54 protein-coding genes and 1 pseudogene (1 of these 55 running past the window's edge) are annotated in these 57,671 nt (G+C 42.3%); 37 read left to right on the forward strand and 18 right to left on the reverse strand.

Translation table 11 applies throughout. The annotated features are described in order from the left end of the window. Positions 1-168 precede the first annotated feature (168 nt). The 3 genes from AC5590_RS16850 to AC5590_RS16860 form a co-directional block, all read right to left on the reverse strand. The gene (locus AC5590_RS16850) at positions 169-921 is read right to left on the reverse strand and encodes an FkbM family methyltransferase (protein ID WP_169264693.1); all 753 of its coding nucleotides are present in this window, start codon (positions 919-921) and stop codon (positions 169-171) included. A 138-nt stretch (positions 922-1,059) separates the two neighbouring features. Beyond that, positions 1,060-1,350, reverse strand: coding sequence for a hypothetical protein (locus AC5590_RS16855; protein ID WP_169264694.1), 291 nt, complete (start codon positions 1,348-1,350; stop codon positions 1,060-1,062). 173 nt (positions 1,351-1,523) lie between these two features. Beyond that, complete coding sequence (locus tag AC5590_RS16860) at positions 1,524-1,985, reverse strand: VOC family protein (RefSeq protein ID WP_169264695.1); 462 nt, start codon at positions 1,983-1,985, stop codon at positions 1,524-1,526. Between the two features lie 41 nt (positions 1,986-2,026). Here AC5590_RS16860 and AC5590_RS16865 point away from each other — a divergent pair, with 41 nt between their 5' ends. The 5 genes from AC5590_RS16865 to AC5590_RS16885 all read left to right on the forward strand — a co-directional run bounded on the left by AC5590_RS16865 (position 2,027) and on the right by AC5590_RS16885 (position 6,861). After that, positions 2,027-2,224 carry a hypothetical protein gene (locus AC5590_RS16865; RefSeq protein WP_169264696.1) on the forward strand — a complete coding sequence of 66 codons (198 nt, stop codon included), beginning with the start codon at positions 2,027-2,029 and terminating at the stop codon, positions 2,222-2,224. Between the two features lie 320 nt (positions 2,225-2,544). Continuing rightward, a complete protein-coding gene (locus tag AC5590_RS16870) occupies positions 2,545-3,681 on the forward strand; it encodes a serine-rich family protein (RefSeq protein ID WP_169264697.1) in 1,137 nt (378 codons plus the stop codon). 232 nt (positions 3,682-3,913) lie between these two features. After that, entirely contained in the window at positions 3,914-4,519 is a 606-nt protein-coding gene (locus AC5590_RS16875; RefSeq protein ID WP_169264698.1) for a hypothetical protein, read from the forward strand. 129 nt (positions 4,520-4,648) lie between these two features. Next, positions 4,649-6,298, forward strand: coding sequence for a ribonuclease E domain-containing protein (locus tag AC5590_RS16880; RefSeq protein WP_169264699.1), 1,650 nt, complete (start codon positions 4,649-4,651; stop codon positions 6,296-6,298). Positions 6,299-6,372: 74 nt separating this feature from the next. Further along, positions 6,373-6,861 carry a DUF4385 domain-containing protein gene (locus AC5590_RS16885; protein WP_169264700.1) on the forward strand — a complete coding sequence of 163 codons (489 nt, stop codon included), beginning with the start codon at positions 6,373-6,375 and terminating at the stop codon, positions 6,859-6,861. A gap of 305 nt (positions 6,862-7,166) precedes the next feature. Here the strand turns inward: AC5590_RS16885 and AC5590_RS16890 are convergent, their stop codons facing one another. After that, a complete protein-coding gene (locus AC5590_RS16890; protein ID WP_246162678.1) occupies positions 7,167-7,526 on the reverse strand; it encodes a DUF4278 domain-containing protein in 360 nt (119 codons plus the stop codon). A gap of 240 nt (positions 7,527-7,766) precedes the next feature. On the opposite strand from AC5590_RS16890, the gene AC5590_RS16895 reads away from it, so the two are divergent. Both AC5590_RS16895 and AC5590_RS16900 read left to right on the forward strand, forming a co-directional pair. Then, the gene (locus AC5590_RS16895) at positions 7,767-9,926 is read left to right on the forward strand and encodes a Tex family protein (RefSeq protein WP_169264701.1); all 2,160 of its coding nucleotides are present in this window, start codon (positions 7,767-7,769) and stop codon (positions 9,924-9,926) included. A 115-nt stretch (positions 9,927-10,041) separates the two neighbouring features. After that, positions 10,042-10,245, forward strand: coding sequence for a heavy-metal-associated domain-containing protein (locus AC5590_RS16900; RefSeq protein ID WP_169264702.1), 204 nt, complete (start codon positions 10,042-10,044; stop codon positions 10,243-10,245). Positions 10,246-10,388: 143 nt separating this feature from the next. On the opposite strand, the gene rbp is transcribed toward AC5590_RS16900, so the two are convergent. After that, positions 10,389-10,694, reverse strand: coding sequence for an RNA-binding regulator (gene rbp, locus AC5590_RS16905; protein ID WP_169264703.1), 306 nt, complete (start codon positions 10,692-10,694; stop codon positions 10,389-10,391). A 451-nt stretch (positions 10,695-11,145) separates the two neighbouring features. On the opposite strand from rbp, the gene infC reads away from it, so the two are divergent. Beyond that, positions 11,146-11,613 carry a translation initiation factor IF-3 gene (infC, locus tag AC5590_RS16910; protein WP_256379405.1) on the forward strand — a complete coding sequence of 156 codons (468 nt, stop codon included), beginning with the start codon at positions 11,146-11,148 and terminating at the stop codon, positions 11,611-11,613. 397 nt (positions 11,614-12,010) lie between these two features. Here the strand turns inward: infC and AC5590_RS16915 are convergent. After that, positions 12,011-13,136: pseudogene (locus AC5590_RS16915) on the reverse strand (IS630 family transposase). A 737-nt stretch (positions 13,137-13,873) separates the two neighbouring features. Here AC5590_RS16915 and AC5590_RS16920 point away from each other — a divergent pair. Beyond that, the gene (locus tag AC5590_RS16920; protein ID WP_169264736.1) at positions 13,874-14,137 is read left to right on the forward strand and encodes a hypothetical protein; all 264 of its coding nucleotides are present in this window, start codon (positions 13,874-13,876) and stop codon (positions 14,135-14,137) included. Between the two features lie 52 nt (positions 14,138-14,189). On the opposite strand, the gene AC5590_RS16925 is transcribed toward AC5590_RS16920, so the two are convergent. Then, a complete protein-coding gene (locus AC5590_RS16925) occupies positions 14,190-14,390 on the reverse strand; it encodes a glycosyltransferase family protein (protein WP_169264692.1) in 201 nt (66 codons plus the stop codon). A 45-nt stretch (positions 14,391-14,435) separates the two neighbouring features. Here AC5590_RS16925 and AC5590_RS16930 point away from each other — a divergent pair, with 45 nt between their 5' ends. From AC5590_RS16930 to AC5590_RS16945, 4 genes are all read left to right on the forward strand, one after another. Further along, positions 14,436-14,744 carry a hypothetical protein gene (locus AC5590_RS16930; protein WP_048867455.1) on the forward strand — a complete coding sequence of 103 codons (309 nt, stop codon included), beginning with the start codon at positions 14,436-14,438 and terminating at the stop codon, positions 14,742-14,744. 301 nt (positions 14,745-15,045) lie between these two features. Beyond that, complete coding sequence (locus AC5590_RS16935; protein WP_169264704.1) at positions 15,046-16,629, forward strand: B12-binding domain-containing radical SAM protein; 1,584 nt, start codon at positions 15,046-15,048, stop codon at positions 16,627-16,629. Positions 16,630-16,711: 82 nt separating this feature from the next. After that, positions 16,712-18,160, forward strand: a complete 1,449-nt coding sequence (locus AC5590_RS16940; RefSeq protein WP_169264705.1) for a RecQ family ATP-dependent DNA helicase — start codon at positions 16,712-16,714, stop codon at positions 18,158-18,160. A gap of 176 nt (positions 18,161-18,336) precedes the next feature. Beyond that, entirely contained in the window at positions 18,337-18,900 is a 564-nt protein-coding gene (locus AC5590_RS16945; RefSeq protein WP_169264706.1) for a GNAT family N-acetyltransferase, read from the forward strand. Positions 18,901-19,036: 136 nt separating this feature from the next. On the opposite strand, the gene pheS is transcribed toward AC5590_RS16945, so the two are convergent. Both pheS and iscB read right to left on the reverse strand, forming a co-directional pair. After that, positions 19,037-20,029, reverse strand: coding sequence for a phenylalanine--tRNA ligase subunit alpha (pheS, locus tag AC5590_RS16950; protein ID WP_169264707.1), 993 nt, complete (start codon positions 20,027-20,029; stop codon positions 19,037-19,039). A gap of 49 nt (positions 20,030-20,078) precedes the next feature. Further along, positions 20,079-21,359, reverse strand: a complete 1,281-nt coding sequence (gene iscB, locus AC5590_RS16955; protein WP_169264708.1) for an RNA-guided endonuclease IscB — start codon at positions 21,357-21,359, stop codon at positions 20,079-20,081. A gap of 560 nt (positions 21,360-21,919) precedes the next feature. On the opposite strand from iscB, the gene AC5590_RS16960 reads away from it, so the two are divergent. The 6 genes from AC5590_RS16960 (at position 21,920) to AC5590_RS16985 (ending at position 28,578) form a co-directional block, all read left to right on the forward strand. Further along, positions 21,920-22,213 carry a nucleotidyltransferase family protein gene (locus AC5590_RS16960; RefSeq protein WP_169264709.1) on the forward strand — a complete coding sequence of 98 codons (294 nt, stop codon included), beginning with the start codon at positions 21,920-21,922 and terminating at the stop codon, positions 22,211-22,213. A gap of 39 nt (positions 22,214-22,252) precedes the next feature. After that, positions 22,253-22,783 (forward strand): hypothetical protein, encoded by a 531-nt coding sequence (locus AC5590_RS16965; protein ID WP_248277206.1) that lies wholly within the window; start codon positions 22,253-22,255, stop codon positions 22,781-22,783. Positions 22,784-22,887: 104 nt separating this feature from the next. Continuing rightward, complete coding sequence (locus tag AC5590_RS16970; protein ID WP_169264710.1) at positions 22,888-24,900, forward strand: GspE/PulE family protein; 2,013 nt, start codon at positions 22,888-22,890, stop codon at positions 24,898-24,900. 149 nt (positions 24,901-25,049) lie between these two features. Continuing rightward, a complete protein-coding gene (locus tag AC5590_RS16975; RefSeq protein WP_169264711.1) occupies positions 25,050-26,171 on the forward strand; it encodes a type IV pilus twitching motility protein PilT in 1,122 nt (373 codons plus the stop codon). A 183-nt stretch (positions 26,172-26,354) separates the two neighbouring features. Further along, a complete protein-coding gene (locus AC5590_RS16980) occupies positions 26,355-27,566 on the forward strand; it encodes a type II secretion system F family protein (RefSeq protein ID WP_169264738.1) in 1,212 nt (403 codons plus the stop codon). 109 nt (positions 27,567-27,675) lie between these two features. Next, entirely contained in the window at positions 27,676-28,578 is a 903-nt protein-coding gene (locus AC5590_RS16985; protein WP_248277207.1) for an RsmE family RNA methyltransferase, read from the forward strand. A 134-nt stretch (positions 28,579-28,712) separates the two neighbouring features. Here the strand turns inward: AC5590_RS16985 and AC5590_RS16990 are convergent, their stop codons facing one another. After that, positions 28,713-29,375, reverse strand: coding sequence for a hypothetical protein (locus tag AC5590_RS16990; RefSeq protein ID WP_169264712.1), 663 nt, complete (start codon positions 29,373-29,375; stop codon positions 28,713-28,715). 580 nt (positions 29,376-29,955) lie between these two features. Between AC5590_RS16990 and AC5590_RS16995 the strand changes: the two genes are divergently transcribed. Then, positions 29,956-30,633 (forward strand): esterase/lipase family protein, encoded by a 678-nt coding sequence (locus AC5590_RS16995; RefSeq protein ID WP_169264713.1) that lies wholly within the window; start codon positions 29,956-29,958, stop codon positions 30,631-30,633. Between the two features lie 36 nt (positions 30,634-30,669). Here AC5590_RS16995 and AC5590_RS17000 read toward each other — a convergent pair whose 3' ends face one another. After that, complete coding sequence (locus tag AC5590_RS17000; protein WP_169264714.1) at positions 30,670-31,146, reverse strand: VOC family protein; 477 nt, start codon at positions 31,144-31,146, stop codon at positions 30,670-30,672. A 36-nt stretch (positions 31,147-31,182) separates the two neighbouring features. Between AC5590_RS17000 and AC5590_RS17005 the strand changes: the two genes are divergently transcribed. Then, positions 31,183-32,145 carry an alpha/beta fold hydrolase gene (locus tag AC5590_RS17005; protein WP_248277208.1) on the forward strand — a complete coding sequence of 321 codons (963 nt, stop codon included), beginning with the start codon at positions 31,183-31,185 and terminating at the stop codon, positions 32,143-32,145. Between the two features lie 68 nt (positions 32,146-32,213). Here AC5590_RS17005 and AC5590_RS17010 read toward each other — a convergent pair whose 3' ends face one another. Beyond that, a complete protein-coding gene (locus AC5590_RS17010; protein ID WP_169264715.1) occupies positions 32,214-32,762 on the reverse strand; it encodes a TetR/AcrR family transcriptional regulator in 549 nt (182 codons plus the stop codon). 200 nt (positions 32,763-32,962) lie between these two features. Between AC5590_RS17010 and AC5590_RS17015 the strand changes: the two genes are divergently transcribed. From AC5590_RS17015 to AC5590_RS17040, 6 genes are all read left to right on the forward strand, one after another. Continuing rightward, positions 32,963-33,850 (forward strand): alpha/beta fold hydrolase, encoded by an 888-nt coding sequence (locus AC5590_RS17015; protein ID WP_169264716.1) that lies wholly within the window; start codon positions 32,963-32,965, stop codon positions 33,848-33,850. 161 nt (positions 33,851-34,011) lie between these two features. Next, positions 34,012-34,917, forward strand: a complete 906-nt coding sequence (locus AC5590_RS17020; protein ID WP_211178401.1) for a helix-turn-helix domain-containing protein — start codon at positions 34,012-34,014, stop codon at positions 34,915-34,917. 169 nt (positions 34,918-35,086) lie between these two features. Continuing rightward, positions 35,087-36,052 (forward strand): MBL fold metallo-hydrolase, encoded by a 966-nt coding sequence (locus AC5590_RS17025; protein WP_169264717.1) that lies wholly within the window; start codon positions 35,087-35,089, stop codon positions 36,050-36,052. 165 nt (positions 36,053-36,217) lie between these two features. Continuing rightward, positions 36,218-36,616 (forward strand): RidA family protein, encoded by a 399-nt coding sequence (locus AC5590_RS17030; RefSeq protein WP_169264718.1) that lies wholly within the window; start codon positions 36,218-36,220, stop codon positions 36,614-36,616. Positions 36,617-36,829: 213 nt separating this feature from the next. Continuing rightward, complete coding sequence (locus tag AC5590_RS17035) at positions 36,830-37,288, forward strand: nuclear transport factor 2 family protein (protein ID WP_169264719.1); 459 nt, start codon at positions 36,830-36,832, stop codon at positions 37,286-37,288. Positions 37,289-37,307: 19 nt separating this feature from the next. After that, positions 37,308-38,201 carry an NmrA family NAD(P)-binding protein gene (locus AC5590_RS17040; RefSeq protein WP_169264720.1) on the forward strand — a complete coding sequence of 298 codons (894 nt, stop codon included), beginning with the start codon at positions 37,308-37,310 and terminating at the stop codon, positions 38,199-38,201. Here AC5590_RS17040 and AC5590_RS17045 read toward each other — a convergent pair. The 4 genes from AC5590_RS17045 to AC5590_RS17060 all read right to left on the reverse strand — a co-directional run bounded on the left by AC5590_RS17045 (position 38,191) and on the right by AC5590_RS17060 (position 42,895). After that, entirely contained in the window at positions 38,191-38,316 is a 126-nt protein-coding gene (locus AC5590_RS17045; protein WP_282453050.1) for a hypothetical protein, read from the reverse strand. The two genes, AC5590_RS17040 and AC5590_RS17045, sit on opposite strands and share 11 nt — an antisense overlap. Positions 38,317-38,427: 111 nt before the next feature. Beyond that, the gene (locus AC5590_RS17050; RefSeq protein WP_169264721.1) at positions 38,428-41,217 is read right to left on the reverse strand and encodes a type I secretion system permease/ATPase; all 2,790 of its coding nucleotides are present in this window, start codon (positions 41,215-41,217) and stop codon (positions 38,428-38,430) included. Further along, the gene (locus AC5590_RS17055) at positions 41,166-41,915 is read right to left on the reverse strand and encodes a foldase protein PrsA (protein WP_169264722.1); all 750 of its coding nucleotides are present in this window, start codon (positions 41,913-41,915) and stop codon (positions 41,166-41,168) included. The genes AC5590_RS17050 and AC5590_RS17055 overlap by 52 nt, the downstream gene beginning before the upstream one ends. A gap of 185 nt (positions 41,916-42,100) precedes the next feature. Continuing rightward, positions 42,101-42,895, reverse strand: a complete 795-nt coding sequence (locus AC5590_RS17060; RefSeq protein WP_169264723.1) for a TIGR00297 family protein — start codon at positions 42,893-42,895, stop codon at positions 42,101-42,103. A gap of 330 nt (positions 42,896-43,225) precedes the next feature. Here AC5590_RS17060 and AC5590_RS17065 point away from each other — a divergent pair, with 330 nt between their 5' ends. After that, entirely contained in the window at positions 43,226-45,313 is a 2,088-nt protein-coding gene (locus AC5590_RS17065) for a S8 family serine peptidase (RefSeq protein WP_169264724.1), read from the forward strand. Positions 45,314-45,628: 315 nt separating this feature from the next. Here AC5590_RS17065 and menD read toward each other — a convergent pair whose 3' ends face one another. Further along, positions 45,629-47,404 carry a 2-succinyl-5-enolpyruvyl-6-hydroxy-3-cyclohexene-1-carboxylic-acid synthase gene (gene menD, locus AC5590_RS17070; RefSeq protein ID WP_169264725.1) on the reverse strand — a complete coding sequence of 592 codons (1,776 nt, stop codon included), beginning with the start codon at positions 47,402-47,404 and terminating at the stop codon, positions 45,629-45,631. Between the two features lie 201 nt (positions 47,405-47,605). Here menD and folB point away from each other — a divergent pair, with 201 nt between their 5' ends. The 5 genes from folB to rbsK all read left to right on the forward strand — a co-directional run bounded on the left by folB (position 47,606) and on the right by rbsK (position 53,437). Further along, complete coding sequence (gene folB / locus AC5590_RS17075; RefSeq protein ID WP_169264726.1) at positions 47,606-47,965, forward strand: dihydroneopterin aldolase; 360 nt, start codon at positions 47,606-47,608, stop codon at positions 47,963-47,965. Between the two features lie 1,052 nt (positions 47,966-49,017). Beyond that, on the forward strand, positions 49,018-50,337 hold the full coding sequence (locus AC5590_RS17080) for a diguanylate cyclase domain-containing protein (protein WP_169264727.1): 1,320 nt from the start codon (positions 49,018-49,020) through the stop codon (positions 50,335-50,337). Positions 50,338-50,497: 160 nt separating this feature from the next. Next, positions 50,498-51,079 carry a sugar O-acetyltransferase gene (locus AC5590_RS17085; RefSeq protein WP_169264728.1) on the forward strand — a complete coding sequence of 194 codons (582 nt, stop codon included), beginning with the start codon at positions 50,498-50,500 and terminating at the stop codon, positions 51,077-51,079. An 88-nt stretch (positions 51,080-51,167) separates the two neighbouring features. Further along, complete coding sequence (locus AC5590_RS17090) at positions 51,168-52,226, forward strand: alpha/beta hydrolase family protein (RefSeq protein WP_169264729.1); 1,059 nt, start codon at positions 51,168-51,170, stop codon at positions 52,224-52,226. 284 nt (positions 52,227-52,510) lie between these two features. Continuing rightward, positions 52,511-53,437, forward strand: a complete 927-nt coding sequence (gene rbsK / locus AC5590_RS17095) for a ribokinase (RefSeq protein ID WP_169264730.1) — start codon at positions 52,511-52,513, stop codon at positions 53,435-53,437. A 20-nt stretch (positions 53,438-53,457) separates the two neighbouring features. On the opposite strand, the gene AC5590_RS17100 is transcribed toward rbsK, so the two are convergent. Continuing rightward, positions 53,458-53,889 carry a nucleoside deaminase gene (locus AC5590_RS17100; RefSeq protein WP_169264741.1) on the reverse strand — a complete coding sequence of 144 codons (432 nt, stop codon included), beginning with the start codon at positions 53,887-53,889 and terminating at the stop codon, positions 53,458-53,460. Between the two features lie 25 nt (positions 53,890-53,914). On the opposite strand from AC5590_RS17100, the gene AC5590_RS17105 reads away from it, so the two are divergent. From AC5590_RS17105 to AC5590_RS17120, 4 genes are all read left to right on the forward strand, one after another. After that, positions 53,915-54,838: a nucleoside hydrolase gene (locus tag AC5590_RS17105; RefSeq protein ID WP_169264731.1), complete on the forward strand. Its 924-nt coding sequence runs from the start codon at positions 53,915-53,917 to the stop codon at positions 54,836-54,838. A gap of 49 nt (positions 54,839-54,887) precedes the next feature. After that, complete coding sequence (locus AC5590_RS17110; RefSeq protein WP_169264732.1) at positions 54,888-56,942, forward strand: AAA-like domain-containing protein; 2,055 nt, start codon at positions 54,888-54,890, stop codon at positions 56,940-56,942. A gap of 327 nt (positions 56,943-57,269) precedes the next feature. Beyond that, positions 57,270-57,422 (forward strand): hypothetical protein, encoded by a 153-nt coding sequence (locus AC5590_RS17115; RefSeq protein WP_169264733.1) that lies wholly within the window; start codon positions 57,270-57,272, stop codon positions 57,420-57,422. Between the two features lie 135 nt (positions 57,423-57,557). Continuing rightward, on the forward strand, positions 57,558-57,671 hold part of the coding region annotated (locus AC5590_RS17120; RefSeq protein WP_169264734.1) for an AAA-like domain-containing protein (this coding region is incomplete at its 3' end). The annotated region continues 2,470 nt past the right edge of the window; 114 of 2,584 annotated nt are visible.

Here is a 57,671-nt window from a genome sequence, read left to right on the forward strand (position 1 = left end):
GGGGCGGCAGCTTTTCGGGGGAAGCTTCCCCCGAAAACGTGCCTTGGGAACCCCCGCAAGGCGCTGCTCTGGGCACAGAAGTGGCACATGAGGGAAACCCTACCAAGAGCGCTGGACTCACCAGATGCCTAGGTCGGGAAACCCTCATCAAGCACTGGTCTCACCAAATCAAACCGGATTCGTATAACTCTTGAAGAAAAAGCCATCCATATCAAGAAGCTGTCCGGTATTTACATCGCTAAAGACTGGGAGTATATGATAAAGTTCAAATTTGTTTTCTTTCATAAACGCAATGGAATCATTATATAGTCTTTGATTTTTATACAAAGCTTTCAATGACAGTTCCATTTGAACCCCAACAACTTTTTGGAGAGATTCATTGGCTCCTTGTAGAATCTGCTCTTCAAAACCTTGACAGTCTAATTTTAAAAAAACTTTGGAATTATCTAACTTATTTTCGTTCCAAAAGGTATCTAAGGTCTTTAATTGAATTTGGATTTTCTCTTTAACTTCAAAAGCAGGTGCGACACTTTTGGCATATTCTGTGGGTTCTAAAATAGAACTTAAATCGGAGAAATTGGTTAAGTTTATTTGAGTGGTTCCATTTTCCGCTCCCAAAGCAAAATTAAAACCTGACCACTTTGAGTCTTTGGTTTTAGTTTTTTGAAGAGAATTAAAAACTTCTGGTACTGGTTCTATGGATAAAATACGCCCATCAAAACCCTCGCTTCTAATTTCTGTGGCATATTGACCGAGATTAGCCCCTACATCTATAACCGTGTCTACATTATGGTTATTTAATAACTTGATTAAAAAATTATATTTGCGAGGGGGAGATCTCACGACATCAAACCCTGTCTTGTGAATCAAAGGGCGGAGATTCTTCATCGAAAATTGCCGGATTTGATCAACAAAAATCATTTTTTTAAATTAAGTGATGATAAAGTACGATGGCGATACGCCTCTGGCGTCTGCCCTTTGGGCAATCGCTCTACCTTTATCTTATCAATTTTCTCGCAAGGTAATAAAAAGGCAGACGAACAACACAACACGCAACAGCTAAGATTCGGGTGGAATGAAGCTGGCATTTTTTGTGGAACTATCCCAAACTATCCAGGCAAATTCATTCTCTAAGTCACTTCCATTCTTGGCGACTTTGAAATAAATCTTTTCACCATTTCTGGCTTCAACGGCGAAGTCAGCTTTGTCAGCATATATTACCTTAAAACCATTGTCTCGTAGACAATACATTGCCCAAGCTTTCAACGACTGCTTGTGTGGCTCATGCGGAATTGGAGGTTTTGTAATCACCTCTTCAATAACTTGATATGTCTGTTGTAAATTAGCCATTAGTCATTGAGTCATTTTGTCAAGATTTTTTTATCGTCGATTAAAGAGTTCGGTGACTTTTACGTCTATACGCAGTTTAGGTGAACTATTGGGGTTCAAATCCCCATCTCCAACTGAAAATGTCTTGATTTTGAATGAGCGAATTTTGAATTGTTATTTTCTTGTGTTGTCAGCTATTGTGGATCACAGCGAATCTCTATCATAAAGCCATCGGGGTCATAAAAGTACACACCTCTACCAGTAGGACGTGTAACTGGTCCGTGGGCAATTTGTATTTGATTTTGTCTTAAAACTTCTACTGCTTGCTCAAACAATTCAGGAGCAATGTCAAACGCCAAGTGGTATGCTCTGGTAAAAGCACGTTCTGGATTTGGATCTGGCGGTGGTAAGTCTGGTTCCCAAAATAAATCGAGAATAGTACCATCTGGAGTGACAAAATTAGCGACTTTTCCTTGTGCGACTAAGTCTACCAGAGTTGCAGGAACTTCATCACCAGTCAGTTCGTGCAAACCAAGAATATGATTGTAGAAGTGTCGAGAGCCTTGCATATCATGGACGTTAAGGGCTATGTGATGTACTCGTCGCAAGTCACCGGAAGTCAGGACACTTTTGAGGGATTGAGGACTTTGTAGCATGGCGGTACTCAATTGACTGATTAAGGCAGAAGGTACACTTAATGACTTTTCCCTCTACCAAACGCTTCACTATTGATGAGTATCATCATCTCATAAAACTGCGATTCTTTCATGCAGATGACGACATTGAATTAATTCACGCAGAAATCATCGAAATGGCAAACAAAACAGTTACATTGCCCTTTTTCCCTGATTTATCGCTCTATTCTCTAGTGTTTTTCCTAATTTTTATCAAGTAGAGCAAGGATTATCAGTAATACTTGATTGTCAGGTATTTTAGTAAAAAATAAAACATACATAACACAAAATAAATATTTACAAAAGCTGAGATGAAAGCTCAGAAATAAGTAATAAATTATATCATACAAAATCGAGTGTATACGGTAATTTTGTATAGTCCTCCACAAAAGCAAACTATAGCTTTAGAGAGACTATACCATTTAGTATGTCTGTCTTTGGAGCAATTCAATTATTATTTGTAATCGTTAAATTTTCTAGTGAAGACAACATACAACTGAGCGCTAACCTTTTTAATTTCTTAATTAAGGAAACGATTGACATGGTTGAGAGCAGGCAGGCTTCGGAACGGACGAATGTAAATACTGCAAACAGCATAACTACAAGTCAACCTTATGCTGGTACAGTAGGCACAAACGTAGGGGTTGGGGTATCCAGAACAGATGATGCGAACCGCGTGAGCATCGGTCAACCCAGTGTGGGTTCATCAGGGACAAACATAGGTGCAGGGTTATCTACAGACGCCTATACGAATTCAGGGACAAACATAGGTGCAGGGTTATCTACAGACGCCTATACGAATTCAATTAGCAGTAATGGTCAATCCGGTGCTCAAGCAGCAAACGGAGGCAAAAATCCTATGCTAACTAGAGCACTGATAGGCGGACTCATTGGTGGTACATTGGGCTCAGTAGCAGCGGCTTTTGCGGGTAAAAGAATAGCTCAGGGCGTTAGCGTTGCTGCAAAAGGTTTAGGAGAAGCTGCAAAGACTATCGGTGGGGGTCTTAGCCAAACAGGAAAAGGTGTCGGGGAAGCGGTAAAGAGTCTCGCTGATGGTGCGACACAAGCTGTTGTCGGTGGCGCAGTGGATACGGCTAAGGGTGTTGCTGAGGGAACTAAGCAAGTTGTAGAGGGTACATTGGACGCAGTACAGAATACAGCACAGGGAGTTAACCAAGCTGTACAAGCTGGAGCGGAGATAGTCCAGGATACAGCAAATAGTGTTGCCGAGGGTACTAGGCAAACCGTAACAGGTGCATTGGACGTAGTACAAAATACGGCACAGGATGTTAACCAAGCTGTACAAGGTGCTGCAGACACTGCAAAGGATACTGCAAATCGTGCTGCACAAGGAACTAGGCAAGCCGCACAAGGTGCTGCAGACACTGTTAAGGATACGGCACAGGGTGTGAACCAAGCTGTACAAAGTGGCGCACAAAATATTAAGCCTTCTGAAAATCAGAGCAATCAATATCAAGAGCGGACGGTTGCAGGCAACCAGCCAATCAATAAAGGTGAAGTTGAAATGGATCGTACACCAGTGGTCTATATTTCAAGGCCAGAGAACAAAGAGCTACTTGTTGATCCAATTGTGCCTGTAGATGCTGAAACCTCATTGGGTTCTGGTAAAGGGGACTCGCTTGAGGAAGAAATAGCTCGGATTGACGATTACAAATAGCCATTTAACATTGCGAGGGTCATCAATCAAACCTAGACGTAACAATGATGCCCCTTTTTAAATAAAGGTAGTCCAATAGGACTACCTGTCAACATAGGAACCTCGCAAGTTATAAGAGATAGTTTTTTCGGCTTAGACCTTGTCAAATCAAAGACAAAGGTCTAAGCGTAGATTTTTTGTCGTCTAAGCAGAAGAGAAATTAACCAGTTTTGGTACAAAGGAAACGATTTTTATGAATGGGAACCAGGAGCTTTTGGATCAGCTGAACGGCAATACTGATGTAGCTACAGAGCAACCTGAGGCTTATGAAGTAGCTCAAGATACGAGTAATGGGTTATCTAAAATAGCGATTGGAGCACTTATTGGTGCTGCCTTGGGCGCAATAGCCGGAGCTTTAACTATTAAAGGTACAGCCGAAAAGGTTAACCAAACTGTAAAAAATGTAGGCGATAAGGTCAAGGATGCAGCCCAAAATTTGAACCAAACAGTACAAAGTGTAGGGGGCGCAGTAAATACAATAGCTGACGGTGTTAACGACACTGTAAAAGATGTAGGAGAGAGCGTTAAGGGTTCAGCTTTGGGCGTTAACGACACTGTAAACACAACAGTGGGTACTGTTAAGACGACAGCGATAGGTGTTAACGACACCGTAAACAATACAATGGACATCATTAAGGGTGCCGCTGAAGGAGTTACCCACTCTGTGACAAATACAATGGACGTAGCCAAGAGTTCGGTTGAAGATGCCAAGCCTTCAGGTACTGAAAGCGTCAACGTAGCCAACGTACCTAATAACCAGACAACCTATATTTTAGTCCCCGTGGAAAACCAGAAGTAGACAGTAGGGTGGGCAATACCCACCCTACTGATTTTAAGTTTTACCAAAAATTGTTTGGTTGGTCATAGATAACGAGCTGCTTCAGCTCGTGGTTATGCCTGTTTGGTGTCATTTAAGGAGACGGTTAGTATGAGTTATAATAAGCATCAGTATGGCAAAAATGCTGACCGGATCAAGGAGCAACGCACGGCTCCTCAAGCAGGTATAGGTCTAGGCGGTGGATTAGTTGGAGCAGCCATTGGTGGTTTACTCGGTCGCCGAGTTGGAGGAGTTTCTGGTGCTGTAGTTGGCGCAGTTGCTGGAGCTTTGGTTGGGAAAGGTACAGCTGAGCGTGTTAACCGTACGGTAGATAGTTTAGTAGACGCAGCCAAGAGTGTAGCTGAGACTATTAACCATAGTGTCAACGGTGTAGGAAATGCCGTAAAAGATACAGTTGAGGAAGCCAAGACATCTGTAGTAGGCGTAGTACAGGTGGTCAAGGATACAGTTGAGGAGGCTAAGCCATCGTTAGTAAGTACACTAGACTCAATCAAGGATACAATTGAGGAAGCTAAGCCATCTGTAGTAGGTGCGGTACAGGCAGTCAAGGATACTGTTGAGGAAGCTAAGCCATCCGTTGTAGGTGTAGTACAGGCGGTCAAGGATACTGTTGAGGAAGCTAAACCATCTGTAGTAAGTGCAGCTAAGAATGTTGCTGAGGCTGTTAATGAGAGTATAAATGATGTTGGAACTACATCAAAAAATACAGTTAACGAAGTCAAGCAATCTGTTGAGGAAGTCAAGCCATCTGGTAATAACAACAATGAGATACACCAAGAGCCATTGGTGACGGAGCAACTGTCGAAGTCAAGCAAGCAGTGTCCTCAAGTTGTTGAGGATGTTATGTCAAGTTCATCTAATTGTCCTCAATACGAAGAGTTCATCCCGCCTACAGTAATTTTTCCCGCATCACATCCTTCCACTCTCCCGTTAGCGCCAGAGAGAAGAGGAGATTTTTTTATGCAGGAGTTGAGGGTGGAGTCTCAAGAGAATAGTAACTTGTCAGATGAGATTAATATTACAGAAGAGGTTGCTCAAGGATTAAATGATTCACAACAGCCGAAGAGTTTTGAAGAAATAGATATAAAAGATATCAAAGAGATTAAATATAACAATATTCAACAGGAAGAAAAAGAATTTCAGCACAGTAAACAAGAAACTACTCAACAGCTTAAGCAACCAACTATTCAACCACAAACTGAAAAAAACCAAAATTTTCCTGGAATTATTGTAGGAGTAACTATCATAAGTTTGATAGGTGTAACTTTGGGCTTTCTCCCAAAACAAAATCAGTTAGTCATCAAATCATCAGCATCTTCTCAAAGTCTATCTCCAATATCAGAAACAACATCGAAAAGAACACCTCCAACAATGACAGATGGTTGGATTTTTGTAGGTAATATCAACAAAGCCTCAGATTCAGTATTGGTTGGAAAGACTCTCATCAAAAGTTCACTGTCTACTGATTCACCGATTGTTCCATCTGTAGGATCGATAGTAGCTGTCGCAGTTGAACCAGGTATTACGTTGAGGGACAATAGAGCACAACCGCCAAACTTTAGTCATCAACAACAAAAAGCTTTAGCTATTCTTAAGCCTCAAGAGAAGTTAAAAATTCTGAAAGTAGAGTTTGTAAAATCTTCGAGTACCACTGAATCACCAATAAAAGTTTGGGCAAAAGTCCGTAAATGTGGTAGTGCTTGCTTACAGCAGAATTCAGAAATCAGAAGTCAGAAGTAAAAAGGCTTTCTGCCTGACTTTTAGACAAGAGCATTGTACCTCAATTACTTGCAATGCGCTGTATAATATAATGTATGTTTGATTATTCTTTAGATTTTAAAAATATTAACTTTCGAGAACATCCTGAACTGTATCGCGTGGGTAAGGGTGAACAGGGAGTGCTTTTGGTAGAACCATACAAATCTGAAATTCTTCCTTACTGGCGGTTTAAAACTCCAGATATTGCAAAAGAGTCTAGCGAAAAAATCTACCAGATGTTTTTTGAATATTTAGAGCAAGATGATTTTGTCGGTGCTGATATGGCGCGGAAGTTTTTACAGATGGGGTATACACGCTCGCGCCGCTACGCTAACCATAAAAGTGGTAGAAAGTACAAAACTAACCCCCAAAAAGAAACTTCTAAAGAAGCTCACACTCAAGCCAGACTAGATATTCTACCAAATGAAGTAGATCCTATTAAAGCTGAATCAGCAGCAATCTTTAAAGAAAAGTGGATGCAAGCCAAGATGAATGAAAAGTATCTCCAGCTTTTAGCAAGGCATAAGCAGAAATACGCAGATTAATCCTTTGAGTAAATACAGGGTACGCTTAACAGCCAACGCCAAGGTGAGCGTCAGCGGCTCGACTGACTTGTGCTGAGCCGGTCGTTGTAGCGGAAGCTGAGGGGCGTCGTTCGCGTAGCGTCTCCGTTCGGCCTCAAGCCGTGCCCGTTCGCGCAGCGTGTCCCTTTGGGACTCAGGGCTCAGGAGATAGCTTAGCCGAACGTCCGAACGGGCAAAAGGTGTTTGCTTCATTCATAGCGGGTGATACGCCGCTTGTGGGGCTGGTTTGAACAAACAGTTTTGAGCAAACAACTGAGGGAGTCAGCTTAGTAGATCATATGCTGATAATTACGTATTAGTTCAACCTCATAATCATCAGGTTTAACAACCTCGTAATTCTCAGGTTTAGAAACAACCTGTTCCTGCTTATCAGTGGGTAATGGTTCTTGTTTTACTTCCTCACTAGAAATGACTTGATACTCATTTTTTCCTAAGAGTTTTTTCGGAACTGTAAGGGTCAAAATCAGTACCAAAAGCAATATCTGCCAAGGTGCAAAAATTAAACCTAGGACTATACAGATAGCTGCAAATACCCCCACCAAGTACCCGATTTCATCGGTACTTTTCTTGAAGATATAGCCACCAACTAAACCAGTAAAAAGCGGAAGTAGAAAAAACAGAGCCATAGTTTCTCACATCTGAACAAAAGCAGAGGCGTTAATGTGTGCATATGAGAGATGCTGTTGGGAAGAAATATGTTTCGTTTGACAATCTACGTTGTTGAGCCACAACACGCTATCTATAACAACAGCGCATAAAAACAAAATTCCGGAATCATTTGTTAAACTAGCTTAACACTTTCTGATTGGACTATTTCATCTATCTAACGTATTACTTTAAAAGTAGCGTTTTCAACTGAGGCACCAATGCTGAATATTCCTCAATTACTAGCAACAGAACTCAACCTTAAACCCTATCAGGTGCAAAACGCCCTAGAACTTTTGACAGAGGGTGCAACAATTCCCTTTATTGCACGATATCGCAAAGAGCGGACGAGCGAGATGAATGAAGTTCAGTTGCGCGAACTGAGCGACAAGTACAATTACTTAACAGAATTAGAAGAAAGGAAATCGGTGATTTTGAATTCCATAGCCGAACAAGGGAAACTCACCGACGAACTCAAACAAAAAATCGAATCCTGTTTACTCAAAACTGAACTTGAGGATTTATATCTCCCCTATCGTCCCAAACGCCGTACTCGCGCCACTATCGCCAGAGAGAAAGGACTCGAAGCGCTGGCGGAGTTCATCAAATCGCTGAACAACAAAAATGCTGTTTCGGCGTCGCTGGATACGGAAGCTGCAAAGTATATTTCTGAGGGAAAAGGAGTTAAGACAGCAGAAGATGCACTGAAGGGTGCTTCTGACATCTTAGCGGAAGAAGTCGCGGAAAAAGCAGAGTTGCGAGCATACCTCCGGGGCTACTTGCTGGAAGAAGGAGTGTTTGTCTCCCGTATCAAAAAAGATCATCCGGAAGGTACAACCAAGTTTGAGATGTACCGTAATTATCAAATGAGGGTGAGAAATATTGCGCCTCACAATATGCTGGCGTTGTGTCGCGGTGAAGCAGAGGAGGTGTTGTCTTTTGAAATTTCCTTTGATGAAGATGTGGTGCTTTCTTATTTGGAGTCAAAGGAAATTAAGACGAAAGTCCGCGCCATCCGCGACTTTTATCAAGGGATGCTTAAAGACGCATTCAACCGCTTGATGAAAACTTCCTTGATAAGTGAAGTCGTTGCGGAAAAGAAAACCTACGCTGATGTTGAGTCTATCAAAACTTTTGAAACGAATTTGCGGGAGTTGCTGCTGTCTGCGCCAGCAGGGATGAAACCAACGCTGGCGATTGATCCTGGTTTTCGGACTGGATGCAAAGTTGCTATACTCGACCAAACAGGGAAATTTTTGGAATATCAAGCGATATTTCCACATCAAGCAGCTGAACAACGTTTGAAAGCTGCACAAACTCTCAAAAATTTGATTTCAAAATATAAAGTTGAGTTAATTGCCATTGGTAATGGTACAGCTTCCCGGGAGACAGACGAATTTGTTTTGGAAGTGCTGCAAACGATGGAACAAAAACCAGTCAAGGTGATGGTGAATGAGTCGGGTGCTTCCATATATTCTGCCAGTAAAGTGGCTTTGGAAGAGTTTCCCGATTTAGATATTACCGTTCGCGGTGCTATTAGTATTGGTCGTCGGTTACAAGATCCACTCGCGGAACTGGTGAAAATTGATCCTAAGTCCATCGGCGTGGGACAATACCAGCATGATGTGGACCAAAAGTTGTTGAAAAAGAAGTTGGATGAAACTGTTGAAAGCTGTGTTAACTACGTTGGTGTGGACTTAAATACTGCTTCCAAAGAACTTTTGACTTCTGTCTCTGGGATTACGTCCAGCGTTGCCAATAATATTGTTGCTTATCGTAACCAGCATGGTGTGTTTAAAAATCGCCGACAGTTGCTCAAAGTCGCCAAGTTAGGACCAAAAGCTTTTGAACAGGCGGCGGGATTCTTACGGATTCGCCAAAGTGAAAACCCATTGGATAATACTGCTGTTCACCCAGAAAGTTACTCACTTGTAGAGGCGATCGCCTCCGATTTGAACCTACCACTAACTCAAATCACCCAAATTGCCGAAAAGCTAAAAAAAGCCAATCTTAAGAAATACGTCACCGACACCGTTGGCGAACCAACACTGCGCGACATCCTCAGCGAATTGGAAAAGCCAGGAAGAGATCCACGCGCTGAGTTTAAGTATGCAACATTCAAGGAAGGAATCAAGGAAATTTCTGATCTCAAAGAAGGGATGGAACTAGAAGGTATCGTTACCAATGTTGCGAACTTCGGTGCTTTCGTTGATATCGGTGTACATCAAGATGGTTTGGTGCACATCTCCCAATTGGCTGATAGATTCGTTGATGATCCAAAGAAAATTGTCAAGGTGGGACAAGTTGTGAAAGTGCGAGTGCTGGAAATTAATCAGAAATTGAAGCGGATTAGTTTATCCATGAAGTCAATCAAGCAATAAACCATAATCGGGAGACGAAAGTGGTTGACCTAACTTTGGTAGGATGAGCGATCGCGCCGACGAGGATTACAATCAAAGCTGAGAATAAATAAAAATTCCCTAAAAGAGGCAGATTATGGCGTTAAAATTAACTGTACCGAATATTGCCTGTGAAGACTGTGCAACAAAAATTACCGAAGCCATCCATGTAATGGAACCCGATACCAAAGTGGATGTAGATGTGGAAGCGAAAACTGTGACTGTAGAATCTAAGGCTTCTGAAGAGTCAATCAAACAGGCAATTGTTGCAGCTGGTTACCATATCGAAGGTTATCAATAACTGCTTTGACAAAGTAATGCCACAGATGCATAGTAGCGTAATCTGACATCAAAAAGGCTCAAGCATTCTTGCCTGAGCCACTGCCAAATAAAATTAATTAGGTAGATTAAGGGGTTGGTTCTTCATCCCCCAATTTACAAAGCTTAGTAGCGGTTACGGAAACTGTTGTTTCCTCCGCGACCACCACCACCAAACGAGCCTCTTTCCTCTCTAGGCTTAGCCTTATTAACTTTAAGGTCACGCCCCATCCACTCAGCACCATCAAGAGCATCAATTGCTGCTGTTTCTTCAGCATCTGTACCCATTTCCACAAAACCAAAGCCGCGCAAACGACCTGTTTCACGGTCAGTTGGTAGCTGAACCCGCTTTACAGTACCATATTCTGCAAAAACAGCTTTCAGAGTTTCCTCTGTAACGTCGTAAGAAAGATTACCTACATAAACTGACATAAAATGTCTCCGAAATCATAAGTGTGTAGAGATTTAGGTTTCGGAGAAAAGTTTGTAGATACCAAAAACAAAAAACCTGTCAATACTAAAAACAAACGCTATTAACCGAATTAACTCTCGCCTTCCATAATGACATACCAGACAACTTTTAGCGAGCAAATTGGAAAAATTGTTATATAAAGTTATAGAAGCAATTTATACCTAAGTATAATATGATTTCTACACCTTGGCTTTGATATGGACACATCATAAGACGGGAAGCCCCAAAAACGAATAAGACCGTTCCTATTGTTTGTTTTGGTTGGAAGCTTGACTCTCAAACGAAGTAAGTCCAAAGGTAGTTCATCACGTCATAATTTATAGTTAGTCTTGTGTTAGATTAGCATTACTTGCACTCACCAAGTATTGAACAATTAAGAGGAGATCTATTATCGTAATTCAAAAGCAGCTCATTAACTCGCAAATCAAGTCACCTCAAGTCTTCTTGATTGATCATGAGAATAATAACCGTGGTCTGATCGATACAAATGAAGCTCTACAACTAGCACAGAGCGTACAGCTTGACCTAGTTGTAGTCTCGGAGGGCAAAGACGCTCCAGTTGCGAAGATTCTTAACTATGGTAAACTTCAGTATCAAAAGAAAAAGCGTCAGGGACACAGTGCTAGACCTACAGTAAAGGAAGTCCGGCTTCGTCCCAACGTGGGTATGGCTGATTACAACTTACGTATTGAGCAAGCAATTGAGTGGTTGAATAAAGGCGATTCAGTAAAGTTTGTTATTCGTTTACGAGGCAGAGAAAATCAATATCGTGAACAGGCTGGAGAAATGTTAGACCGGATTGTAGCTGCTTTGAGCCAAGTGGGTAAAGTCCAGTCGCTTGATAAACGCTCACTGATTGCTCAAGTCGTTCCTGCGTAAATTAGTTTTTTGGGAATATTTAGTGATCCCAAGTAGCCAGAGTAATTGCGTATATGCTCTGGCTACTGTAATGTAGGGGCTGTAAGTGGATGCACCAAACGCAATGGGCGTGGGAGAAGCGATGTCACACGGGTTTTGCTAATGCAGGTCAGGGATGGGCTTTAGAGACTTAGCAATATATTAACGCTTCACATAAAACCATAGTTGCAAGCTTGAAAGCATGACCCTGAGGAATGGAACAATTGAAGATGGCAGGGATACTTCTTTGAGAATGCAAGCTTTGAGTACTTGCAGAACTACTGGGAGATGGTTCCTGCAAGTGCAGATAGTTATCAACAAGTTGTTCACTAAGTTTCCGCACTGAGGCATTATATCATGTTCGGTAAATAACTTACGATTAAGCTCCGATTTTAATCCACCAATGAAAACCGGTTAAACCTTGAATCAAATCTTGCTGTTGAAGTAAAGATTGACACCGATGAAATAAAATTTCCTCTAAATCATCAAGTGTCTCAAATGAACGAGAAGGCGATTGGTTCGTCAACCAAAGTCCACAATCTTTCCGCAGGTTGTAATTCAGGTGAATGGGAAGGCAAAAATGTCAAATGCAGCCCGGATGGAAGCTCTAGGTCTTTACTGGTATGCCAACCGGCTTGGTCTACAGCCAAAAGAATGTGTTTATCAGCACCTAAACTGAATTCACGAGCAAAATCTGCTAAAACGAAGTTAAACAAGTTCGTATTTACGTAAGGAAGAATCCACCAATAACTTTCTCCAGTTTTGGGATGTACGAACGCATACAACCATAACCACTTGTATCTCCAGTTGACATTGGCTATTGGTGTTTCGCCTTCTGGAACATAAACTCGTCTAATAATCGGCTTGAGTCCTAAACGATGCGAAACTGCACGCCTCGTTGAATTTCTGCATCTGGGTAATTAGCTTTGAGTTCTTCAACTTCTATAGCTAGTTTTTTTTCCAGGCTTGTTGCTCGAAAGGGTCGCTTTCGCTGTGAGATGGGCGAGGTACTCGTAGTCTAAAAGTCATCTGCCGTAATATCTCCCATCCCCTGTATCTACTAATCTTTGTCCCTGTAACTTCACTCAGCCAATCCGCAACTTTTCGCCCATTCCAAAATCCCCCATCCGGCGCGTTTGACTGCAAAGCTTGCCATAGCTGTGCTTGGTGAAGATCGTCTATTAACGTCTTTGCTCCCTGATTTTCACTGCGGCGTTAAGCGTAGCTCTACCGTAGGCAATCGCCTATTCCAGAAATGCCCGACTCGTTATACCTTTTAACCAATGCGTAGATCCATGTCCTGCTGTAGCCTGTTACTTGCTCAACATATAGCCGTTTTTTTCCCTTGTGCTAGTAACCATATAATCTGACACTGGCGTAAAGTCTGCCGGGGGAAGCTTCCCCCGGCGAGCTTTACGACTTTCTACTCCGTCTTTTGCCTGACGGTAAACTTGTTCTAACTCGGAAATATTTAAATGTGTGGCTATAGTGATCCGTTTCGGCATAGTTCATAATTGTACTCTGGACTTTTATCATAAGCGATTATGCGAACATGATATGACTTGTGTGAGTGGAGAGCTAGTTGATTGGAATAGGTAGCGTTTAAGGTGCCACAGATTTTGCAAAAATCTTGCTTGTCTATAATGTTGTCCACTTATCTTGATTCACAGATTGCACCAAGAAAAATTGATGTTATATCATCACTCAGAATTCAACAAAAAGTCCTTTATTTTAGCGACAAAAGCCAATAAAAATAATGTAGCTTACTCTTGTATATTTTTAGTTTGTACAGTTTTATACGGAGAGGTGCCAGATATGAGTTGAACCATTAAACAAACATGTATGGTGAAATCAAACTATTCCCATTGACTTTCTAGGTGAGCGACTTTAAGTTAAGCAACTAGCTGCAAAAGTGGATAAATTCAGCAATAAAGGTAATATATGCGCTCTTAATGAAACAGTACAGCCTTTTGTGGTTATATAGTTTATTTTTTCTAGTATTATTACGAGTATCACTCAATCTTCTTCTAAGAGAATTTAAAACTTGTGTACATCGGAGTACTATCGATCTCTTAACTAGAAATTACTACTCCATAACTCCTGGAGAAACATTTACCAAAAGGTTGATATTTATTTTCATATAAAATTCATTGCCTTACTTATTCTCTGTTAATTAATTTTTATTTATTGTTTTTTTTCTTGAAATTGTTAAAATAACGGTAAGTTCATGCAAGTAAAAAATATGCTTAAAAGCAAATTTGATGATACATTAGCTGCCATAGAATTAAATACAGCTAGAAAATTAAACTGGGATTATAACCAATTAAAAGACTGTTTAATTTTTACAGTAAATAAGGAAGCGATTGAGATAGCACTCCAGAAAAATCAACTCAAAGAATCTGAGTTGCAAACTTTAAAGCAAGCTTTGTTAGATTATGGTTTTCAGTACAAAAAAACCCTAAATGATTGTATCTTTGTTTTTGAGCAAGATGTTGAATTAAGATAGAGCCAAAACAAAGTAGCAGACTTTTGGGAATCATCTTTAGTGCTAATGATGCTTATTTTGCTGGCGGTGGTGTAGGTCTGATTGAAGTTATTACAGATGCTGGGTGCTTTAGTAACTCATCTGCAAAGTTATCTAAATGCGACCAGAGAACTTCTTTGCGGAGATAGCGACACGAACCGCAGTTAAGACGAATAATTTGAGCGTTGTTGCCAAAAAATATAAGAGGTAGCAGTGTTATACTTAGTAAGATCACCCAGATCTTCTTTGCCTAAATAACACGTTGAAACGTGTATAAACCATGAAAACCGCTTCAAACCTAATTCCCGAATTTGAAACATTATTTAGACAAAAGTTACGACTCAATAATTGTAGGCTTAAGAAGAAAAAACAAGAGAATCATTATGAAATTACTACTCCCGCCAAAGACATTTTTTTGATGTCTTGGTGCGAGTTTCCAAAAATTAACTTGATATATCAGCCTATAGGCATACGAACAAAGCAGACTATAGTTTATGAGCGGGCTATCCGTGACCATATTAATTTTTGTGTGAGTAGTGTCCAGGATAACCCTGACTCTAGTCTTATTACTTTAGATAGAGAAAACTAAAGTTTTTTATTTTTAGTATTTAAAATATCTTCGTTAGATGCGGTTGGCGAAGGTATGACAAAGCCTCCTACAGGTGTGTTGCCACTTGAAACGGTTAACGACAAATTAATGGTTTGAGTGTCTGTATCATCTCTATATACCTAATTTGTAGTCATTTGACTAAAAGTATCAAATACTACTTGCAGGCGTTAATTTGCTTGGGGCAACATTCCAGTTCGACGAGCCGATTGCGAATCTTACGGAGATGCTTTCGGCTATTGATGGGTGTTCGTGGTACTCACAGTTGTGCAAAAAGGATTTTATGAAAGCACTATTGATTTACCCTCAGTTTCCCCAGTCCTTTTGGTCTTATGATCGCTTCATGGAAATCGCCGGACTCAAAGCCGTCTTGCCTCCACTGGGGATGATTACAGTAGCAGCCCTTCTACCCAAGGACTGGGAAATTAGATTTTATGATCGCAACGTCAATCTTGAAACAGAGGCTGATTGGGAGTGGTGTGACCTAGTAATCCTTTCTGCAATGCTGGTGCAGAAACCAGATTTCCATGCCCTAATTCAAAAAGCGGTGCGGTTAGGCAAAAAAGTGGCAGTCGGTGGCCCGTACCCCACCTCAATCCCGCAAGATGCTCTTGACTCTGGAGCGCATTATCTGGTTTTGGATGAAGGGGAGTTGACAGTTCCACAGTTTCTAGAAGCCCTCAAAGGCGGCAAAGAGCAAGGAATCTTTCGCTCCCTGGAAAAACCTGATGTCACCCAAAGCCCGATGCCGCGTTTTGACCTGCTGCAACGGGATGCCTACTTGATGATGGCTATCCAATTTTCTCGCGGTTGCCCCTTCAACTGCGAGTTTTGCGACATCATTGTCCTCTACGGTCGTAAACCACGCACCAAGGAGCCTCACCAGATCATAGGCGAGTTACAAGCTCTTTATGATTTAGGCTGGCGAGGGTCACTCTTCATCGTTGATGACAACTTTATTGGCAATCAGCGTAACGTTAAACGCTTCTTACGAGAATTGATTCCTTGGGTAAAGGAGCACGACTACCCGTTCACTTTCATAACTGAAGCTTCTGTTAATTTGGCAGAAGATGATGAACTGTTGCAATTAATGAATGAAGCAGGCTTCTATGCAGTTTTTCTCGGCATAGAAACCCCTGACCAAGACAGCTTGCAAGTCACACAAAAAGTGCAAAATACTCGCAATCCCCTCATCGAAGCCTGTCGCAAGATCAATGAAGCAGGGATGCTAATCTATGCAGGGTTTATCCTTGGTTTTGATGGAGAACGCCCACGAGCAGGAGAACGAATTCAAGCTTTTGTTGAACAAACCAGTATTCCTCAACCGATGCTGGGCATCCTTCAAGCTTTGCCCAACACTGCTCTTTGGAACCGTCTTCAAAAAGAGCAGCGTTTAGTAGAGGGTATTGGCGGGATTGAGCTGGGAGACCAGAATACCTTAATGAATTTCATCCCCACCCGCTCCATCGATGAAATCGCTAGAGAGTATGTAGAAGGCTTCTGGACGTTGTATGAACCCAGAAACTATCTCAGACGCTGTTTTCAGCAATGTCTCAGTATTGGCTCGCTAGCAAAACGAAAGCAAACCATGCAATTTTCTCCAGGTAAGGGGTTGCAGCTCGTTGCTCAGTTAATCTGGCATCAGGGCTTACGCCGACCTGAAATTCGTAGGCAGTTCTGGCAACAACTATGGACGATTCTGCTGAAAAAGCCTCAAGTTCTCAATATGTATTTGGGGCTATGCGCTGCTGGAGAACATTTTTGGGAGTACCGCGCTTTAGCTAGGGAACGGATTACTCAACAACTAGGCTACGATCCACTGAGAGTCTCTGTGCTACCTAAGCAAGAACCAATGCTGATCAAATAAAGATGTAATACTGATAATATTACTGAGCCAGTAGCTTAAAAGAAGAGGATAGATTCGGTATCGTCCTTGTATACTATGGCTCATGAATTCATCTGCAACAGCATCTTGGAACGAAGTCCGCGCAGCATTTCAAAAAATTTGGGGTTACGAAGATTTCCGTCCACCGCAGGGAGAAATTATCCAGAGTTTGTTGGCAAAAAAAGATGCGCTGATTATCATGCCCACAGGTGGGGGAAAGTCAATTTGTTTTCAACTTCCCGCACTGCTACAAACTGGATTAACGCTCGTTGTTTCGCCTTTGGTGGCGCTGATGGAAAACCAAGTGCAGGAACTTCGGGAACGTCGAATACCCGCTGCCCTTTTGCATAGTGAATTACCATCTGATAAGCGGCGTATCACTTTACAAGCTTTGGAACGACAACAACTCAGATTACTTTACTTATCGCCAGAAACTTTACTCAGCAAGCCAGTGTGGGAAAGGTTGTGTCAGCCGGAACTTGTGATTAATGGATTGATACTAGATGAAGCGCACTGTTTGACACAGTGGGGAGACACTTTTAGACCAGCTTACCGAAGATTGGGGGCAGTACGACCAGCGCTACTCAAATCAAAACCATTGGGAACAAATATAGCGCTAGCCGCTTTCACCGCCACCGCTGACCCTTTAGCCCAAACTCAAATTCGAGAAATTCTTCAGTTACAGGGATCTGCAGTTTTTCGTATTAATCCTTATCGTTCTAATATTAATCCTTCTATTCGTATAGTTTGGACTCCAAGGGGAAGAAAGCAACAATTCTTAAAATTTCTTTCAGATAAAGCACAACAAACTGGGCTTGTTTACGTTCGGACAAGGCGAGATAGCGAAGAGTTGGCTGCATGGCTGCTAGAGTTGGGTTACGTTACAGCAGGTTATCATGCAGGATTAGGCGCAGAGGAACGCCGCGATATTGAAGCACAATGGCTGAGTGGAAAAATGCCGTTTGTCATCTGCACGTGTGCTTTTGGTATGGGGATAAATAAGAGTGATGTCCGTTGGGTGGTTCATTTTCACCCGCCATTATTGATTTCAGAGTACGTGCAGGAAATTGGACGCGGTGGACGAGATGGAAAACCAACTCAAGCACTGATGTTGATCAGTGAACCTACGGGGTGGTTAGATCCACAAGATAAGCAAAGACAAAAGTTTTTTGAGGAGAATTTGCAGCAGCAACAGCTAGACGCGCAGCAAGTCTTGAAAAAATTGCCGAGAACGGGAGAGGTGAATGCTGTGGCGCGAGAATTTCGTGATGGTGCGATCGCCCTCTCTCTACTACACAGCACCGGACAACTCAAGTGGCTTGACCCCTTTCACTACAGTATCGTTCCAGGGGCGAAAACCAAATCAGTCACACAATTGCACGCCACCAAGCAAATGAATCAATATCTTACTACTAGAGATTGTCGCTGGCGTTTTTTATTGAGTGCTTTTGGTTTTGAGGAAGAAATTAAGAACTGGCGTTGTGGTCATTGTGATAATTGCTGCCGAAAATAACTTTCTTGACAGAAGCTGAAAAAAATGCTTTTCGTGCTGAGTGGCAAGAGTTTGTACAGAATCTTTGAAATTTGGCTAAAGTACAACATCACCAGAAAAGTTAGGAGAATCGATTACAATGCAACAGTCACCTGACTCCGGTTAGCTTCACCGTTAGGCGTTTCTACCAGTCTGCTATGAATGAAAATCTAACAAACGAGCCTCAACACAGCATTGTTTCCATCAGCGTACGAGTGCTTTCTCCCGCTGATGCTGAATCATATCGTTTTGTGCGTTTGCTTGCGCTTCATGAACATCCCCCAGCTTTCGGCTCGTTGCCAGAGGATGAACCAAATCTTTCTGAGATAGCTGCAAGACTCGCACAAAGCGACGAGCGTTGCTTTTTCGGAGCGTTTCAAGACAATCAACTCATTGGCACCGTCCGGATTTCTCGCTATTGCGCACCCAACGAGAAGCACCGCGCTCATCTTGGGGGGCTATATGTTTTGCCCGCATTCCGTCGCAACGGTTGTGGTAGATCGCTTGTCAGGCAAGCTTTGAGTTGGGCAGCGAACGCGCGAAGCATCAGGAGAGTCAACCTAACTGTCGTGACCCAACAAAAAGCGGCAATCTGTCTTTACCAATCGCTTGGCTTCCGTATCTATGGTACTGAGCAAGAGACATTCTCGAAAGCTGGACGTTTCTACGACGAACACCTGATGACGTTGGAACTCACTTCGGATAATGACCGCAACGTCTAACAACAGTATTATCATTATGAACCGGAAGCTTAAGTGATGTTATTGAGCGTATCGCAAGAGAAAAGCTACCCAAAAATGGGTAGTAATGGGTAGCTTTGTCTATAGATTAAGTTACAGTTCCTAACTCCTAACTTTTTTAAAACTGACGCAAAAAGCGTAAATCACTGGCATAAAGACGGCGGATATCATCAATTTGGTGTAAAACCATCGCAAAGCGTTCTACACCAAAACCGGCGGCGAACCCTGTATACACTTCCGGGTCGTACCCCACTGCTTTGAGCACATTTGGATCGACCATACCGCAACCCATCACTTCCAACCAGCTACCATTCCACTGCAAATCAACTTCAGCAGAAGGTTCTGTAAACGGGAAATAACTGGCGCGGAAGCGAATAGGTAACTCACCAAACATCGCTTCCAAAAATATCTTAATGGTGCCTTTAAGATCAGTAAACGTCAGTCCTTCGTCAATGGCTAAAAGTTCTATTTGGTGGAAAACTGCTGAGTGAGTCGCATCTACGTTATCTCTCCGGTAAACTCGCCCTGGCGCAACCACCCGGATGGGGGGTTCCTCTGTTTCCATGTAACGAATTTGTACTGACGAGGTATGAGTCCGCAGCAGATTCCCGTCTGGCAGGTAAAAAGTATCCTGCATATCACGGGCGGGGTGGTCGGGTGGGGTGTTCAGAGCTTCAAAATTGTAGTAATCTGTTTCCATCTCTGGTCCAGTAGCTACGGTGTAGCCCAACCCGACAAAGATATCCAAAGCTTTGTCGATGATGTTATTGAGGGGATGAACACGACCTTGAGGACGATAAATTCCTGGCATTGTTACATCCAATGTTTCAGCATCTAGCTGTGCCTGAATTTTCGCCCCTTCCAAGGCTGCGCGTTGCTGATCTAAGCTGTTTTGCAAAGCTTCTTTGACTGTGTTGGCGATCGCCCCAATTTTTGGTCGTTCCTCCGCACTCAGTTGTCCCATACTCCGCAACAGCGCCCCAAGTTGACCTTTTTTCCCAAGGTAGCTGACTCTAAGTTCCTCCAGACGTTCTAGCGTATCAGCGGCGGCGATCGCTTTTTCTCCTTCCTCTCGCAGTTCTAAAAGTTGAGCCTCTAAACTGTTAGTCATTAGTTTTTAGTCGAAAATCCTAATCTCGTTAATTCGTAGCTTTTCGTGGTCAAGCGTAGTTATACCCGTCGCTGCAATGGATTCTGGACACACCCTTCATTGTTGAAAACCCAACTCTAAACCCATTGATAACGACTTCACACCCTTTGTTTGTCGGTGTTTTGACGCGTCCAGTGTATGTTCCAGACTGTAGATTTTTGCGTTCTTTGACTATCTGAACTCTTACAAAATCGCCTGTCGATACATGAGTAAAAGTTTGCTTGGGGGCTGTACAGGGAAAACCATATTTATTGATTCGGCACATCCTTCTTATGCCGTGTCCTGTCGATTTTGCGGTGAAAATCTTAGTTATTAAGATTTTTAACGTGCCAGTAATCCCAACGCAAGCTGCGTCAATCCAGTGTGCTTTTGGGAGCAATAAACGAGTCCGGTTAAACTTCGTTAAACCACCCGAACCCGTCTTAACAGGCAGCCCTAAACTTTTCCAGACATTAAATAACGACCAGCGCGTAGAATTTACTGCCGCTGCATCTTTTAAAGGTCGTTTAGCCTCAGACAAGATTTTCTTCAAAAGGTCGGGTTTTTGAGCAAGGAAGGTTTCAATGTCTTGCGTACCTTTGTTCTGATTGCACTTTTGGCAAGCTAAACACAAATTAGAGATTCGATTAGTTCCTCCATTGGCTTTAGGGCAAATATGTTCAACTTGCAGAGGGATATTTTCCGCCCCACAGTAAGTGCATTTCCTGTCCCATTTGTTGAGAAGATACTCTTTAATTTCATATCCTTGCAAGGCACCTTGCTGATATTCCATTCCAGAGATTTCCGGATTTTCCATCTGCTGCAAGTCAAACCTGACAAGCTCTTGGACAATTGCACTTATCGGCGCAAACTTACATAAACGCTTCACCCACGTCTCGGTAGTTAATACGCGGTGCCGCAACGACGGTGCTAACCACCCTTTTTCTCTAGTGCGATTCACAAACCTGGGTTGACGGTATCTGGTATGTCGAGAACGCCTACCACGTCTTACAGCAGATCGGGTTTGTAGCCCATCACTAATAGCTAATCCTCGGTGCTGTAATTCCATTCCCCAAATAACTTCATCGCGGTTATTAACTAAAGCGAACCCAGTCAATTTAGAACCAGGGTCTAACTTCAATGTCAACGGGTAAGCAACAATATTTTCTACTACTCGTTTCATGATTAATGTGAACGGGTAACGACGGAATATTGCTGCTTTGTTTGTTTCTAGAAGTTTCTTGGCGTGACTTGGATGAATTGGATTCATCGGTGTTTTGTTGGCATCAATCAAAAATACGTAGTTTGACATGATTTGTTCGGTCGGTTTGACCAGTCCTTATTTCTAAGTAATGTTTGCTTCAACCTTGTTACTAGAGCTTGTTAGGCTAAAAGCACTTCTGTTGCCAGATGTTTAACTCTTAGCGACAGGGAGCAGCGCCTTGCGGGGGTTCCCCCCGTTGTGGCGACTGCGGTGCAGGGAACTAGCGAATTCCAGGGTGTCATGACTTAAGTAACGCTTACCCCTCTAAGGGTGGTCTGGTTCACATAGACTACGGATTACTCCTATTGCCTATGCTCTCATTACACTATTCATTACTCATAGATCCAAAGCTTTGGACTACTGGAGATATAACATATCGTTGACACCGTTATTCTGCCGTATGAAGAACTTGAATCGTCACAAGACAATTGATTTGTCAAAGACAATATTATATCAAAGTTCTTTTTACCTGTTTTGCCGCTCTGTAAGGAAGCCAGAATCAGATTTACAATCAGCGTTATGCTGCTAGTTACCACTGGGGGCAGTGGTTTAGAGTTAGGTTAAAGATAATCACTTTGACTAGTGTACGCAGAGGAGGTTTTGGCAGCATGAAGACGCTGGAAGAAATTCGGCGATGGTTGATTCAGCACAAACCAGTGTTGCAGGAACGGTACAAAGTAAGCGAATTGGGTATTTTCGGTTCCTATGCAAGACAACAACAGACTGAAACGAGTGATGTCGATGTGTTGGTAGAGTTCTCTGAAATACCTAGTTTGTTGAAGTTTGTCAATTTAGAAAACTATCTGAGTGATAACCTTGGAGTGAAGGTTGATCTGGTACATAAAGGGGGACTAAAGCCACGTATAGGAGAGCGGATTTTGACAGAAGTGGTCTATCTATGACCAGACGACAATTGGAGGATTATTTACAAGATATATTAGATGCGATCCGCCTTTGGCGGCAGCGCTTCGCTATCGCCGCTCTTGAGCAATTTACGTATGTCGTTGTCTGTAGAACAAGTCGAGAAGAGAATAAAAGAAATTGAGTGTTTTATTGGTCCCTCAAGTGAGCGATACGGGCGTTTACTCAACTGGCAAAATCCACCTGACCCATTTTGGCATTATGGAATTGGTCTATCAGATACACATATTTTTGATACAGATCGTGGGTTATGTCCATTTGAGAGAAAAGAGGCAAAATTTGTTGCCGGTATTGACCACATTGCTTTTGAGCCTGAGCGAATAATTGAGCGACTCAAACAAGCCCTTCATGTTTTTGCTGATTGGGAGTACACAATTCCTGGTTGGAATTGTGAACACCTTGGTAGGTTAATTGCGACAGATAAACCCAGATGTTATCAAAGTAGAGCTTTATGGTTTTTGTTTGATCTTACCCCAGAAGGCGACCACAAAACCGCACATCAAATCTTTCGAGCTTACCTAGAGAAGGTTGCTCCTAGTCTCAATCAGTAGTATTTTTTTTCAAGATTGTCTTAATTGTTATCAGTGTACATGTCAATTCTGACTGCCAGCTTGGGAATACTCTAATTAGAGTTTCCGTGACTAATTGCTCATATATGGCTCAGTCGTTACCACAAAGGCGTACTACTGCTGTTACTACAAGATCTCAGTTCTCGCCCTTTGGCAACAAACTAGTGCAATCTGGCTTTGTCAATAGCGAACAGATGAGACAAGCACTGATTGAAAGTCGTAAGTCTGGCAGATCTCTGACACAAGTGCTGGAATCTATTTCCGGACGACAGTTGTCACCAGAACTGTATAGGTTACATAAAAAGCAGCAGCTATTTGAACTAAAAATATTATACGGTGTTGAATCTCTTGATTTAGAGGTGAGTCAGGTTGGCACAACAAGAATGAGTCAACTGATTGATACCCTCATTCCAGTAGATATCTGTCGTCGTCATCACTTAATACCACTAGCAAAGAATGCTGAGGTAAACCCACCCTCGGTTATGGTGGCGATGGTAGATCCGGATAATTTAGAAGCTTCGGATGATTTGAACCGCATCTTACGTCCGCAGGGATGGACTTTGCAGCGGATGGTGATTACTCAAGAGGATTATCAGCAACTTATTAACCAATATTTGGATGAGGTGACTGTTCGACAAAAGCACCTCGAACAGGAAAAGTTTACAGACATTAATCAGGACTTAGAAAATCTAGACAATCTCAATTTAGAGGATGTACCTGAAGATAAGGAAGCTGACTTAGGTGCAGCGATGAAGAGTGCTGAGGATGCCCCGATTATCAATTTAGTTAACAGAATCCTCGCGAAAGCACTACATGAGATGGTTTCTGATATTCACGTAGAACCGCAGGAAGAAAATTTACTCATTCGTTTTCGTAAGGATGGTGTGCTGCGTCAGGTTTTCGATCCTCTGCCCAAAAAAATCATTCCTGCTGTCACAACTCGTTTCAAAATTATTGCCAACCTCGATATTGCTGAACGGCGTTTACCTCAAGATGGACGCATCACAAGAGTGTTTGAGGGACGAAAGCTGGACTTCCGCGTTAGTACCTTGCCCAGTCGCTATGGGGAAAAAATCGTACTACGAATTTTGGATAACTCTGCAACCCAATTGGGATTGGATCAACTGATTGCTGATGCAGAAACTTTGCAAATTGTCAAGGATATGGTCAGTCGTCCCTTTGGCTTGATTTTGGTGACAGGACCGACTGGTTCTGGTAAAACAACAACCTTGTATTCGGCACTTTCGGAACTGAACTCTTCAGGCATCAATATTTGTACGGTGGAAGACCCAATTGAGTACAGTTTACCTGGAATCACTCAAGTGCAGGTGATTCGGGAAAAAGGTCTGGATTTTGCGACAACTTTACGGGCTTTTTTGCGACAAGATCCCGATGTGCTTCTGGTGGGTGAGACGCGAGACAAGGAAACGGCAAAAACGGCAATTGAGGCAGCATTGACCGGTCATTTGGTCTTGACAACTTTGCATACTAATGACGCGCCGGGGGCGATCGCTCGTTTGGCAGAAATGGGCATTGAGTCTTTCATGGTTTCCGGTTCTCTCATTGGTGTATTAGCACAGCGCTTAGTACGGCGCGTGTGTCCCAGTTGTTGCATTCCCTACACTCCCACCACAGCAGAACTATCTCGCTATGGTTTATCAGCAAGTCAACAAGTGGGTGTTACCTTTTATAAGGCAAATACCTTAACTTTAGAGCAAATTCACCAAGCCAAGGCAAATGATCAGCTTTGCCCAGAGTGTCATGGCGTTGGCTACAAGGGACGTTGTGGTGTTTATGAAGTTATGCGAATCACAGAACGCCTGCAAGCCTTGATTACCGAAGACGCACCAACGGAACGCATCAAAGAAGTAGCGGTGGAAGAAGGGATGAAAACTCTACTGGCTTACAGTTTGGATTTAGTGTGTCAAGGTTATACGACTTTGGAAGAGGTTGAACGAGTCACGTTTACTGATACGGGTTTGGAAGCAGAGTTGAAAGCTAAACGTAAGATCAGTCTGACTTGTCGGAGTTGTCACGCTGGACTGGAAGCCGAATGGTTACATTGTCCATACTGTATGACACCACGGTTTCAAGAGTAGTTAGTCTTTTCTGCCCCAAAAAAATACTTAAACGAACCGCAAAGACGCGAAGGACGCAAAGGAAGAAGAAAAAGAAGAAGATAGGTAATTTGAGACTACTTAAGGAAGTCATTCTTAGTTATTAGTTTTGAAGAAAGGAAGTTAGAAAAATGGAAATGATGATTGAAGATTTGATGCAGAAGTTGATAGAAATGGGTGGTTCTGATATACATTTATCTGCAGGTTTGCCTCCCTACTTTCGCCTCAGTGGTAAACTGACTCCTATTGGCAATCAGCCATTGTCAGTAGATGAGTGTCAATGGTTGATTTTTAGTATGCTCAATAATTCCCAGCGTCGAATTTTAGAGGAAAACTGGGAGTTAGATTGCTCTTATGGTGTTAGGGGATTGGCTCGTTTTCGGGTTAATGTTTACAAAGAACGTGGTGCTTATGCCGCTTGTTTGCGGGCGTTAAGTTCCAAAACTCCAAACTTTGAAAAGTTAGGTTTGCCAGATGTTGTACGAGAAATGTCAGAAAAACCAAGGGGATTAATTTTGGTAACAGGTCCCACAGGTTCTGGTAAAACAACTACCCTGGCTGCAGTCATTGACTTGATTAATCGCACTCGCTCAGAGCATATTTTGACAGTAGAAGACCCGATTGAATTTGTGTATGAACCGATGAAAAGTGTAATTCATCAAAGGCAACTTGGTGAGGATACGAAAAGCTTTGCTAATGCTTTAAGAGCAGCTTTGCGGGAAGATCCAGATATCATTTTGGTGGGTGAGATGCGCGATTTGGAAACAATTTCTTTGGCGATTTCTGCTGCGGAAACGGGACACTTGGTTTTTGGAACTTTGCACACGAGTTCAGCCGCACAAACTGTAGATAGAATTATTGATGTTTTCCCCTCCGAAAAACAAACTCAAGTGCGAGTGCAGTTATCAAATTCACTGGTGGCGGTATTTAGTCAAACTTTGGTTCCTCGAAAAAATCCGAAACCAGGTGAATTTGGTCAAGTGATGGCTCAAGAAATTATGGTTGTGACTCCTGCGATTTCTAATTTAATTCGTGAAGGAAAAACATCTCAAATCTATTCTGCTATTCAAATTGGTGGAAAAATGGGGATGCAGACTTTAGAAAAGGTTTTAGCAGATTTATATAAGGCAGGAGTTATCTCTTTGGAAGATGCAATCTCTAAAACTTCTAAGCCGGATGAGATTAAGCGTCTTATCGGTAGTGCAGCACTACTCGCTGGAACAAGAGCAGGAGTAGCAGTCAAAGCACATTAAAACACAGGGTTCTCTTAACAGTGAACAGTGAACAGTAAACAGTAAAAGACTGATAACTGATAACTGATAACTGGTTACAAGGGGCACTTTCAATCAACAAGCAGTCCTGGTTGGGGGCTGTGAGTTTGTTATTTTTGAATTTTAAATCTTAAGTTTTAAATTTTGAATATTGAATTGCTTTATATGCCAACATTCGTTGCTCGTTTTAAGGACTCGCGAGGAAAATCGAAAAGAGAAAAAGTTGTGGCTAATTCTTTGGCTCAAGCTCGTATTTCTCTTAGGCAACAGGGTTATATTGTACAAGATATCAAAAAAGAATCTCAAGGCTTTGACTTCAAACAACTTCAAACCAAATTTATGTATGTTTCCGTGAAGGATAAAGCCGTATTTTCTCGTCAATTTGCTGCTTTGGTGAATGCAGGAGTGGCAATTGTGAGAAGTCTGAGTGTGTTAGCCCAGCAGTGTAGCAATCCTAAACTGAAACAAGCGATTTTGGGTATTAATATTGATGTACAAAGTGGTATGAATCTTTCTGAGGCGATGCGGAAATATCCTGATTGCTTTGATGGTTTATATGTCAGTATGGTTGAGGCTGGGGAAGTTGGTGGTGTTTTGGATGAAGTGCTAAATCGTTTAGCCAAGTTGTTGGAGGATATTGCTCGATTACAAAACCAAATTAAGTCAGCATTGGCTTATCCTGTTGTTGTGGGATTTTTGGCGATCGCCATCTTTCTTGCTATGACGATTTTTATCATCCCTATTTTTGCCAATATTTATAAAGAATTGGGTACTGAGTTACCTGCTTTGACGCAATTTATGCTGCAGCTAAGTGAAGTGTTAAGAAGTTGTTGGCTTTTGGTGATTATCGGCGTTATCACAGCAGGTATCGCCTATCGACTGTACTACAAAAGTCAGGTTGGACGTGAAACCATAGACCGTCTTTTGCTGAAGATACCGTTGTTTGGTGAGTTAGTCCAAAAATCATCAGTTGCCCGTTTTAGCCGTACCTTTGGTTCTTTGACTCGTTCAGGAGTACCAATTCTGACTTCGTTGGAAATTGTGCGGGATACCTCAGGAAACCAGGTAGTTGCTAAGGCTATTGATACTGCGCGTGTAGAAATTCAACAAGGAGGTATGATTAGCATTGCCTTGCAAAAAGAGAAAGTTTTTCCTCCAATGGCAATTCAGATGATTAGTATCGGAGAAGAAACTGGTGAATTAGATGTTATGTTGATGAAAATTGCTGATTTCTACGAAGATGAAGTCGAACAAACAGTCAAAGCACTAACCAGCATTTTGGAACCGATTATGATTGTCGTTTTGGGGGGGATGATTGGTACAATTTTACTCTCTATGTATCTGCCTATGTTTAAGGTGTTTGATAAGCTTGGGTAATTATCAGTTATCAGTTATCAGTTATCAGTTATCAGTACTTGTTGTCGTCTGAAACCTTGATAATTGTTCACTGTTTACTGTTTACTGTTCACTGATAACTGTTGATATCATGTCACAACTGCAACGAATCGCAATAGCACCATCCCAATTTCAACAAGAGCAAATATTGCTGACAAAAGAGCAACAACATTATCTGGAACGTGTTTTGCGCTTGCGCGGTGGCGATCGCTTTATTGCAATAAATGGCAAGGGTAAATGGTGGTTGGCGCAGTTGGAAGGAGAAAAAGCACAAATTTTAGAGTCGCTAACGGTGGAAACGGAGTTACCTGTATCCATAACGTTGATGGTAGCTTTGCCCAAAGGAAATGGATTTGATGATGTGGTGCGGTGTTGTACTGAGTTGGGAGTCGCGGTTATTGTTCCGGTTGTGAGCGATCGCACTTTACTTCATCCTAGTCCTCAAAAACTCCAACGCTGGCTGCGCATTGCACAAGAAGCTGCTGAGCAATCAGAGCGTTCTTTTGTGCCTACAATATTAGAACCCGTTTCTTTTATAACTAGTCTTGCCACACAGACAGCAAATTTCCCTTCGGGGAGAACCTCCGGTTCCGCTGCGCTAACGCAGTCGCCTACGGAGAAGCCAGTACTGCGGGAGGGGAGCCAGTCCGTTGCGGGGGTTCCCCCCGTTGTAGGACCTGGCGTTTTCCCTCCGCAGGTATCTGGCGTTGGAAAGCCGTCATTCGCGCTGTCTCACCGTTACATTTGTGAGGCTCGTGGCAGTTATCCTCATTTAACAGAGGCAATCAATCAAGTTTCTACAACATCTGAGATTATCATTGCTACTGGACCAGAGGGAGGATGGACAGATAAAGAATTGAAGCACGCTATTGAGGCTGGATTTCAACCTGTTTCCCTCGGGCGTCGCATCTTGCGAGCAGTCACAGCCCCAATTGTTGCCTTATCTGTTGTGGCAGCACAGTTAGAATCGGTGGCATTCAATGGCGCAAGCTAAAAACAGTATACATGATTGCGGGGACAGCTTTAGATATAATACTAAATACTTTTATATATAAGTAGTTACTTTTTTATAAATCTTATCAATTAACAGTAGGGTGAGCAACGCCCACCCTAAACAAAATCCAAAGGCTACTTAGAGGTTTTGACTTGATTTGCCATGTCTAAGAAAGAACTCATGTTCGCACCGGGACGACGACGACCATTGCTAGTATTAGGTACAGCGAGATATTTTGGTGCAAAAGTCGTTTCAGTTGGCTCCTTTTGAATTATTGCTTTGGCTTTTTGTGAGTTCACAGGCTCAGGCTTAGCACCAACTGCACCCTGTGTTAACTGAACATTAGGTTTTCCCTCAGCAGCAGCATCTTTTGTTCCATTGTTTGTGTCTGCTTGTTTTGGGGCAGACTTAGCCGTTTTCTTAGCCTTGGATGCGGCTGGTTTTGCGGCTTCTTGAGCTTTGGATGCGGCTGGTTGTGCGGCTTCTTGAGCTTTAGATGTGACTGAGCCAACGGCTTCTTGAGCTTTGGATGTGACTGGTTCAACCGCTTCTTGAGCCTTAGCTACTACTGAGCCAACGGCTTCTTGAGCTTTGGATGTGACTGGTTCAACTGCTTCTTGAGCTTTCGAGACTACTGAGCCAACGGCTTCTTGAGCTTTGGATACTGCTTGCTTGGCTGCTTCTTTGGTTGCTTCAGCGGCTTCATCGAGCTCTAGGTAGTAGCCGTTCTTCTTTTTACCCAAAAGCCCAGTAAAGAAATTCGGAACCCCAGTGATTAAATTTTTGAAACCGTTCATTAGAAATTCTCCTGCCTCTTATACCTGGAATGTGACCGTAATCCTTAGAAAATCACGGAATATGTTTAATTTTTATCAAGATATTCTTGACCCACCCATTTGCGTATACAACCAGTTACGGTGACAGCTTTCATAAAGTGGCTATGACTAAACAGGGCTAGTGCTTTTTACTCTTTACTTTCAGGCACTTGCCACCTTTAAACAGTTAGGTTTTATTATTAAATTTTACTGTAACTTGAAGCAATATTTCGAGAGTCTACTTAAAAAAAGTTAACTTATACTTTCAGATATGCGTATCGACTCTTGAAAGCACCCATTAAGCGTTAAGCGTTCCCACTCGCTGCTCAAACATTCAAAATTATCAATTCAAAATTCGCTCATTAAGAATTTTGAATTGATAGCCTAGCGTGCCCGCAGGGCATACTTTGAATTTTGTTAGCGCAGCGGGGCGTAGCCCTCCTTTGAATTGTTTTGTTCCCTGTTCGCTTCAAACCAATACGGAGACTGTCATAGCTTTTTGGCAAACGGTGATTATACTCGACTAAATTAGAAAAAGATAGAACTTAATATTATTTAGTAAATGAAGAACGTCAAAAAACAGCGAAACCCAGTCCTATTGGTACACGGTATTTTTGATACAGGTCGAGTTTTCGATAATATGATTCCGTACTTGAACCAGAGAGGTTGGACGGTGTATGACCTAGATTTAGTGCCAAATAATGGCAACATTGGTCTTGACACCTTAGCTCAGCAAGTGGCTGATTATATTGATGCGACTTTTGAACCAGAACAACCCTTGGATTTAGTCGGCTTTAGCATGGGAGGTATCGTTAGCCGCTATTACGTCCAACGACTGGGAGGAATCAACCGTGTGCAGCGGTTTGTTACCATCTCATCACCTCATCATGGCACTTGGATTGCCTACTGTCGTCAAGGTGTTGGTTGCATTCAAATGCGTCCTGATAGTGTTCTGTTGCAAGATTTAAATCAGGATGTTGAGATGTTAAGACAGATCGATTTTACCTCTATCTGGACACCTTATGATTTGATGATTGTCCCTGCGAGTAGTTCGCAAATGCCTGTGGGACGTGAAGTGATAGTACCAGTTTTAAATCACTCCTGGATGCTGAGCGATTCCGGAAGTCTGGCGGCGGTGGCGGAGGCGTTGACAATTCAAAATTCAACATGGACTCCCTCCCAGTGCGCTAACAACATTCAAAAGACACAACCCAATACTGAAAAGTCTTCTGTCTATTGACAAGATGGAATAAAAATGGATTACAGTTTAAAGGCGTTAAGCGTAGCTCTGCCGTAGGCAATCGCCCACCAGAAGGCTCCCTGCTGGAGCATCGCCAATTTGCGTATACTCAGCACTCCCAAAAATTGCTTCAGGATAACGGTAATACTTCAACTCCATTAAGTTATAAAAAGGGTCTTCTAAAAAGAAAGTGCGATGTTCTAGGGCAGAACCAACAAAGCGATGTTTAGCTTCTTCTTTAAAAAGGAGTTGTCGCTGTTGCGCCCTTGCGAGTAAATCCTCCCAATCATGTTCTAAAGTAAAAATTAGCCCAAAGTGTCTTGGGTATATCCCGCGTTGGGGTGTGAGTGGTTCTTTTGTGACATGAGCTACTAGTTGATGACCGTAGAGATTGAGAATTAGGGCGTTGCGGTTTTCCCGTCCTGGAGTGCAGCCTAAACCATCTACATAATATGCTTTTGTCTGGGCAATGTCTGTGACGGGAAAGGCTAGATGAAATAATGTTTGGTTCATTGCTTGTATGGGTAAGACTCCCTCAAGTTTTACCAGATGGAAGTTGTGCTAAACTCCCTGACACCAGCTATTTTAGAGCATCAACCCATGAGAAAGTTGATCATTCAACTATTAATTGTCATTCTGGTACTAAGCGGATCGATAGGGTATGTGTTTGTGAATCGCGCAACGCCTGCCTCAAGCTGCACGATCGCAAGCCTTACTACACAGGTTGGCAACGGTACATTGTCCTACAGTCAAGTGGGGAACGGGCGCTCGATTCTACTGTTGCATGGTTTATTTGCCGACAAGGAGCAGTGGAACACCATGATGTGTCGGCTGTCTGAGGTAGGCTATCGGGCGATCGCCCCAGATTTACCAGGCTATGGCAACAGTAACGGTTTTACTTTGAGTGACTATGCTCTGGAGAACCAAACAACACTCCTACATGAGTTGATGGAGAAATTGAGGATTAAGTCTTTTGATCTAGCGGGTAGCTCGATGGGCGGAGCGATCGCTCACCTGTATGCTCAACGTTACCCAAACCAGGTGCGTACCCTCGCCTTTATCGGTTCACCATTGGGCATTGTTGATTGGGCAAGCAGTTTTAAAGAAGCAATCTTCCAAGGCATTAATCCTTTTATTCCAATTACCAAAGAACAGTTTGCTTTGGAAATCAGCCTGCTTTTCTTCACTCCTCCCACGATTCCTGATTCTGTCATAGCAGAGAAAGTCAACGATTACATTACTCGCAACCAACATTACCAGCAGGTTTGGGATATTGTAAATCTCTATGATGACATTCTCTGTCAGGGTGTACCAACTCAACTTCCCACATTCACTATTTGGGGCGAGGAGGACAAGATTTACGACATTAGTGGGGCTAATCGACTGCAAGAATGTATTGCTGGTGCAAGAGTGATCCAGTTGCCCAAAGCAGGACATCTAGTGCTGATAGAAAATGCAGATGAGGCAGCTTCAAAATATGTGGAGTTTTTGCAAACTGCCAGAGGTAGATAGAACAAGCAAGGGGGAGTTTTGCAGGGTAAGCTCATCTGATGTATTTTGGTTTGTGCAAAATGCAAGTTCTATTCGTTGTGCAAAAGCTGATCTGGAAGTTGCTCCAAAACCCTTTCAAATGGCGCACTGTTATTGAGTCCCCGCGTTAAAACGAGCGCACCTTGAACTTGGATCACCGCATCCTCTGCTCGTTGACGTGCCTGTGTTTTAGACAAACCTACCTCTTCTAACACCTGCGCTAAACCATCAATCCAAGCATTAAGCATTTGATTGACTTGCTCGTGAAACAAATCGTTGGAATCGCCAAGACTAAATAGCGCTAACAGACACGCATCTCTGCCGCAGTTGTAAAACTGTTTGAGACTTTCATTCATAGTGTGAATGCGCTTTCTTGGTTCACCCGAACGGTGTAACGGTTCGAGGATTGCTACTCCAAACCACTGACTCACATGTTCCAGCACCGCCTCTGCCATCTCCTGTTTTCCATTGGGGAAGTGATGGTATAGGCTTGCTTTACCTAAGCCAGTTGCTTGGGAAATTCGAGACAGGGTTGCTCCTTCGTAACCATACTGACGAAACACGTTGACTAATCGCCGAGACGCTTCAATTTTGTCCATTGAATTTTCTGTTTAACCTGTTGACATTGTACCGATTTTTCGGTACAGTTATCTTGTACTGAATGTTCGGTGCAAAAATATAAAGATATCAAGCGTATTGTGAAAAACATTTATTTCCAAGCAATGCTTGTTGTTGTATGTCCTTTTATTGTACCGAACGTTCTATTCAAGTGATTTGAAGTCAGGAGAATTTGAGAGCTATGTCCGCATACCGCACAATTGAGATTGATAGTCTCCATATTTCCTATCGTGAAGCAGGTTCGCCCTTATCTCCAACAATCCTTTTGCTTCACGGCTTTCCAACTTCATCGCATATGTTTCGTAATTTGATGGGTGCACTAGGCGACAAGTTTCATGTGGTTGCACCTGATTATCCCGGTTTTGGTAACAGTTCAATGCCAACGGTAGATGAGTTTGAATACACCTTTGACCATTTGGCTGAGGTGATGGAGAAATTTATTGAGGCAATTGGATTGAAGAAGTATAGCCTTTATGTAATGGATTACGGTGCCCCAATCGGATATAGAATTGCAGCTAAGCATCCAGAGCGAGTTGAATCACTGATTGTTCAAAATGGGAATGCGTATGAAGAAGGACTTCGCGAGTTCTGGGAACCCCTTAAGGCTTATTGGAAAGAGCGTACACCTGAAAATGCTGACAACTTGAGGCAATTTTTCACCTTGGATGCAACCAAGTGGCAATATACTCACGGAGTCCGCAATCCTAAATCGATTAGTCCTGATAACTGGAATATCGACCAACCGTTACTTGACCGACCTGGTAATAGTAACATTCAGTTAGCGCTGTTCTATAGCTACGGTTCTAATCCACCGTTGTATCCCCAATGGCAGGAGTACTTCCGCAAGTATCAACCTCCAACATTAGTTGTTTGGGGCAAGAATGACCAGATTTTTCCTGCCGATGGTGCTTATCCTTACCTACGGGATTTGAAAAATATTGAATTCCATTTGCTTAATACAGGGCATTTTGCTCTTGAGGAAGACGGTGAAACCATTGCTTTGTTGATCACCAACTTTCTGACGAAACAATTGCAACCCTTAGAGCGCCGGTTCAGTAAAAATAGTTGATAAATAAGCCTAAATGTGATAAGACTAATGTCAGCAAATTCCAGTTATTTAGAACCGATTTGGCTTTCCCTAAAGACAGCTTGTGTGTGGGTTTTAACATCACTTATCAGATCGCCATTTTGCTAATCTAGGAGTGGTGTTGGGTCAAATGGATAAGTCAAATGCTGAAAACAAAACCTGTGACAACCAACTTTGTCAGTCCGATCAAACTCAATCAACGGTTGAATAAATCCCTGATGTTATCCAGTCGGCAAATTGGCTGGAAAGGGATCTTGGTTGAACAGTATCAGAATTCTCCGACTCCAAGTGAAACTGAACTTCCTGCCCTGTCAGATCATTTGCTCAACTTACCCCTGGGACACCCCGTCCATTTGACCCAGAAGCGTGATGATCGCCTGCATGAATCAATCGTTCAAAAGGGTGACACCATCTTTGTTCCTGCCGGACAACCGAGCTACTGGCGCTGCCAGGGAAGTGAAACCTACCAGCCAACGCTGCACATCCACTTGAAACCGGAGTTGATCACGCAAGTTGCTGAAACATCTGAGTTTGATCGGGAGCAGATCAACCTCGTGAACTGTTTCTGTAAGCAGGATTTACACCTTCAGCATATCGCTATGCTGCTCTTGGCTGAGTTAAAGTCAGGTGGGATGATGGGTCAATTATATGTCGAATCATTGACTCAGGTGCTAGTCATTCATCTTCTGCGACATTATTCCACCTTCACGCAGACAATTACGTCCCAGAACAGAAGCTTAACGAACGCTCAATTGCAGCGAGCGATCGACTATATTCACACTCACCTTGACCGAGATTTGTCACTGGTTGAAATTGCAGGAGTCATTAATATCAGCCCCACTTACTTTGCCAGTTTGTTCAAAAGCACCACAGGTATTTCTCCTCATCAGTATGTGATTAAACAGCGGGTGGAGCAGGCAAAGCTGATGCTGTTGACAACGAACTTGGCGATCGCCGACATTGCATTACAAGTGGGGTTTTCCAGTCAAAGCCATCTGACTCAACACTTTAAACGCCTCACTAGAATGACACCGAAACAGGTTCGCTAAAACCATAAGAATCTGATAAAGCGTTGTAAGAATCTGAAAGAAGTCGAGCATTGGAACTCACTACACTTGGGATAGATAGGGCATTGTTAGACACTTCAGGAATAAACCACTGTAGCTTCCTTGCTCTTTCCTTCAACTCTTCATTAGAAGATTTTGGGATACATCCGCCATGTTTTTTAGACCAATTTTGGCTATTATAACCGCAGTGCTGATTATTACAACCTCGTATTTTTTTTCGGGGATTGCCATAGGCAAAACTGCGAAAACTCAAGTACCAGGTGTCTACTCTTTCATGTTAGGCGATTTCACGATTACGGCGCTCAGCGACGGTACACTACCGCAGGATCTCCCTAAGCTCCTAACCAATACGAACCCGGCAGAAATTGATCGCCTTCTCCATAGCAGCTTTCTTACGAACCCTGTTGAAGCCTCGATCAATGCATTTCTTATCGATACCGGGGATAAACAGGTGTTGGTGGATACAGGTTCAGGGGAATTATTCGGACCAAAGCTAGGTGGCAAGCTACAAGTGTCGTTAAAGGCGGCGGGCTATGCACCCGACGAGATCGATACGGTTCTCCTTACCCATATCCATAGTGATCACAGCGGTGGTCTGGTCAAAGGCGATCAACTAATGTTTCCCACCGCTACAGTTTACGTTGGCAAGCCTGATGTCGATTTTTGGCTTAATCCTGCCAATGCAGAGCGATCGCAGCTCGACCGCAAATATTTTGATGAAGCAGTCAAAACGGTCAAACCCTATCTCGATGCAGGCAAGCTTAAGCCGTTTTCCGGCAAGACGGTTATTCTGCCGGGGATTACCGCACGCCCCACGCCGGGACATACGCCGGGACACAGCTTCTTCCTTGTTCAAAGCGGTGGCGAGAGCATCGAGTTCTGGGGCGATATTCTTCACGTCGCCTCGGTTCAATTTCCGAAGCCCGAGATCACGATTGTCTATGACGTCGATCCCAATGCCGCAGCGGTGCAACGTGCGAAACAGTTCGCTGACGCACAGATATCACGCCGCTTAGTTGCAGGCGCACATTTACCCTTCCCAGGAGTTGGGCATATTCGCGCGGAAGGTAAAGGCTATGCCTGGGTGCCTGTGGACTATCGCTGGCGTGAACAATAAGGTTGTGTCGCCAAAAGATAGGACATTTTTAGACTACCTGAGGAATAAACCACTGTAGCTTCCTTGCCCATTCCTTCAACAGTTCATAACAAGGTTATGGAATACATCCGCCATGTTTTTTAAACTAATTTTAGCTGTTATAACCGCAGTAAGGACTTAGACACAATGAGAAAGCAACTTATTAATCCGCCACAACTCTATGATGGAAGACCACACGGAATGTCCCATGCTGTTATCGATACCGCATCGGCTACCGTTTACATTTCTGGTCAAGTTGACTGGGATGTGAACCATCAAGTCTCATGCCATACCGTCGAGGGGCAACTCTCGAACGTGCTAACGAACCTAAAGGTCGTCCTAGATGCATCGGGAAGCTCCGTAGAGAATCTGCTTAGCCTTCGCATCTATGTTCGTGGTGAACTTGGAGAATTTATGGGGACTATCGCACCAATTATCGGGCAATTTCTAGCAGAATCGCGCCCCGCTCTTACTGGCATCGGTGTTTCCTCACTTGCCTCTCCAGAAACATTGGTTGAAATTGAGGCAACAGCAGCACTTAAGTGACCAACTGATTTCCGAAATTCGTGTTTATTTAGGTGGCAAGCTACAAGTGTCGTTAAAGGCAGCTATGCACCCCACGAGATCGATCTGGTTCTCATTACCCATATCGATACTGATCACACCGCCGGTCTGTAGGACATTTTTAGACATCTCAGGAAGAAACCACTGTAGCTTCCTTGGCCTTTTCTTCAACCCTTCATTAAGAGGTTTTTAGCAATGCAATTTTTAGGTGAAACAAAAGAACAATCTACGGCTGCTGAGGTTTTTGCTGACAGTCTCGCACTGATTACAAAGGATATTCAAGCCTGGGTAGAGCTGTTTGCCGAAAATGCAGTCGTTGAATTTCCGTATGCTTCTGCTCTCGGTTCACCAGAACGATTAGAAGGCAAACCTGCCATCTACAACTACATGAAAGACGCGTTAGCACAGATGCAAAATTTGGTATTCACGAACATTCGTGCCTACCCAACATCAAACCCTAATGTTCTATTTGCTGAGGTGCATGGGAAAGCCATAATTGTCGCTACAGGTCGTCACTATCAGCAAGATTATGTGATGCGACTGGAAACCAAGGATGGCAAGATCATCCACTACCGTGAATACTGGAACCCTGTCCCCGTTCTTGATGCGTTCGGTAGCACACAAAATTTGCGTCAATCTTTTAATGCACAGTAATGCAGAGGAGAGGATAGATATGAAAATTGTGATTGCAGCCGCATCAGGCAATATTGGACGACGCACCGCAGAGAAAATCATCCAGGCTGGTGCTGAAACTATTCTTCTGGCACGACATCCAGAGAAGTTGGCTGATTTAGTGGCTCAAGGTGCCACGGTGAAGCCAATCAGCAGCGATGATACTCAAGGGTTGATCGAGGCAACCCAAAATGCAGATGCTTTGTTTTGGCTGACTCCACCGAAACTTGATGCACCAAGCTTACGCGACTGGTGCATCCAGACGGCAATGGCTGGAGCTAAAGCAGTGCGTGAAAACGATGTCAAGCGAGTCGTCAACATTTCTGGCATTGGTGCGGGTTCAGCATCAAACTTGGGTACAGTCTCATTTGGTGGAAACGTCGAATCGATCTTCAACCAAACTACAGCAAATGTGCTGCATTTGCGTCCCGGCTATTTCATGGAGAATTTTCTAGATCAAGTTGAATTCATTCGGCGAGACGATACCGTATACTTCCCCTATGCCAGCGATCATGATATTCCTTGGATTAGTACTGACGATATCGGCGATGAGGCAGCAAAATATCTACTCAATGATGGTTGGGCAGGTCATTGGACTCGGAATTTAATGGGATCCGAAAATTTAACGCTGTTTGAAACAACTGCTGTCCTTTCACAAGTGCTCAATCGCCCAATCAAATATGTCCAGGTGACTATTGAATCGATCCAGCAGCGCCTTGCATTGACGGGCGCAACACCTGATGTACAACGAGAGTTGGGCAATCTGTATCGTGCCCTTGGCAATCCTGACGGAGTTTATGCGACAGTACGAACACCTGAAGCTGTTACACCAACGACGTTTGAGCAGTTTGTAAAAAACAAACTATTTCCAAACAATCTAGCACTTACGCATTGACAGAAAGTTGACTATGTGCATTGCCATTACCTAATACCCCGGCGACACGGGCTGTGATGGCTTCGCCTGCCCTATTCCCGAACGCGAGTGCGTGTCCGTTCGGCGTAGCCTCCATTGTAGCAAGTGGCGTGCAACTCTAGAGGGTTCCCTTCGTGCGTGCAAACTGCCGTGCAAATAAACAAGAGATGAACTTGTACTTCATCCGGATGAGAACTGCTTATTCATCTCAGATATTTGCCTGCTGTCTTTGATAAAGTGACCAGTACAAACCTTTTTGTCGCAACAGATCCAAATGGTTTCCGCGTTCAGCGAGAACTCCCTTCTCCAGTACCAAAATCAAATCAGCACGCTTGAGGGGGGCGAAACGGTGGGCGATGAGAAACACGGTGCGGTTAGCGGAAACTTTTTGTAAGTTTTCCAGGACTTGCTGTTCAGTTTCACTATCTAAAGCACTGGTTGCTTCGTCTAAAATTAAAATTGGTGCTTGCGAGAGAAATAACCTTGCTAAGGCTATGCGTTGGCGTTGTCCGCCAGATAAAGCTGTACCCCGTTCTCCAACATTTGTTTCGTAGCCGTGGGCTAATTCACTGATAAAGTCATGAGCAACGGCATATCTTGCAGCTTCTACAACTTGTTCTGAGGTGATGTCAGGATTACCGAGAGTTATATTGTCTAAGATAGAACCGTTGAATAAAAAGTCTTCTTGCAGAACTACACCAATTTGTTGGCGCAGGGAAGCTAAATCAGCGCTTTTAATATCAAAACCATCAATGAGGATGCGTCCTGATTCAATTTGATAAAGGCGTTGCAACACTTTAGAAAGAGTACTTTTCCCAGAACCACTGCGTCCAACAACACCAACAAACTGTCCTGGTTCTACAGAAAAGGAGATTCCTCTCAAGACGGGTTCAGCACTTTGTCGGTAACGGAAGAAAACTTGCTCAAAGTTAACTTGACCTTTGAGGGATGGTAACACTAAACCAGTGCCTGGTTCCGCTTCTGGGGCTACGTTAAGAATATCACCAATCCGGTCAACAGAAAGCAGCACTTGTTGGAAGGTTTGCCACAGCTGTACGAGGCGTAAAAGTGGTGCTGTGACTCTACCAGAAAGCATTTGAAATGCGACGAGTTGACCGACTGTTAATTTATGATCAATAACAAGCTTGGCTCCAAACCAAAGAATAAGCAAGTTGGAAAAATTGGTCAGGAAGTCACCAATATTGCTACTAATGTTAGAGGTGGTAGAAGCTTTGAAACCTGTGCGGACGAAGCGAGCAAATAAACCTTCCCAGCGATCGCGCGCTGCTGGTTCTGCTGCGTGTGCTTTAACTGAGTGAATTCCGGTAATTGTTTCGACAAGAAATGATTGACTATCAGCACTGCGGTTAAAGGTTTCGTTTAGCCAGTTGCGAAGAATTGGCGTTGCTACCACTGTTAAAGTGGCAAACAACGGTAAGACTGCTAACGCCACAAATGTCAGGGGGATATTGTAGTAAAACATTAACCCCAAATACACCACAGCAAAGATGCTATCCAAAACCACAGTTAACGCCGTACCTGTGAGAAACTGGCGGATTTGTTCGAGTTCTTGAACTCTTGCGACTGTATCTCCTACGCGCCGAGACTCAAAATAAGCCAAGGGTAACCGCATGAGGTGACGAAACAGCTGTGCTGATAAACTTAAATCTAGACGACGGGCGGTATGGGTAAAAATAAACAGTCGCAGGATTCCAAGAACTGCCTCGAATATTGAGGTTAGCAGGAGTGCGATCGCCATAACATCAAGAGTTGGCAAACTCTCTTGCACCATCACCTTATCAATAACGACTTGAGTAATGAGTGGTGTTGTTAACCCCAAAAGCTGCAATGTAAAAGACGCCAGCAGTACTTCTGCGAGTAATCCTCGGTACTGCCAAACTGCTGGAGTGAACCAATTGAGGTTGAATTTTTCTTGCTTTTGGATGACTTCTACTTGCCATAACTGCCCATCCCAAGTTTCTTCAACCACTGAGCGTGGTATGGTTTCACAAGTGTTATTGGGATTTAGGGGATTTGCGATAGTTAGGCGATCGCCCTTGAGGGCATACGCGACTATCCAACCTTCCTCTGTTTTTCCTGATGTTTTCCACCGTAACAAAGCTGGAAATGATAACTGTTGTAACTCACTCCAACTGACTTGCAGCCGTCGCAGCACAAATCCTAACTTTTCTGCTGCTTCCACAAGATGTTTTGGTTGTTGTCCTCGCAGTTGACGTTGTACCCATTCGAGTTGTAAGGGATTGTCTAGCTGTTGCGCCACCATTGTTAAACACGCCGCACCTGTGTTCCAGCTAGAGACGAATGGATATGTTGATACAGAAGTCGAGGACGGGGAGAGGGGAGGGGAAGAAGGAGGAGATGAAGGAGTGGAGGAGTGAGAAACTGAGGCAGATGAGGCAGAGACTTCTAATTTGGAATTTGGAATTTGGAGAGAAGTTGAAACGCAGGTTTCCTCCGTCCCTTGCGCGTCTTTGGAGGAGACTCCAATCTTAGGTGATTTGGAATTGATTTGTTCTGTTGTCGCGGTGTCTTGTTGATTTCCTAACCAAAACCCTTCAATTTGTGGCGTTGAAAGTTCTGCCCATACTGCTGTCGTCTGGCGTAGTACGACGACTTCTTTACTAGCAGCAACAGCCTTGCACTCCACAGAAAAGTTGTTTAAGTCGCCGAACCAATCTCCTGGTTGTAGTACTGTCAAAGTCTTACCGACGCTTCCGTCCCGCAAGCGGATGTTTCCAGAAATAATCAAGAATTGGAAACCTGCTGCTTCTTGTGGCCAGATTTTTTCTCCCAATTTGTAGCGAAGAGTTTCTGACACCTGTTGCAGTCGGTTTTGTTGTTCAGCTGTTAGCCAGCACAGTGGTGGTTGATTCCAAGATTGAGATGCTAGCACGCTATTTTCTGAAGATTCGTTATCTAAAAGTTTTAATTCACCTGCAATTTTACCGTTAGTTTTTGAATTTTCTCTGCTAGCCATTTCTCAAATAACTCATTTTGTAGTGCTTGCCTTAGTTGAGTATCTTCTAACGACGCGCTCAGAAATTGTTCCACACGAAACAATCCATAGCGTCCTTCCAGTTCTATTGGTCCTATTAATTGTCCGGGACTGGCAATATCAACACATGCCCTGAGTTTATCTGGCATCGTTCCCCGACTTACAGGCCCCATCATACCGTTGACAATTTTTTCACCTGAGAGGGAATATTCTCTAGCAAGTTGCTCAAAGTTTGCTCCTTCTTCGATTTGGGTTTGTAGTTCTTCCGCTAACTCCTGAGTCTCAACAACAATTCGCGAAACTACCACCCTATCTAAATAAATTTTACGTTCAATGTAGTATTCTTGTAGCTTGGATTCTGTGACGCTCGCTTTCAGTTTTTCTACCTTAAAACCATAAGCAACTGATGAGTGAAAGGTATCATAATTTGTCCCATTACTTTGTAACCATTCTTGAAATTTCTGAGGTTCTGTCAATTTATTTTTTAGTCGGAAGTCAATTATAGTCTGTTCTGTCAAAGCAGAACTAATGAGTATATCTTCTCGTTTTTGTAGTTCTTGTTCGATTATGTACTGGCGAAGAATGTCTCCAATAAATTGCCCCAATTTTCCGGATGATTGCAAATATTTTACTGCTTGTACATAGGAAATCGGTTTTTCATCTACAGTCAAAAATTCCATGAAGTTAAATAAATAATGAATAGAAAAAACGACAAAAAAACAACATACAACTATTTTTTCTATAAAATTGCATTTGAATTGACAATTTTATAGAAAAAATAGTGTTGCAATTATAACTAGTTTTCATCAAGAGTGATAATTCACCAGGAGATTGCTAAAAAAAACTCAAGATTTTTATAAAAATGTTAGGCAATGAAATGTGCCCATATCCAGGCAAGCAAAATTGCAGTAGTTGCGCCGATCAATGTGTTTAAAATATTCACCACTTCATTAGTAAGCCAATTAAAGCGAGATTGCAGTGTTGCACCAATCACACTTTCTAAATTCGTAGCTACAAACGCTGCTACAACACACCAAAAAACACCGAAGAAATCTATCAAACCGACTCCCCAACCGAGTAGTGCTTGGGCGAGTGAGGCGATCGCACCAGCTAAAGTTCCCTCCAAACTAACCGCGCCTTCGGTTCCGCGTGCGACTGGTTGTAGCGTGGTAATCAGAAAAGTGCTTTTACCATAAGCCTTACCCACTTCACTTGCACAGGTGTCAGAAAGCTTTGTACAAAAACTCGCCACATAACCCAGCAACAATAGAGTAGTTGGCGTGGGATGTAAATTTTGAGGTGTAGGAATAATTCCCGAACTTGTCGCCCATACTCCTAACGCACACAAAGCCGCAGTTAAAGCAGAACCCCAGACATTTTCTGGACCTCTTGCACCAGAACGTTTTTCTGCAATACCTTGTGCTTCCTTCTGCGCCATACCTACGCGCGTAATCAAAGAACCAACAAGAAAGTAAAACATCACGACTACATATCCTTCCCACCCCAGTGTTGCCCAAATCAGCACACCAAGTAGCCAAGCGTGAAACACTCCAGATGGAGTAAGCAACTTTTTGGGGGCAATCCAAACTACAAGTAATAGCACAGAGTTCAAGCCGACTCCAACCAGCCAAGGATTTAGAGAGTTTATCGAATCAAACATTGTATCAACTCAGCTTTTTTAGAAGTATTTTGCCAAAGTACCAATAGAATAACTAATTTAGAACAAGTTTGATTACTACTTAAAAATCCTTAGTCACGGAAAATACACTCTAGGAATCCGGTTTGATTACGTATTTTATATTACAACTGTTTACAACACAGATTTTGTTAATTTTTCAGAGAAAACACTCTTAGAATTTATCAATTCTATGAAGAATCAGTAAAAATTTTCTATTTTTTCAGTAAATATCTACATAAGTATAATTTTTGCCATGAAATAATACGATATTAGAATTGACCTAATATATACAGATAGTAAACTGATTCACCTATGTCAACGACTTTTTCTGAAAGCTCTCTAGAGACTGCTAAAAACTTAAATACAGGCGTCAATCCTCAAATATTTAGCGATACATTAAATTCCGCTCACAGCAATTTCTACAGCTTTAATCTGAAAGGTCGTAGTAGTTTTAACCTTGAATTAGAAGACTCAAGCGCAAATGCACAGGTAGATTTGATTCGAGATTCAAATGGAAATGCTGTTGTAGATGACGGTGAAGTCATAAGTAGTTCTGTTTTCGGTGGCGCGAAGGCTGAATCGATTAACCAAACCTTAGATGCAGGTTTGTATTATGTCAAAGTCTCTATCGATGAAGGTTTAGAAACTGATTACAAATTGGCTGTTTCGGCAACGCCCATTGATTATGCTGGAGATTCTTTACAAAATGCACGTCAAATTACTCTTCATTCCAAAGCAAAAAACTACAGTGATTGGGTAGGTATATCAGATACAAATGATTACTACAAATTTGCACTCAATACCAAGAGTGATTTCAAATTAGGACTTAGTGGCTTGAGTGATGATGCACAGGTGCAACTGCTAGATGGTAATGGCAATACACTTGCAAACTCCCTTAACGTTGGTATCACAAATCAATCAATAAATCGTACTTTAAACCCAGGAACATATTATGTACGCGTCAACTCGTACGAACATGGTGAAAGTTTCTACAACCTAACTTTGTCAGCAACCGGTGTATCTGGTGATGAAACAATACCCACTCCCACTGATAGTGGCACATTATCTTCCATTTCCAACGGTGTACAACAACTAGCTGCTTCTGTAATTACATCTGTATTCCCTGATAGCAACACGCAATATGTCAAGGGAACTCTTCGATCAGATACCTTTACTTACCAGTCTACGTACAATCGGACAATATACTCTGGAAATGGCAACGTTGACTATGGCAGTGGTGGGCGAGACTTATTGGATTTATCTACATTTTCTTCTACAAGTGCCACAATCAAGTTAGTCGAGTCCACAGGGGGTGTCATGTATAACCCAGGCAATGGTACTCGCTTATTTGATGACATAACATTAAGCAACGGTAAACAAATTTTATTTGAGGGCATTGAAGCGATTAAATTTGCAGACAAAACAATCAACTTATCAGTAACACCTAATGACCCTTTGTTTGGGCAACAATGGAACCTACATATGATGGGTGTTCAAGATGCGTGGCGTTTGACCAAAGGTTCGGACAAAGTACTTATTGGAATTGAAGATACGGGTTTGGCTGCCAATAATGGTGTTCTTCACCCTGATTTACGTTCCCCCAATGTAATAAGTAATAACTACTTGGACGAAATGACTAACTCCATTGCCCACGGTACAAAAGTTGAAGGAGTGATTGGGGCGGCGAGCAATAATGGCATCGGGATGAGTGGTATCAACTGGAATTCTGAGATTTTCCATATCGATGTTATGGGTGGTGATCCTGGAGATTACGATTTGGTGAGTGCGACACAAACGCTGATTAATCAAGCAAATAGTAAAGGTCAGCGTCTGGTAGTGAACCTCAGCTTGACTGGTGGTAGTTCAACACAATTTGAGCAACTGATTGCTAATAACCAAAATACAGCCTTGTTTGTGGTTGCAGCTGGAAATACTAACGCCAATAGTCTTGAAAGTCCTGCCGACTTAGCGAATAACTATCTCAATGTTCTAGCAGTCGGTGGTTCTTGGGGAGTTAAAGACTGGAATGGCAATCCCACAACACCTGGAACACGGATTTCCTATCAAGGAGGATGGGGTTCCAATAAAGGAAATGGTCTGAGTGTCATGGCACCATCTGAGTACCTCACAACCAATGCTACCAAGTCTTCTAATGGTTTTACGTTCGACTATGATCAACGTTTCAATGGCACTTCAGCATCAGTGCCAAATGTGGTAGGAGTTGCTTCATTAGTGTGGAGTGTGAATTCAAATCTCACTGCTACTCAAATCAAGACGATTCTGTCACAAACTGCTTACGACTTGGGTGCATCTGGCTATGATACAGAGTACGGTTACGGGTTTGTGAATGCCGATGCTGCTGTTAGGAGAGCAATGGCTCTTGCACAGGGTGCGGCGTAATTAGCGGGACTAGGGGTGTAGGGGTGTAAGGGTGTAAGGGTGTCAGACAAGTAAAAAGAACCAAGTAACTCAGATCTTGCATCTCCACCTGAGCACACCTTGAACTGAAGTTCAAGGCTAATAGCTTAAGTCCGTTAAAACGGACTCAAAGACTAACAAGAGTCCGTTTTAACGGACTTGAACTTTGAGCCAAGAAATTTATTTCTTGGCGGGCGAAAATAATGGTGCAAGATCTGAGGTAAAAAGTGAGCCAGTGCGGTGGTGAGGCACTAGCTCTCCACCGCCACTCCCCTATCCCCTAGTTCTGGTCAAAATCTAAGCCAATTCTGCTGCAAATTGCCCTAAATTCTCCTTGCGCCACTTAGCATCTGCTTTGCGATTTGTCCGCAACTCTAAAACCCGAATTCCCTTGTTGGGCAGTGGGTTTAATCTTGAGAGTAACTGTTTCCAAGAAGTTATCAATTCGTGTTCAACACCATAAGTAGCACAGAGTTGAGCAAAATCAATATCTTGCGGAGTTGCAAAAAATTCTTCAAAGGGTGGCTCAAATTTTGAAATGGATAACATTTCAAAAATTCCACCACCATTGTTGTTAATTAACACAATGGTGAGATGTCCAACAAATTTATTTCTGATTAAAAAACCATTTGTATCGTGCAATAAGGCTAAATCACCTGTCAACATGACACTGCTTTGTTGGCGATGGGCAATTCCCAAAGCTGTGGATAATGTGCCATCAATGCCATTCGCACCTCTGTTAAAAAAGGGTTGCACTTGTGAGTGAGTCGGTTTCCAAAAGAATTCGACATCCCGCACTGGCATACTGTTGGCAATAAAAATAGGTGTTCTTGGTGGTAATGTCTGAGAAAGTAACCAAGCTGCTTTGCCTTCAAATAACTCCTCTATTGTTGTCAAAGTTTCGTCAACACTCGCCCTGACTTTTGCTTCTGCTGTAGACCATAGTTGAAGATACTCACAAGAAGATGAGGGAGTTATTTCTTTCCCTGCTCCCAATCTCCCCAATTCTTCTACGCTTATCCGTAAGTGAATTGTCTTACCATGAAGAGGGTCGAGGTTTTGGTCACTTGGGTCAATAATCCAGCGTTGTGCTTGGGTAGAAGTTAACCAGTTACGTAAATCTTTACTGGTGGGTATTTCACCAATTTGAATCACCACTTCTGGTGCTAGCTGTTTTGCCAATTCCTGATTCCGCAAAATCAGGTCATAAGTGGAAATAATATAAGGATTTTGGTCAGCATAGTTTCTGACTGGAGAGAGTCCCTCTGCCAAAACTGGGAATTTTAAGGTTTCACAGAGTTGGGCGATCGCACGACAATACTCCTGAGGTTTTCGCGGTTGGGCAACACCCGCGATAATAATTCCTCGTTGAGTTTTTAACCACTGTTGGAAAGGAAGATTTAAAGAATTGGGAAGATAAACAGATGGAGAGATCGTCGTTATCCCAGAAAAAAAGTCTTCTGTATCAAATTCGGACTGTAACAATTGTAAAGATGTTGTATGCAACATTTCTACATCGGGGATGGGTGCAAGGGGGTCGCGAAAGGGAAAATTGAGGTGCACAGGTCCGGGTACAGGAGTTTGTGAACGTTCCCACGCATGAATCATCGTTTGTCGCAAATAAGCAAGCATTCCCATATCCACAGAGGGAATTGCTAACTCTGTCTGCCAGTTTGGGTAATTGCCGTATAATTTCAGCTGATTTATAGTTTGACCAGAATGGCAATCTCGTAACTCAGGTGGTCTATCTGTGGTAAACAGCAATAAAGGTACACGACTTTCTTTTGCTTCAATCACCGCCGGGTAAAAATTCGCTCCTGCTGTCCCAGAGGTACAAATAACGACTGTGGGGCGTCCGGTTGCTTTTGCTTGACCCAAGGCAAAAAAAGCTGCAGATCGTTCATCAAGAATAGAAATTGCCTCAATATCAGGTGATTGTTGGGCAAAGGCGACTGCTAGAGATGTGGAACGCGAACCCGGACAAATCACAACACAAGTTAATCCTAGGCGCTTTAATGTCTGGGCAGCAATCGACGCCCATACAGTATTAATGTTTCTAAAATCAATTACCATCAACCTTGAAAGTCCAAATGTCCTGAGTTTTTAGTTCAAACAGATATGTCAACAAGAGCGTGTCATTTTAAACTGATTGTCTAGTGAGTTATCTGATCATCCTAATTTTCTGGTATATTTCAACCAACCTTCCTATCGTAGATGAATCAGGAAGGCCAATAAGCTGTTGAACACTCAAAGTACTAACTTAGGACTATTTTTATGGACTGCATTCATTTGACGGGAATTCGCTCCTATGGCTACACTGGGTACCTGCAAGAGGAACAGGTGTTAGGACAATGGTTTGAGGTAGATGTCAGATTATGGGTAGATCTTTCACAAGCTGCTGAAACTGACGCGATAGAAAATACTATCGATTACCGTAGTACTATCAGTTTGGTGCAAAATCTGGTCAAGACATCAAAGTTTCTTCTGATAGAACGTCTAGCAGGCGCTATTGCAGATTCTATTTTGGCATCAAGCGATCGCCTGGTACAAGTTCAAGTTATTTTGAAAAAACCTGCTGCACCCATTCCAGACTTTGGCGGTACAATCAGCATTGAATTAACTAGAACTAAATGAATTGGCCTCAAGCGATCGCCTGATACAAGTTCAAGTTATTTAAAAAAAACCTGCTGCACCCATTCCAGACTTTGGCGGCACAATCAGCATTGAATTAACTAGAACTAAATGAAATTAATAGTTGAGACTTCATCTCAATAATACCTAAAACTTGATTTTTACTTTCCATATTTGCCAGCACAAAAGAAAATCTTGTTAATTTCCTTGACACCTTCTCTCATCAACTTCACGGTCTGTTGAGGGATTCTCAAAGTTGCTCTTAAGAACTCCTGCTTCTATAACTCTTAACTTGAGTAGGAACAAAACCCAGTATTTGTTGTCCTCAGTTAAGGAGTAGTGCAATTGTTCTTATTTTGGCATTCTGGCAGTTCCCTTTAGATATAGCTGCTATACATAGTATAACATTTGACTTATTAACTTGCTGAAATTTATACAAACATATGTGTTACTTAACTCGCTATGTGCGTTTTTATATACTTATAAAATCTGAAAAGTTTCAATAAACTACTCTATCTTTACAAAACATTGCTTTGACAACCGCTATCTTTGCAGCTATCCAAATACAAATCTATTAATTTGATATTGAATGCGATAATAACTTGATATTAAATGTACAAAATTATGCAATTAGCTTTCTTGTCAAAAAAACTTTATTTGAACAATATTTGAGTTTCCAAATAAGCAGTTACTAAGCATATCAGGAAAAATTTACGTGTTTTGAAGATTCTCTACAAAACTTGAGTATTCTACTGTGTAGCTCAACAGTTTGTCTTCTTGAAATGTATAAAATTGCCGAGTATTTTACTATTTTTGATTACGTAGATAGATTTAGTAATGTTTGTACTCATTATTTGTTCGGAGTATTAAGACTAAGTACAAAGATGGTTTGGATACTTTTTTTACTTTTCTCTCAGCATAATCATGATTGACAAAAGCGATATTTTTTGAAAACATTCATTACATATTTTGAAAAACTTATTATGATAGAATAACTTTCTTTCAATTAAGTGACTACAGCGTAAAATATAACTTTAGCTAGAGGTCTTTTTTATATGTGTCGTTTGAAAATCTTAGTGGTCGAGTATGAAAAAAAAAAGGCATTAGATATAAAAAAATTATTGCAAAACTTAGGTCACTTTGTTTCCGAAATAACTGAAGATGAAGAGGGTGCAGTAAAAAAAATGGAAGAAATTAATCCAAATTTAGTATTATTTAATATTTCTTTATCCGGAAAAAAAGACGACGTTAAATTGGCTGATGTTATTATGAATGATTATCAAGTTCCAGTTTTATCTTTAACCGAAAGATATTCGATAATAAAAAAAATAGAAAGAAAACTAACAGAATCTTTGAACTATATTAATGAACCAGTAGCCGAACAAGACCTACAGATTGCTATAGAAATGGCAGTTGACAAGCATCAAACGAAAAAACAATTTCAGGAACAACAGCAAAACTTTATGGCAATTCTTAAAAGTATGGGTTGTGCAGTCATGCTCACAGATACTTGTGGTTGTATTCATCTAATGAACCCAATAGCAGAAGAACTAACAGGATGGACACAAGAAGAAGCGGTGACTAAAAATTTAGCAGAAATATTAAGTTTAGTTGATAAAGATACAGGTATTTTGCGCAAGGATTTAGCTACACAAGTTATACAGACGGGTGTGGTTTTGAATTTACCAGAAACTTTAACATTGATTGCTAAAGATCATACCGAAATCCAAATTGGGGGAAATATTGCACCCATCCGCGATGATGATGGTAGTCTTATTGGTGCAGTTGTCGTTTTTCAAGACATAACTCAACGCAAACAAACAGAAGCACAACTTGTACGGAATGCTTTTTATGATGCGTTAACAGGACTACCGAATAGAGTTTTATTTTTGGAAAGACTAAGCCAAGTATTTGAGCGTCGAAAAAGACGGAACAATGAGAACTATGCTGTCTTGTTTTTAGATGTGGATGGCTTTAAGGGAATTAACGATACTTTTGGGCATAGTGCGGGTGATAATTTCTTGATAGAGATTGCTCGACGTTTAGAATCATGCTTACGTAGTGCCGATACTGTAGCGCGATTTGGTTGTGATGAGTTTGCTATTCTCATCGAAGATATTAAAGATCTTTCTGATACAATAAATGTTGCTCAGCGTATTCAAGAAGCTTTAAAATCACCAATTTACATAGAAGAATATAAAATCTCAATTTCAGCTAGCATTGGTATTGCTCTAAGCTGTTCTAATTATGAACAGCCAGAAAGCTTACTACGGGATGCTGATATGGCAATGTACGATGCAAAGCAACAGGGAAAAGCTCGTTATGTTGTATTTAATTCTCAGAACTTATACCAGATGAATAGACGCAAAAAATAATTAGTACGAATATGTAACTGCTCGTGATTATGCAGTAATAGAAAAAATCAATCTTGGTATTTGTAAAAATAGGAATATGATCTATTTTTAGTTAATATTGACAATTTGATAGATTGGGGCGATGTTTGTCGTATCATAATCAAAAATAAGAAATTCTGTTATGGAAAAAACAGAAAAACAGAAAATGCTGGCAGGCGAATTGTATCTTGCTTCCGATTCAGAATTGATTGCTGGAAGAAACTTTGCACTTAGTCTACTGAGAAAGTATAACTCTACAACCGAAGAACAATTGGAGGAGCGAGCGCGCGGAGCGCACGCTTTGCGAACGCAAATTTTACAAGAATTATTTGGTCAAGTAGGACAAAATATTAATATCATGCCACCATTTCAGTGTGACTATGGTAAAAATATTTATGCAGGCGATCAATTCTATATGAATTTTGGCTGTGTGATTCTAGACTGTAACACAGTTCATATTGGGGACAACGTTTTGTGTGCTCCCTATGTTCAAATTTACACGGCATATCACCCAACAGATCCAGAAATTCGCCTTTCTGGTAAAGAACTCGCTGCGCCAATAACAATTGGTAATAATGTCTGGATTGGTGGCGGTGCAATTATTTGTCCTGGTGTGACAATTGGCGACAATACTACTATTGGTGCTGGTAGTGTTGTTGTCAAAGATATACCTGCAAATGTTGTTGCAGTTGGCAATCCCTGTAGAGTCATTCGACACTTGTAATCTCTTAAATAACAATTGTTTCTAACTGCGCTATCAGATATTATGACAACTAATATGTATAAGTGTATTTAGAGAAGGAGTAGTTTTTTTGGTTACCATCAAAGCTTTGTCAGTGACTGCTGGTGCAGCATTGATATTCTGCGGTACAGCGAAAGTAGCAGCGGCTGCAACCTTTAATGATGTGGCTCGCTACAGTACGACAATCTCCGCTAATAATGACATAGCTGATATATACTATCCCAACCCATCGAACCTGAAAACTGGCAACTACTCCTTTCCTGTTGCACTGTTATTGCAAGGTGCAAATGTCGATAAATCAGATTACTCAGAATATGCCAGTATAGTAGCTCGCTACGGATTTGTAGTGGTTGTACCCAATCACCCAAGATCTCTTCCCCAGTACGGATTCACGGGACTGCTACCAGAAACTTCACAAATTGACGCTGTTCTTGTACAGATGAAAACAGAAAATTCCAATTCTGTTTCGCCTGTTGCTGGTGTTGTTAATACACAAAAACTAGGCTTACTCGGTCACTCCGCAGGAGGTGTAGTCGGGTTATTTGCTATTGCAAATCTCTGCCTTTCCCCTGTTCAATGTGAAGGTTCCTTCAACCGACCAAATGAACTTTTAGCAGGAGCGTTTTTTGGTACAAACCTTCGTGATCAAAATGGAGTGTTCTTTCCTATTAATAATTCAGGAATTCCTCTTGCTTTATTACAGGGAACTCGTGATAGCAGAGCTCTTCCAATTAACGCTCAAAAAACTTACGAGCAGATCCAGAACCCCCCTAAAGCGTTGATTAGTATTTTGGGTGCTAACCACTATGGCATCACGAATACTAATAACCCTACTGGTCCAATACCAGATCCTAACACACCAACTATCCCTCAAGGTGTAGCAGTGGAAACTGTTGCCCGTTGGAGTGGACTCTTTTTGCGTGCCAGTATTCTTGATGACAAAACTGCTTTTGATTATGTGTATTCCACAGGTGATGCTCTAGATCCAAACGTGAGCGTGATTAGTCAAGCTAAACCTGTTCCTGAATCATCTTATACATGGAGTTTGGTGACACTAAGTGCTACTACTGCTGTGTTGGGACTAAAGAAACTCAAACCACACAGGCACGCAAGACCTAACAGCTGGTAATCACTTATTTCCAAATACTTTTACACCGATTGTATGGGTATTCTAATTCTGGATTGATAGTAAGTCGTGCTCAAGCACTGGGGTTTATCCGTACCCAGTGCTTTTTTGTTATTTCTTTAATTTCATTTATACTGTGCTGGGCATTCTAACTCTGAGTAAGAGTTGTTGCCTTCAAGCACTGGAGTATCCTAATTCTCCAGTGTTTTTTTATTTATGTGGGTTTTCATAAATTGAGTTGACCCCTGAACGCGAGATAATATAGTGCAGCACCACTTTGTCAGTTTATGAGCATTATCGTCTTTGGCAGTATCAACATAGATCTGGTTGCAACAGTACCCCGCTTACTAGTTGCAGGTGAAACGCTGCTGGGACACGATTTTTTCAAAGTACCAGGTGGTAAAGGTGCCAATCAAGCAGTCGCATCAGCACGACTAGGAATTCCTACTCACATTGTAGGACGCATAGGTGCAGACAGTTTTGGTACAGAACTTGTCAACAGTCTCCAAGCATCGGGTGTCCAAACAGATAGTGTGTTTGTAGATGAAACTGTGAGTTCTGGTGTTGCCATGATCACTGTAGATGTCAAGGGTGAAAATCAAATTATTGTCATTCCTGGTGCGAATGGACGCGTTAATCAGGAAGATGTGGAAAGATTATCACATTTATTACCAACAGCTAGGGCACTGCTTTTACAATTTGAAATTCCTATGCCTGCGGTAGTCGCAGCTGCCAAAGCTGGACGAAAAGCTGGAGTGACAGTTATTCTCGACCCAGCACCAGCGCAGAAGGATATACCAGATGAACTTTACTCTTTGGTAGACATTATCACACCAAATGAGGTGGAAGCAGGAGGACTGGTAGGTTTTTCTGTGGATGGAGAAGAGTCGGCAATTAAGGCAGGGGAAGTTTTACGGCAACGGGGTGTGAAAAATGCCATTGTGAAACTTGGTGCCAAAGGCGTTGTTTGTTCCACTCCAAAAGACACCTTTTTTATACCTGCGTTTCCAGTTCATACGGTTGACACAACTGCTGCGGGAGATGCCTTTAATGGTGGTTTGGCTGCGGCGCTTTGTGAGGGACTTTCTTTGCGTCAAGCGGTGGTTTGGGGTGCAGCCGCTGGTGCTTTGGCTGCAACCAAACTAGGGGCGCAACCTTCGCTTGCAGATAGGATGACGTTTGATGCGTTTTTGCGTCAAACAGGTGTTACGTGAAAGAATCCAAAATCCGCTATCTACTTGCCAATATCCTCGTTCCATAACTCAGGTTTCTCTTCAATAAATTCGCTCATCATTTGTTCGCATTCATCAAGATTGAGGTCAATCACTTCCACACCGTGGGATACCATGAATTCTTTAGCACCTGGAAAAGTTTTTGATTCTCCAGCGATAACTTTTTTAATGCCAAATTGTACAACCGCCCCAGCGCACAGATAACATGGCATTAAGGTTGAATAGAGTGTTGTACCCCTATAACTGCCGATTCTACCGGCATTGCGGAGGCAATCGATTTCGGCGTGGGTGACTGGATCGCCGTCTTGCACACGCTTGTTGTGTCCTTTGCCGAGAATCTTGTCATCCTTGACGAGAATGGAACCGATGGGAATTCCGCCTTCTTGTCTGCCTTGTTTTGCTTGTGCGATCGCAGCTTGCATAAACTCATCCATTTTTTCATTCATTTTTTTATTCTCCATGTCTAAACAACTTGTCTTGATGGATCACGATGGTGGTGTAGATGATTATCTAGCAACTATGCTGCTGATGACTATGGATCACATACAACCACTAGGTATTGTCGTCACTCCAGCAGATTGCTATGCCGAACCAGCCGTAAGTGCTACACGTAAAATTCTAGACTTAATGGGGCGTTCTGATATCAGAGTTGCTCAAAGTACTGTACGGGGTATTAATCCTTTCCCTCAACTCTATCGCCGTGATTCATTTGTTGTTGATCATCTTCCTATTCTCAATCAAAGCGAAACAATTCGCACACCACTGCTTGCAGAACCTGGTCAAGATTTTATGATAAAGGTGTTACAAGAGGCACCAGAACCTGTTACGTTAATGGTTACTGGTCCGTTAACAACAGTAGCAACTGCACTCGATAAAGCACCGGATATTGAAGCGAAAATTCAAAGAATTGTTTGGATGGGAGGTGCTTTGAATGTTGGTGGTAATGTGGAAAAAAATTGGGAACCAGGACAAGATGGTTCCGCAGAATGGAACGTGTATTGGGATCCAATTTCCGCAGCGCGGATATGGCAAACCCAAATTGAAATTATCATGTGTCCTTTGGATTTGACTAACACTGTACCTGTGACATCAGAAATTGTTTACAAAATGGGAAAACAACGCCACCATCCCATATCTGATTTAGCGGGACAATGTTATGCACTGGTTATTCCCCAAGACTATTATTTCTGGGATGTGCTGGCGACGGCTTATCTTGCTCATCCAGAATTCTATGAATTGCGAGAGTGGGAAACAGAAATTATCACCACTGGTTTGAGTCAAGGACGTACCCAAATAGTGCCAGGAGGGCGTAAGATTTTTGCTATGGTTCAAGTAGATAAAGAAGCTTTTTACACTTATATTTTGCAGCAGTGGGCACGTTGAATTTTTAACCACTTACCCAGTCAAAAAGATAGGAGATAGGAGATACGAAATGAGTCATCTAATTGGCGTAACACTCCGTAATCGATACAAAATATTCCAATGTCTGGGGGGTGGGGGTTTTGGTGATACTTACTTGGCTGGTGATTTAGATTTACCAGGACAACCTCAGTGTGTCGTCAAACATCTTAAACCAAAAGACTTAAGTTCTGCTGTTTTGGCGATCGCCAAAAGGTTATTTGAGACAGAAGCACAAACTCTATATCGCTTAGGCAATGCACACAGCCAAATTCCCAGATTGTTCGCCCACTTTGAAGAAAAGGGGGAATTTTACTTAGTTCAGGAATTCATTGATGGGCATGACTTGACAAAAGAAATTATTCTGGGCAAATCCAAGGATGAGCAAGTTGTCTGTAAACTTTTGAAGGATATCTTGGAAGTTTTGGCATTTGTTCATCAACAAAACGTCATCCACCGAGATATTAAGCCACAGAATTTAATGCGGCGGAGCAAAGATGGAAAAATAGTGTTGATTGACTTTGGGGCAGTTAAGGAAATCAGTGCTTTGAAAGTCAACCCTCAAGGTGAAAGTAGCCTGACAGTACCAATTGGTACTCCTGGCTATGTGCCTATCGAACAACACTATTCTCGTCCCCAGTTCAGTAGCGATATCTACGCGGTGGGAATGATTGCTTTTGGTGCATTGACTGGGTTACACCCTAAACAGTTACCACGAGATGCCAATAATGGTGAGTTGTATTGTGCTTTGTTTCCAGACAAGATTAATATTAGCCCCAGTTTTGCGCAAATTTTAGATACGATGGTGCGCAACGACTATCGTCAGCGTTATCAAAATGCGACTCTTGCTTTGCAAGCCTTGCAGCAATACTTAAATATCTCTCAAACGTCAACACTTGTTCAACCACTACCACCAAAAGTTACCCCAATTTCTCCTAAGCCAGATGCTGAAACTCCAATTGTCCAAAAGATTTGGCAATTCTTTCGGCAGTTGTTTGGTGAAAGTACACCTAACAATCCTCAAGCACCAAATATTATTACTCCCAAACCACCTTCTACTTTTGGGAGTTTTGAACAACCAGAAGGACAAGTTAGCTTGCAATCTGCTTTTTATGTAGAACGTCCACCCACTGAAGCTGATTGTTACGAAACAATTTTACAACCAGGGGCGCTGATTCGGATTAAAGCACCCCGGCAAATGGGTAAGACTTCACTTTTGACACGTGTTCTTGATCATGGAACACAACATGGTTGTCAAACTGCATATTTGAACTTTCAATCAGCAGATGCAGAATTTTTCACCAGTCTGGATAAGTTCTTGCAGTGGTTTTGTGGCAGCATTGCTCAGGATTTGAATCTTGAAAATAAGCTCACTGAATATTGGCAAGGTGTTTTGGGTAGCAAGGATAAGTGTACAAACTACTTTCAAAGATACTTGCTTTCAGAAATTCATAATCCAATCGTATTGGGTTTGGATGAGGTGGATCAAGTTTTTCAATATCCGCAAGTCGCCTCAGAATTTTTTGGCTTACTACGCGCTTGGCATGAAACATCTAAGAATAAAGAAACTTGGAAAAAACTACGCTTGGTGATTGTGCATTCCAAGGAAGTTTATATTCCTTTGAACATTAATCAGTCACCGTTTAATGTGGGATTGCCAATTGAATTACCAGAGTTCAATTCCTCACAAGTGCAGGATTTGGTGCAACGACACAAGTTGAATTGGACGCAAGAAGAAATCAACAAACTCATGGCAATGTTAGGGGGACATCCTTATTTAGTTAGGAAAGCACTTCATGAAATTGCTCGTGGCAGAATTAGCTTGTCGCAATTATTAAAAATTGCTCCTACAGAAGAAGGTTTTTACAATGATCATTTGCGTAGGCATTTGAGGAATTTACAAGAGGATAGCAAGTTAGTTACTGCTATTAAACAAGTTGTTGCTGCGACTCATCCAGTACGGGTAGAAACGGGTTTGGCGTTTAAGTTACGCAGTATGGGGTTAGTGAAGTTTCAAGGTAATGATGTTATGCCTTTGTGTGATTTATATCGGTTATATTTTCGGGAGCATTTGGGGGGGAATTCATGAGTTTAGCACCCTACCCATCCTTTGCATTCATGATTTATACCTCACCCTGCCCTTCGGGCATCCCTCTCCTTATGAAGGAGAGGGAAAAAGAGGGAAAGATTTTTTCTCGTTCCCAGTCTCTGGCTGGGAATGCACTATCGGGAGGCTCTGCCTCCTCTAGCGGCAGAGACATCAAATCTGTAAGCGATAAAAGTGCCATTTTTTCCATATAGTCCCCTAAGTGCATAATTTGATGAGTCTGATCCCTATGAAAAAGAAGATATTGTTGGTTAGCTCTTTAAGCTTTTCTCGTTCTCAGAGACTGAGAACAAGGAAAAGAAAATTAATATGCGTGTTGCATTCATGACTTACACCTCACCCTGCCCTGTCGGGCATCCCTCACGCCAGATGCTACAACGGGGGGAACCCCAACGCCAGATGCCTACGGAGGGAAACCCTCCTGCAGCACTGGCTCCGCAACGCACTGGCTCTCCTTATTAAGGAGAGGGAAAGATTTTAGCGCCGATTCAAGCGAGGGTGAGGTTTTTGCTAGAAATCTTCTCCAATTTCTCTAGGATTCTCTTAAGAGAATCAGTATCTAACTAATCTATAAAAAATTTAAAAAAAGACATCCAAATGAATCAACAATTTCACCAATCATATAAATATCAAGTTGGGGGCAGTCTGCCAAATGATGCTCCCACTTATGTGCAGCGACAGGCAGATGTTGACTTCTACACAGCGTTGAAG

The sequence above is a fragment of the Brasilonema octagenarum UFV-OR1 genome, assembly GCF_963888615.1.
GTDB lineage: Bacteria > Cyanobacteriota > Cyanobacteriia > Cyanobacteriales > Nostocaceae > Brasilonema > Brasilonema sennae.

What these genes read in the sequence shown, in the direction of transcription:
- AC5590_RS16850 (WP_169264693.1), bottom strand. Translation starts at nt 921, where the DNA reads ATGATTTTTGTTGATCAAATCCGGCAATTTTCGATGAAGAATCTCCGC.
- AC5590_RS16855 (WP_169264694.1), bottom strand. Translation starts at nt 1,350, where the DNA reads ATGGCTAATTTACAACAGACATATCAAGTTATTGAAGAGGTGATTACA.
- AC5590_RS16860 (WP_169264695.1), bottom strand. Translation starts at nt 1,985, where the DNA reads ATGCTACAAAGTCCTCAATCCCTCAAAAGTGTCCTGACTTCCGGTGAC.
- AC5590_RS16865 (WP_169264696.1), top strand. Translation starts at nt 2,027, where the DNA reads ATGACTTTTCCCTCTACCAAACGCTTCACTATTGATGAGTATCATCAT.
- AC5590_RS16870 (WP_169264697.1), top strand. Translation starts at nt 2,545, where the DNA reads ATGGTTGAGAGCAGGCAGGCTTCGGAACGGACGAATGTAAATACTGCA.
- AC5590_RS16875 (WP_169264698.1), top strand. Translation starts at nt 3,914, where the DNA reads ATGAATGGGAACCAGGAGCTTTTGGATCAGCTGAACGGCAATACTGAT.
- AC5590_RS16880 (WP_169264699.1), top strand. Translation starts at nt 4,649, where the DNA reads ATGAGTTATAATAAGCATCAGTATGGCAAAAATGCTGACCGGATCAAG.
- AC5590_RS16885 (WP_169264700.1), top strand. Translation starts at nt 6,373, where the DNA reads ATGTTTGATTATTCTTTAGATTTTAAAAATATTAACTTTCGAGAACAT.
- AC5590_RS16890 (WP_246162678.1), bottom strand. Translation starts at nt 7,526, where the DNA reads ATGGCTCTGTTTTTTCTACTTCCGCTTTTTACTGGTTTAGTTGGTGGC.
- AC5590_RS16895 (WP_169264701.1), top strand. Translation starts at nt 7,767, where the DNA reads ATGCTGAATATTCCTCAATTACTAGCAACAGAACTCAACCTTAAACCC.
- AC5590_RS16900 (WP_169264702.1), top strand. Translation starts at nt 10,042, where the DNA reads ATGGCGTTAAAATTAACTGTACCGAATATTGCCTGTGAAGACTGTGCA.
- rbp (WP_169264703.1), bottom strand. Translation starts at nt 10,694, where the DNA reads ATGTCAGTTTATGTAGGTAATCTTTCTTACGACGTTACAGAGGAAACT.
- AC5590_RS16920 (WP_169264736.1), top strand. Translation starts at nt 13,874, where the DNA reads ATGCTTAAAAGCAAATTTGATGATACATTAGCTGCCATAGAATTAAAT.
- AC5590_RS16930 (WP_048867455.1), top strand. Translation starts at nt 14,436, where the DNA reads ATGAAAACCGCTTCAAACCTAATTCCCGAATTTGAAACATTATTTAGA.
- AC5590_RS16935 (WP_169264704.1), top strand. Translation starts at nt 15,046, where the DNA reads ATGAAAGCACTATTGATTTACCCTCAGTTTCCCCAGTCCTTTTGGTCT.
- AC5590_RS16940 (WP_169264705.1), top strand. Translation starts at nt 16,712, where the DNA reads ATGAATTCATCTGCAACAGCATCTTGGAACGAAGTCCGCGCAGCATTT.
- AC5590_RS16945 (WP_169264706.1), top strand. Translation starts at nt 18,337, where the DNA reads ATGAATGAAAATCTAACAAACGAGCCTCAACACAGCATTGTTTCCATC.
- pheS (WP_169264707.1), bottom strand. Translation starts at nt 20,029, where the DNA reads ATGACTAACAGTTTAGAGGCTCAACTTTTAGAACTGCGAGAGGAAGGA.
- iscB (WP_169264708.1), bottom strand. Translation starts at nt 21,359, where the DNA reads ATGTCAAACTACGTATTTTTGATTGATGCCAACAAAACACCGATGAAT.
- AC5590_RS16960 (WP_169264709.1), top strand. Translation starts at nt 21,920, where the DNA reads ATGAAGACGCTGGAAGAAATTCGGCGATGGTTGATTCAGCACAAACCA.
- AC5590_RS16965 (WP_248277206.1), top strand. Translation starts at nt 22,253, where the DNA reads ATGCGATCCGCCTTTGGCGGCAGCGCTTCGCTATCGCCGCTCTTGAGC.
- AC5590_RS16970 (WP_169264710.1), top strand. Translation starts at nt 22,888, where the DNA reads ATGGCTCAGTCGTTACCACAAAGGCGTACTACTGCTGTTACTACAAGA.
- AC5590_RS16975 (WP_169264711.1), top strand. Translation starts at nt 25,050, where the DNA reads ATGGAAATGATGATTGAAGATTTGATGCAGAAGTTGATAGAAATGGGT.
- AC5590_RS16980 (WP_169264738.1), top strand. Translation starts at nt 26,355, where the DNA reads ATGCCAACATTCGTTGCTCGTTTTAAGGACTCGCGAGGAAAATCGAAA.
- AC5590_RS16985 (WP_248277207.1), top strand. Translation starts at nt 27,676, where the DNA reads ATGTCACAACTGCAACGAATCGCAATAGCACCATCCCAATTTCAACAA.
- AC5590_RS16990 (WP_169264712.1), bottom strand. Translation starts at nt 29,375, where the DNA reads ATGAACGGTTTCAAAAATTTAATCACTGGGGTTCCGAATTTCTTTACT.
- AC5590_RS16995 (WP_169264713.1), top strand. Translation starts at nt 29,956, where the DNA reads ATGAAGAACGTCAAAAAACAGCGAAACCCAGTCCTATTGGTACACGGT.
- AC5590_RS17000 (WP_169264714.1), bottom strand. Translation starts at nt 31,146, where the DNA reads ATGAACCAAACATTATTTCATCTAGCCTTTCCCGTCACAGACATTGCC.
- AC5590_RS17005 (WP_248277208.1), top strand. Translation starts at nt 31,183, where the DNA reads ATGGAAGTTGTGCTAAACTCCCTGACACCAGCTATTTTAGAGCATCAA.
- AC5590_RS17010 (WP_169264715.1), bottom strand. Translation starts at nt 32,762, where the DNA reads ATGGACAAAATTGAAGCGTCTCGGCGATTAGTCAACGTGTTTCGTCAG.
- AC5590_RS17015 (WP_169264716.1), top strand. Translation starts at nt 32,963, where the DNA reads ATGTCCGCATACCGCACAATTGAGATTGATAGTCTCCATATTTCCTAT.
- AC5590_RS17020 (WP_211178401.1), top strand. Translation starts at nt 34,012, where the DNA reads ATGCTGAAAACAAAACCTGTGACAACCAACTTTGTCAGTCCGATCAAA.
- AC5590_RS17025 (WP_169264717.1), top strand. Translation starts at nt 35,087, where the DNA reads ATGTTTTTTAGACCAATTTTGGCTATTATAACCGCAGTGCTGATTATT.
- AC5590_RS17030 (WP_169264718.1), top strand. Translation starts at nt 36,218, where the DNA reads ATGAGAAAGCAACTTATTAATCCGCCACAACTCTATGATGGAAGACCA.
- AC5590_RS17035 (WP_169264719.1), top strand. Translation starts at nt 36,830, where the DNA reads ATGCAATTTTTAGGTGAAACAAAAGAACAATCTACGGCTGCTGAGGTT.
- AC5590_RS17040 (WP_169264720.1), top strand. Translation starts at nt 37,308, where the DNA reads ATGAAAATTGTGATTGCAGCCGCATCAGGCAATATTGGACGACGCACC.
- AC5590_RS17045 (WP_282453050.1), bottom strand. Translation starts at nt 38,316, where the DNA reads ATGGAGGCTACGCCGAACGGACACGCACTCGCGTTCGGGAATAGGGCA.
- AC5590_RS17050 (WP_169264721.1), bottom strand. Translation starts at nt 41,217, where the DNA reads ATGGCTAGCAGAGAAAATTCAAAAACTAACGGTAAAATTGCAGGTGAA.
- AC5590_RS17055 (WP_169264722.1), bottom strand. Translation starts at nt 41,915, where the DNA reads ATGGAATTTTTGACTGTAGATGAAAAACCGATTTCCTATGTACAAGCA.
- AC5590_RS17060 (WP_169264723.1), bottom strand. Translation starts at nt 42,895, where the DNA reads ATGTTTGATTCGATAAACTCTCTAAATCCTTGGCTGGTTGGAGTCGGC.
- AC5590_RS17065 (WP_169264724.1), top strand. Translation starts at nt 43,226, where the DNA reads ATGTCAACGACTTTTTCTGAAAGCTCTCTAGAGACTGCTAAAAACTTA.
- menD (WP_169264725.1), bottom strand. Translation starts at nt 47,404, where the DNA reads ATGGTAATTGATTTTAGAAACATTAATACTGTATGGGCGTCGATTGCT.
- folB (WP_169264726.1), top strand. Translation starts at nt 47,606, where the DNA reads ATGGACTGCATTCATTTGACGGGAATTCGCTCCTATGGCTACACTGGG.
- AC5590_RS17080 (WP_169264727.1), top strand. Translation starts at nt 49,018, where the DNA reads ATGTGTCGTTTGAAAATCTTAGTGGTCGAGTATGAAAAAAAAAAGGCA.
- AC5590_RS17085 (WP_169264728.1), top strand. Translation starts at nt 50,498, where the DNA reads ATGGAAAAAACAGAAAAACAGAAAATGCTGGCAGGCGAATTGTATCTT.
- rbsK (WP_169264730.1), top strand. Translation starts at nt 52,511, where the DNA reads ATGAGCATTATCGTCTTTGGCAGTATCAACATAGATCTGGTTGCAACA.
- AC5590_RS17100 (WP_169264741.1), bottom strand. Translation starts at nt 53,889, where the DNA reads ATGGATGAGTTTATGCAAGCTGCGATCGCACAAGCAAAACAAGGCAGA.
- AC5590_RS17105 (WP_169264731.1), top strand. Translation starts at nt 53,915, where the DNA reads ATGTCTAAACAACTTGTCTTGATGGATCACGATGGTGGTGTAGATGAT.
- AC5590_RS17110 (WP_169264732.1), top strand. Translation starts at nt 54,888, where the DNA reads ATGAGTCATCTAATTGGCGTAACACTCCGTAATCGATACAAAATATTC.
- AC5590_RS17115 (WP_169264733.1), top strand. Translation starts at nt 57,270, where the DNA reads ATGCGTGTTGCATTCATGACTTACACCTCACCCTGCCCTGTCGGGCAT.